The sequence below is a fragment of the Mesorhizobium sp. M1365 genome, from assembly GCF_040317865.1.
Classification (GTDB): Bacteria; Pseudomonadota; Alphaproteobacteria; order Rhizobiales; family Rhizobiaceae; genus Mesorhizobium.
Genome location: NZ_JAMYLG010000011.1, coordinates 57,672 through 111,860, shown reverse-complemented (window position 1 = coordinate 111,860; position 54,189 = coordinate 57,672). Strand labels below are relative to the sequence as shown.

Below are 54,189 nucleotides of genomic sequence, written 5' to 3'. Positions count from 1 at the left end.
TTCGGTCCGGCCTCGCCGGCATTGTGCTCGTGGTAGGCGGTGGTGCGGCGGCGGATGCCGTAGCGGTCGAGCAGCACGCGGCTGACACGTGTGTCCTCGCAAGCGACGATATCGGCGGCGGCGAGCGTTTCCAGCGCGCGCAGCGTGATATCGGCGAGATTGCCGATAGGCGTCGCCACCAGGTAGAGCGCCGGCTCGAGCGGCCGGGCGGCGATTTCGGTCTGCCCGACCACATAACTGCGTTTGGCCGATTCGCCGGTCACCTGCACAACTCCGTTCGACCCTGTTTGGCACGGCTCACGCTTGGTTGCAAAAGCCTGGGTTGCAAAGGCCCTGGTTCCAAAAGGGATGCCGACGTGAACCGGCCGCCATGCCTTCGCCACAGTAGGGAACGAAACCGTTGCCGGCGAATTTTACCCCTGATCTCGGGAGGAGCAGGATGGACAGCCTGACGATACAGGACGTTTTCGAACCCTACTATGCCGGCCGCAAACGCTTCGCCGCACCATGCGACAAGAGCCGGCCTGCCGAAGCCGCAGATGGCAGAGCCAAGAAGCCGCTTGCACGCCAGCGATCGGCAGAGAGCAAGCCCGCAAACGAAACCGCCCGCACGATGGAGCACTGACCGGACGATGCCCAATCGCTTCGACATTTTCATCACCCGCCTCGAAACAAAAAGCGCCCGCGATGGCGCAGCGTCACATTCCACAGACGACCAGCACCATGCCTCACGCGACAAAAGCGAGATCAAGCCGGTCCGTTCCGGAGAGACCAGCGAAAAAGATCGCGCCAAACACCGCCACAAGCGCGAGGCTTGACCCCGCAAACCTTAGCGATCGGTCGAGACAGTTCTCGAAGCGCGGTTGCGCATGCTCCGCGATGTATCGTTCAACCCAGATACTTCGAGACACGCGCCTCCAGCAGGCCCACCAGAGCCGGGTCCATGAATGCATAGTCGTCGGGAATATCGAGGCAGATTACCCGAACCTTTTTCAGGCTTGTCTTGAATTTCTGCTGCAGTTTGGCGCGGTGCGTTTTTTCCATCACGAAGATGATGTCGGCCCAGGCGACGAGTTCATGCGTCAACGGAATGTCGGCATCGTGATTAGTGCCGGCCGAAGCGACCTCGATGTCCCGCCGCTTGGAAAACACCTGCTCCGCCGTCGGGCTGCGCAAGCGATTCTGGCTGCAGATGAAGAGAACGTTCTTCAACGTGCTATCTGGCCAAGTCCGCCACGACCGCATCGAGCACGATCATGCCGGCCGGCGTGGCGCGCAGGCGCGCATTGCCGATCGGCGCCACCAGGCCTTCGTCCTGCAGTACCGACAGCTGTGCCGTCGACAGGCCGCGCCCTGAAAATGCCTCGTAGCGGGAAAGGTCGATGCCTTCCGCCAGCCTCAGCCCCATCAGCAGGAACTCGTCGGCCTCTTCCGACCGCGTCAGGATCTCGCCGCCGGTAACGCCATGGCCCTTGGCCTCGACCAGATTGGCCCAAGTCTCCGGCATTTTCTCGGCGATCGTCACCACGCGCCGGCCATTTTCGACGAACCGGCCATGCGCGCCGGGACCGACGCCGACATATTCGCCATAACGCCAGTAGGTGAGATTGTGCCGGCTTTCGGCGCCGGGCCTGGCATGGTTGGAAATCTCGTAGGCCGGCAGTCCGCGCGCGGCGGTGATCTCCTGTGTCAACGCGTAGAGATCGGCGGCAAGCTCATTGTCTGGAATGATGAACTTCCTTGCCGCATGCAGCGCATGGAACGGCGTGCCTTCCTCGATGGTCAGCTGATAGAGCGACAGATGGTCTGCGGCGTGGCCGATCGCCTGCTCGAGCTCCGCCTGCCACGCTTCCGGCGTCTGACCGGGCCGCGCGTAGATCAGGTCGAACGACAGCCGTGGGAATATCTCGCGCGCCAGGCCGATCGCATGCAGGGCCTCATCGACATTGTGCAAACGGCCGAGGAAGCGCAGATCCTTGTCGTGCAGCGCCTGCACGCCAAGCGATACCCGGTTGACGCCGGCCGCGCGATAGCCGCGAAAGCGCTCGGCCTCGACGGAGGAGGGATTGGCCTCCAGTGTCACCTCGATGCCATCAGGCACCGTCCAGTTCTTCGCCACTGCATCCAGCACCGCCGCCACGGTCTGCGGTTTCATCAGCGATGGCGTGCCGCCGCCAAGAAAGATACTGGTCACCTCGCGCGGCCCGGTGCGGCCGCGCATCGTCGCCAGCTCGGCCTCGAAGGCGCGGGCAAAACGCTCCTGATCGACCGGCTGGTGGCGGACATGGCTGTTGAAGTCGCAATACGGGCATTTGGCCGCGCAGAACGGCCAGTGGACGTAGACGCCGAAACCAGGCCTGCGGTCGAGCAGCATGGTCATACGGCGGCCAATCGGGCTTGCGCGAATTTCTGGAAGGCGCGGGCACGGTGCGACAATGCGGTTGGCTGGCCGGGCTTCCAGCCATGCTTGTCCTTCGCGCTCATCTCGCCGAAGGTCTTCTCGGACCCATCGGGCAAGAACACCGGATCGTAGCCGAAGCCGAGCTCGCCGCGCGGCGGCCATACCAGCGTGCCCTCGACCTCACCGCGAAAATATTCCGCCTGGCCATCGGGGAAGGCCAGGCAGATGACCGCGACAAAGCGGCCCTTGCGCTGGGCAGGCGTGATCGCGCCAACTTCTTGCAAGGCCACTTCCGTGCGCTGCATGGCCATGCCGAAGTCGCGGGAGCCGTCCGGCGTCTCAGCCCAGTTGGCGGTGTAGACGCCGGGTGCGCCGTCGAGCGCATCGACACACAGGCCGGAATCGTCCGACAGCGCCGGCAATCCAGTGGCCTTGGCGGCGGCCAAGGCTTTTATGAGGGCGTTCTCCTCGAAAGTGGTGCCGGTCTCGTCCGGTTCCGGCAGGCCGTATTCCTTTGCGGACTTCGCTTCAATGCCGAATGGCGCCATCAGATCGGCGAATTCTCGCAATTTGCCGGCGTTGTGGCTTGCGACGATGATCTTATGCCCATCAAGCGAATGAATAGTTGGCGAATGCATCAGATGCCCCAAATTCGTGGCTCGGCGAATTCGATCGAATTGCCGGAGGGATCGCGAATATAGATCGAGCGGCCGCCTTGCGGCCACTCGAACTCGCTTTCGATGGCGATTTTCTTCGCCTCAAGATGCGCTTTCCAGCGTGGGATTTCATCCGCGCTTGCGGCGAAGCAAAGATGGCCCTGGCCGACCGCGCCATGCGGCGGCACGGGCAGCTTGGCGTCGGCCCGCGGCGGCACTTTGGTGGCCTCGGCATTGAAGATAAGCAGCACGCCGTCGCCGCAGCGGAAGAAGAGATGCCTGCCATCGACCTTACCGAGCAGATCGAGCCCGAGCACGCCCGAATAGAACCGTTCCGCGGCAGCAAGGTCGGTCACGTAGAGTGCTGATTCCAGGATTGCGGAAGGAGTCACAGGATCGCCAATCTCATCAATATTGACCGCAGCTAAGCCACCGCCATTTGCTGCAAGCTGACCAGGCGCTGAATGCCTTTCTTGGCGAGCCCGATCAGCGCCGCGAACTGCTCTTCCGAGAACGGCTCGCCCTCGGCCGTGCCTTGGATCTCGACGATGCCGCCCTTGCCGGTCATGACGAAATTGGCGTCGGTGCCGGCCGAGGAATCCTCGATGTAGTCGAGGTCGATGACCGGCTGGCCATCATGGATTCCGCAGGAGATTGCCGCAACGTGATCCTTCAGCACCTTGCTCAGGCTCGCCATCTGGCGGGCTTCCATCCAGCGCAGGCAGTCGTAGAGCGCCACCCAGCCGCCGGTGATCGAAGCGGTGCGCGTGCCGCCGTCGGCCTGGATCACGTCGCAGTCGACGGTGATCTGCTGCTCGCCGAGCGCCTGCAGATCGACCACGGCGCGCAGGGAGCGGCCGATCAGCCGCTGGATTTCCAGCGTGCGGCCGCCTTGTTTGCCGGACGAAGCCTCGCGGCGCATGCGCTCGCCGGTCGAACGCGGCAGCATGCCGTATTCCGCCGTAACCCAGCCCTTGCCGGAGTTGCGCATCCAGCCCGGCACCTTTTCCTCCAGGCTGGCCGTACACAGCACATGCGTGTCGCCGAACTTCACCAGGCACGAGCCTTCCGCATGCTTGGAGACGCCGCGCTCGAAGGAGATGGGGCGCATTTCGTCGAATTGGCGTTTGGAAGGGCGCATTCAGGCTTCTTTCTTTCTTCGGAATCTTGGCCGGGGAATCTTGGCCGGCTTGTAGCCGCACGGGGCGTGAGGCGCAAAGGAAAATGGACCGGTTGCGCCGACACCGCGGAAGTCTATATCTTCGGGGCGGAGGTTTTGGCTCGAAATGACAAAGGCAGTCGATCCCGGTTTGCAGTCGCACGTGCTCCCGTCGCACGCGCTGCAATCGCCCGCGCTTCAATCGCTCGACATGCGTTCGCGCGACATCTTCCGGCGCATCGTCGATTCCTATTTGAGGGATGGCGAGCCGGTCGGTTCGCGCAGCCTGTCGCGCATCCTGCCGTCGTCGCTGTCGCCGGCCACCATCCGCAACGTGATGAGCGACCTTGAGCATCTCGGCCTGATCTATGCGCCGCACATTTCGGCTGGCCGGCTGCCGACCCAGGCAGGCCTGCGCTTCTTCGTCGATGCTTTCATGGAACTTGGTGACCTCTCCGACGAGGAGCGCCGCACCATCGAGGCCCAGGTGCGCGCCTCCGGCTCGGGCGCGACGCTGGAGCATATGCTGACCGAGGCCAGCCAGATGCTGTCCGGCATGTCGCGCGGCGCCGGCCTCGTGCTCGCCGCCAAGAATGAGGCGGCGCTTAAGCACATCGAATTCATCCAGCTCGAGCCGACCAAGGCGCTGGCCGTGCTGGTCTCGCAGAACGGCGACGTCGAAAATCGCGTCATCGATCTGCCCGCCGGCATCACCATCTCGCAATTGCACGAAGCCTCTAACTTCCTCAACTCCCATATCCGCGGTCGCACCCTGGCCGAGGCGCGGGTCGAGATCGCCCGCATCAAGGAAGAGACCAGGGCGGCCCTCGACACGCTGTCGCAGGATCTGGTCGAGAAGGGCCTGGCGGTCTGGGCAGGCGCTGAAAGCGGCGTGCCTGGGCGGCTTATCGTGCGCGGTCGCGCCAATCTCCTGGAAAACGTCACTGCCCAGGCCGACATAGAATTGCTGCGGCATCTGTTTGAGGATCTGGAGACGCAGGATGGGCTGATCCAGCTTCTCGACCTCGCCGAGGCAGGCCCAGGCGTGCGCATATTCATCGGTTCGGAAAACAAGCTGTTTTCGCTGTCTGGCTCCTCGCTGGTGGTGGCACCCTATCGCGACAAGGACGCGCGTGTCGTCGGTGCGCTCGGCGTCATCGGGCCGACGCGGCTGAATTATGCGCGCATAGTACCGATGGTCGACTATACGGCGCAGCTGATTTCGCGCATGCTGAGCTAGGAGCCGCCGCGGGCCTGCCGCAAGGAGGAGAAAAGAATGGCGCTGGAATCGTTCAAGGCCCAGATCAGTCTGCTGCTCGAAGAAATGATCAACCAGCCAGAGGATCAGCACGAGGTACAAGAGCAGTTGCGCGAGAAGCTGCAAGAGATGCGGGCGATGGGTTTACCGCTGCCGGCCGATCTGGTCGCGCTGGAAAAGCGCCTCGACGACGACTTTTACGCCTCTGGCAACTGAACGGGTTCGGCTTCAAATCCTCGTGTGCTGGACGGCCGCTTGGAACGATCAATGCCTGATGCCGTTTGCCCCTGTTCGAGGCGTATCCCGGAGGACGTTGATGATCCGACCTGGCGGCTTTGCGGCCTTGGCCGCTGCCCTCCTTGTTGCGACACCGGCAGCCGCCCAGCAGGCGGACCAGAATGTGCTCAAAGGCGAAGCCGCGTTTGGCGATTGGCACGCCGACAGGCCTGGCGTCCGACGCCTGATTGGGCCGCGAGACATGCCGGCAGCCGACCCCGCCCAATCCGCTTCGAACGGCGCCGGCGTGGCGGAACGGCCCGAAAGCGCCAAGCCAGAATTGCCGTCGGGCTTTTCGGCTGAAATGATCGTATCCGGCATCGTCAATCCACGTGTCGTGCGCGTCGCTCCGAATGGCGACCTGTTTGTTGCCAACAGCCATGCCGACCAAATACGCGTCTATCGTCTCGCCGAGGGCAGCGCCAGGCCCATCGAGAAAGCGATCTTCGCCAAGGGGCTCAATTATCCCTACGGCATCGCCTTCTATCCGCCAGGAGACAAACCGCAATGGGTTTATGTCGCGAACAGCGACAGCATCGTCCGCTTCCCCTATCGCGATGGCGACCTGAAGACATCCGGCAAACCAGAAACCATTGTCGCCCAAATCCCGTCGGGTGGTCACACGACCCGCGACATCGCCTTCTCGCAGGACGGCAAAGCGCTTTATTTGTCGGTTGGCTCCGCCTCGAACGTAGCCGAGGATATAGGCAAGGAGCCGGATAGCGGCCTCGACGCCTGGGCCAAATCAAAGCCGCTCGGGGCGGCCTGGGGCTCCGAGGACGGCCGTGCCGATGTGCTCGCCTTTGACCCGGATGGGAAAAATCCGCGAACTGTCGCCACCGGCCTGCGCAACTGTACGGGCATGACCGTGCAGCCCGCCACCGGCGCATTGTGGTGCGTCGTCAATGAGCGCGACGAACTCGGCGACAATGTGCCGTTCGAATTTGCAACGGCGGTCAAGGACGGCGGATTCTATGGTTGGCCTTGGTACTACATCGGCAATAACGAGGATCCGCGCCATCAGGGCGAGCGGCCAGACCTCGCCGGCAAGGCCACTGTCCCCGATGTATTGATGCAGGCGCATTCGGCGCCGATGAATATAGCCTTCTACGACGGCAAGAACTTCCCGGCGGATTATCAGGGTGACGCCTTCGTCGCCATGCATGGTTCGTGGAACCGTGGCGCTAGGACCGGCTACAAGGTGGTGAGGCTCAAATTCAGGGATGGCAAGCCGACAGGCGAATATGAGGACTTCATGACCGGCTTCGTCATCTCGAACGACGCCGTCTGGGGCCGCCCGGTCGGTGTCGCGATGGCCAAGGACGGCTCCCTGATCGTCACAGAGGACGGTAACGGCACCATCTGGCGCGTTACCTACGAAGACGGCCGCTCCTGAACGGCGGTGTCGCCTGCTGCGCTGGCGCAATCGAATCCGGCCCGAGGGAATTCACCCAACTTCAACATTGTGCGACAAGCGCCAATCATGACACTCACCGGGTTCCTCGCCTATAGTGCTGCCCTCGGCATCGCCGCGGCCATCCCCGGCCCAGGCGTCACCGCGCTTGTTGCGCGTGCTCTGGGTTCCGGCTTCCACTCGTCGCTGGCCATGTCGTTCGGGCTGATGCTCGGTGACCTGACCTATCTCACTGCCGTGGTGCTCGGCCTGGCTTTCGTCGCACAGACTTTCGGCATGGTCTTCCTGGCCATCAAATGGCTGGGCGTCGCCTACCTCGCCTTTCTTGGCTGGCGTTTCTGGACGAGCGGCATCACGCCCGAAACGGTGGAGGCGAAGAAAGGCAAGGGCGGCTTGGCATCCAGCTTTGTAGCCGGCCTTGCCGTCACGCTCGGCAATCCGAAGACGATGATCTTCTATCTTGCCATCACCCCGACCATCGTCGATCTGAAGACGATCACGCTGGCCGATTACGGCATCCTCGTCGCGCTCACCATCGTCGTCCTGCTCGTCGTGCTGGTGCCCTATCTGGCGCTGGCGGCCAAGGCGCGCTGGTTCCTGAAGTCGCCGCGGGCGCTGAGGGCACTCAACCGCACCGCCGCCGGCTTTATGGTCGGCGCGGCGGCGGCAATTGCCGCCCGCCAATAGATCTCTTTCGCCAATCCGCCCAAGGATTGCCACCCCTTGCAAAGGCGGGGGTACTCAGCACGAACTTCACTCGGATATTTTTCGATCGACAGCCTATCTTGCGCGGTGGATGGCTCTATCCTATGCCCGCGCGACTCTTGCCGCTTTACCTCTGGGAGGAAATCAATGAACAAGCCCGCCACCCCCACACACGTGCCCGGCCGCGGCCGCATCTACAATTCGATCACCGAGACGATCGGTGACACGCCGCTGGTGCGGCTTGATAAATTCGCCAGGGAGAAGGGTGTCGTCGCCAATCTGCTGGCCAAGCTCGAATTCTTCAACCCGATCGCCTCGGTCAAGGACCGCATCGGCGTGTCGATGATCGAGGCACTGGAGGCTTCCGGCAGGATTACGCCCGGCAAGACCACCCTGATCGAGCCGACCTCGGGCAATACCGGCATCGCGCTCGCCTTTGCCGCCGCTGCCAAGGGCTACAAGCTGATCCTGACCATGCCGGAAACCATGTCCGTCGAACGCCGCAAGATGCTGGCTCTGCTCGGTGCCGAACTGGTGCTGACCGAAGGGCCGAAAGGCATGAAGGGCGCCATCGCCAAGGCGGACGAGCTGGCGGCAACGCTGCCCGACGCTGTCATTCCGCAGCAATTCGAAAACCCGGCCAATCCGGAAATCCATCGCCGCACCACGGCCGAGGAAATCTGGAACGACACCCATGGCGAAGTCGATATCTTCGTTGCCGGCATCGGGACCGGCGGCACCATCACCGGCGTCGGCCAGGTGCTGAAGAAGCGCAAGCCCTCGGTGCATGTCGTCGCCGTCGAACCGGAAGCCTCGCCGGTGCTGTCGGGCGGCCAGCCAGGCCCGCACAAGATCCAGGGCATTGGCGCCGGCTTCGCGCCAAAAATCCTCGACACGACGATCTATGACGAGATCGTCAAGGTCTCGAACGAGGATTCGGTTGCCAATGCACGGCTCGTCGCTCGGCTCGAAGGTGTGCCGGTCGGCATCTCGTCGGGGGCCGCCCTGCAAGCGGCGATCGTCGTCGGCTCGCGGCCCGAGAACAAGGGCAAGAACCTCGTCGTCGTCATCCCCTCCTTCGCCGAGCGCTATCTCTCGACGATCCTGTTCGAGGGATTGGGCGCTTAGACACGAGCGTTTTTGACCGGTCAGTAGCGATCCTTCGCGATGCCCTCCGACATCAAATACTCAGTATCACGCGTCGGCGTGGACCGCTGAAAAACCACCTGTGGCGGGCGTCGTTCGCTTGAGCGGCGGGTCACTTCCGTATCAATCGTCGCTGCCCGGCAGGTGGAGGACTTTATGTACAAGCTCTATACGCGTGCCAATACCGGCGGCTTTGTCGTCGAGGCGGCGCTCGCTTTGGCGGGCGTGCCTTTCGACCAGATCGACGTTCCGAAGGGCCGACCCGACCAGGCCTTTCTTGATATCAGCCCCTTGAACCAGGTGCCGGTCCTGATCTTGCCGGACGGACGCTCGATGACCGAATCGGCGGCGATCTGCATCCTGCTGGCCGAGCGCCACCCCGAAGCAGGACTGGCGCCCGCAGCAAGTTCGGCTGACCGCGCCGACTTCCTGCGCTGGATGTTTTTCATGTCCTCCGTCATCTATTCGGCTGACCTGCGGTTCTTCTACGCTCATCGCTACACGACCGATCCCCGGGGCGTGGACGCTGTCAAACAGGCGGCGGTCTCGGAAATGGATCGCAGCCTCGCCATTCTCGATGCCGCCCTCGACGGCCGCGACTGGCTGGCCGGCGACCAACTCTCGCTGGCCGACATCTATCTCGTCATGCTGGTGGCCTGGCATCCGGAGGTCGCGAAGGTTCCAACCGCTTGGCCGAACATCGAACGCCTGTGGGCCAATTTGCGGGAACATCGGGTGATGAAGAGGCTGAATGCTTCCCACGACATGTGGCCGGCCTAAGCACTCCGCCTTGTCTCAGTGTCTTTCCGCGCGGCCGAGCCCTGCCCGTCGTTCCTGCAGGAACCGGCGGACGGCCGGATCTCGTTCGAGGCCGATAGCCCGGTCATAGGCCTCGCTCGCTTGTGGAACTTTGCCGAGTCTGGCCAGCAGGCCCGCGCGGGCGGCCCAGTAAGGTTGATAGTCATACAGCCGCTTGTCGCCGCTGAGTTGATCAAGCGCGCCCAATCCTTGTGAAGCACCTTCGGCCTCGGCAATCGCCACCGCACGGTTGATCGACACCACCGGCGAGCCGGCAATCACCGACAGCGCGTCGTAGAGCTCCTTGATCGCGACCCAGTCGGTACAACCGGTCAGCCGCCGTGTCGTATGGGCGGATTGCACGGCGGCCTCGAGCTGGTAGCGGCCGACAACACCCTCGGCGGCCGCGCGCCCGAGCAGCGCCTCCGCTTCATCGATCAGGGTATCGTCCCACAATGCAAGATCCTGCTCGGCCAGCGGCACATAGTCACCCGCCGCATTGCGCCGGGCTGCACGCCGCGCCTCGGCGAACAGCATCAGCGCCAGCAGGCCGAGTGCTTCCGGCTCATCCGGCATCAGCGAGGCGATCAAACGGCCGAGCCAGATGCCTTCGGTCGCGAGATTGCGGCGCCGCGTTTCGGTGCCGGCCGGGTCGGACCAACCTTCGGCAAACGCCGCGTAGATCGCTTCCAGAACGGTGCCCAGCCGCTCGCCGAGCTCGGCCCGCTCCGGCACGCGGAACGGAATGCCTGTCTCGCGAATTCGCGTCTTGGCGCGCACCAGGCGCTGGCTCATCGTGGCTGGCGAGACAAGAAAAGCCGAGGCGATGGTCGCTGCGTCGAAGCCCAGGACCGTCTGCAGGATCAGCGGTGCTCGCACGCCGGCCTCAATCGCGGGATGGGCGCAGGCAAACATGAGCCTGAGCCGCTCGTCCGGCAGGTCTTCCTCGGCCATGCGCGCCTCCATCTCCTCGGCGATCAGTCTGAGGTGGTCGCGGCCCGCCTCGCGTGTCAGCCGCCGTCTGATCGCGTCGACGCGGCGCTTGCGTGCCACCGCCAGCAGCCAGGCTTCCGGCTTGTCGGGCACGCCCGCCTGTGGCCAACGCTCGAGCGCCGCTGCAAAGGCATCGGCCAATGCGTCCTCGGCAGCGGCCACGTCGCGCGTGCGTGCGGCGAGATAAGCGACCAGCTTGCCGTAGCTTTGCCGGGCGGCCGCTTCCGCCGCCGCCCGCGCAGTATCGGGCAATTCCGGCATCACATGGTGAGTTCCCAGATCGGCCGCACCTCTACCGTGCCGGTGCTGGCGCCCGGGCAGCGCGCCGCCCAGGCGATGGCGGCGTCGACGTCCTCCGCTTCGATCATATAGAAGCCGGCAAGCTGCTCCTTGGTGTCGGCATAGGGGCCGTCGAGCACGTTGGTCTTGCCATTGGCCATCCGCACCGAGGTAGCGGATTGCGTCGGCTTCAGCCGGTCGCCGGCGAGCCAGGCGCCGGATTTCTTCAGCGCTTCGGTGTAGGCGACGTACGCGCTCGACATCTGTGTCACCGCATCTGGTGGCGCGGCTGCCATCCCCGCTTCGTTTCCATAGATCAAAAGCATGTATCGCATGGTCTTCTCCCGTTTCTCGAAGGCCGCATCGTTGCGAGCCGGACTTATGTCGCGCGGCCCTGCCGGATTTCGACAAGCGCTGGAAAAATCTTTCTGCCGCGATGCGACCTCGCGCAAGCGCCAACGTGTTGCGGCACTGCTTAGCCGTTCGTCTAATCGCTGCTATTGCGGGTTGGCATTTCCCGCCCGCTGTCTAAACTCGCTTCGTGCCGCCGAGGAGGGCACGGCGGCGAATTTTCAGGGAGGAAATCGCATGCTCAATTTCAGAACGAAATTTGTTGCAGCCGGCGTGCTGGCGCTGTCGCTTGGCCTTGGCGCGGTATCGGTCAAGGCACAGGAATTCATCAACGTGCTGACCGGCGGCACGTCCGGCGTCTACTATCCGCTCGGCGTCGCGCTGTCGGAAATCTACGGCAAGGGCATCGAAGGCGCGCGTACTCAGGTGCAGGCGACGAAAGCGTCGGTCGAAAACCTCAACCTGCTTCAGCAGGGCAAGGGCGAGATCGCCTTTGCGCTCGGTGATTCCGTCAAGCTGGCCGCCGAAGGCAATACTGAAGCAGGCTTCCCAGGCAAGCTCGACAAGCTGCGCGGCATTGCCGCCATCTATCCCAACTACATCCAGATCGTCGCCAGCAAGGAATCCGGCATCAAGACGCTCGCCGATCTCAAGGGCAAGAGCCTTTCGGTCGGCGCGCCGGCCTCAGGCACCGAGCTCAACGCCCGCACGATATTTGCCGCTGCCGGGCTGAAATACGAAGACCTCGGGCGGATCGAATATCTGCCCTTCGCCGAATCGGTGGAGCTGATCAAGAACCGACAGCTCGACGCCACGCTTCAGTCGGCTGGCCTTGGGGTCGCGTCGATCCGTGACCTCGCCACCTCATTGCCGGTAAACATCGTTGCCGTGCCGGCGGAGGACGTCGCCAAGATCGGCTCGCCCTATCTTTCCGTGGTCATCCCCAAGGGCACCTACGAGGGCCAGACCGAGGATGTTGCGACCGCCGCCGTCGGCAATTTCCTGATCACCAGCGCCGATGTCTCCGACGAGACCGCCTACCAGATGACAAAACTGCTGTTCGAGCATCTCGACCAGCTCACCGCTGCCCACGCCGCCGCCAAGGCGATCGACCCGGCCAAGGCGCTCGACGGCATGCCAGTGCCGCTGCATCCAGGCGCCGAGAGGTATTACAAGGAAAAGGGATTGGTGAAGTAAGGAGCCATCCCTCCCCCTTGAGGAAAAGGTGAACAGCTGCCGAAGGCGAATGGACCGGTAGGGTCGGTTGAGGCCGTACACTGCCGCACCGACCCCACCCGCCTAGCTTCGCTCGCACCTCCCTCGGGGAGGGGAGCGCCCCGCCAGGAACCCCGCTAATGACCGCAACCCCGACCGTTCTTTCCCCCACAGCGGAAGCTCCTGTCGAAGGATTGCCGCCTGGCTTCGGCGAAGGCATCGCTGGCAAGGCGGCTTTTTTTATCGCCATCGCCTTCTCCATCTTCCAAATCTACATCGCCGCCTACGGCAGCCTACCGAGCCAGGTCATACGCGCCATGCATGTCGGCTTCCTGCTGCTGCTCGGCTTTGCCCTAATCGCCAATCTGCGCGCCAAAAGCGTCCCGGCGAAAGCAGTGTTCTGGACGCTCGGCCTGCTTGGTTTCGCCACCGGTCTGTACAATTGGGTGTTCTATGCCGACCTCATCCGCCGCTCCGGCTTTCTCACCACGCCTGACCTGATCGTCGGCGCGGTGCTGGTCGTGCTGGTCTTCGAGGCGGCGCGGCGGTTGATGGGGCTGCCGCTTGCCGTCATTGCCTTCATCTTTCTCGCCTACGCATTCGCCGGCAATCATCTGCCACCGCCGTTCATCCATCGCGGCTATGATTTCGCCCAGCTCGTCGACACCTTCGCCTACGGTACCGAAGGCATCTACGGCACGCCGATCTATGTCTCGGCCGCCTACATCTTCATCTTCGTCGTTTTCGCCGCCTTTCTTGAGCGCGCCGGCATGATCGCGCTGTTCAACGATTTTGCGCTTGGCCTGGTCGGCTCATGGCGCGGCGGCCCGGCGCAAGTCTGCGTGCTGTCCTCGGCGCTGATGGGCACCATTTCCGGCTCCGGCGTCGCCAATGTGGTGGCCAGCGGCCAGTTCACCATCCCGCTGATGAAGCGCTTCGGTTTCCGCTCGGCTTTCGCCGGCGCCGTCGAGGCGACCTCGTCGATGGGCGGTCAGATCATGCCGCCGGTGATGGGAGCGGTTGCCTTTATCATGGCCGAGACCCTGAACATCCCCTATGCCGCTGTGGTCAAGGCGGCGATCATTCCGGCGCTGCTCTATTTCGGCGCCTGTTTCTTCCAGGTGCACCTGGAAGCCGGCAAGGCCGGCCTGCACGGCATGGCCAAGGCCGACCTGCCCAACCCGTGGGATGCGGTGAGACAACATTGGCCGCTGGTACTGCCTCTCGCAGCACTGATCTACCTGCTGTTTGCCGGCTACACACCGGTGTTCGCCGGCACCATGGGCCTGGCGTTGACCATTGTGCTTATCCTCGGCACGCCGCTGGCAGCATCGATCGGGCCGCTCGCCTTCCGCATCGTCTTCTGGCTGGCGCTCGGGCTTGCCGCGGCTTCCTTCATGAAATTCGGCGTCAACATCCTCAGCCTGGTCATCGCCGTGCTGGTCGCCGCCTGCCTCACCTTCAAGGGCGGGCGCGAGACGCTGCGCATATGCGTGGATTCGCTTGCCGAAGGAGCAAAGAACGCGCTGCCGGTCGGCATTGCCTGCGCCATTGTCGGCATCGTCATCGGCACGTTGACGCTTACCGGCATCGCCTCGACCTTCATCGGCTGGATCATCTCGATCGGCGAGAACAATCTGTTCCTGTCGCTGCTTTTGACCATGCTCACCTGCCTGGTGCTCGGCATGGGCATACCGACCATTCCCAACTACATCATCACTTCGTCGCTGGCCGGGCCAGCGCTGCTGTCGCTCGGCGTGCCGTTGGTGGTCAGCCATATGTTCGTCTTCTATTTCGGCATCATGGCCGATCTCACCCCGCCTGTGGCGCTGGCCGCCTTCGCCGCCGCGCCCATGGCCAAGGAAAGCGGCCTCAAGATCGGCGTCCAGGCCACCAAGCTTGCCATTGCCGGCTTCGTTGTGCCGTTCATGGCGGTCTATACCCCGGCGCTGATGCTGCAGGACCCCGGCCTGATCGCCGCCCAGTTCGGCTATCCCGTCGAGGTCGCCTATATCGTCATCAAAGCCTGCATGGGTATCGTCCTGTGGGGCGCCGCGGCCGTCGGATTTCTCGCCCGGCGCATGGCCTGGTGGGAACGCCTCGTCGCCTTCGCCGCCGGCGTGCTGCTGGTTGCGGCGCTGCCGCTCACTGACGAGGCGGGCTGGGCGCTGTCCCTTGTCTGGATCGGCTGGCACTGCTGGCGCGCGCGGCAGGCTTCGCTGGCTAATTCAGCATGAGCCTCTGCATCGTCGCGGCCGGCAAGACGGTAACGCTCGCGGTCGCTGCCTTCACGCTCTCCTGGGTGCATTCGGTGGAGAAGACCCAGTGGCAGGAAGACTGGAAGGTGCTGCCGTCCGGCCTGCAGCTCGTCGAGGCCCGCATCAAGGGATCGGGCGCCGGGATGGAGCCGCCGCAAGGCTCGGTGCTGAGAAACGGCTGGTGGGTCTATGCGCCCAAGGTCGGGCCACAGCGGCGCCTCGCGCTCGCCGCCTCGGGCGCAACGGGTCAGGGCTGGACGCTGTGCACGGCGCAGGACTGTCGCGAATTGGCCAAGCTGGCAGGCGGCACGATCTCGCTGGAGCCGTGCGGGCCGGAGGGCTCCAGCCAGCCGCGGTAGCGGACGATCATGCCGGCAAGCGGATGCGAGATCTCGACATGGAAGCGGAAGCGGCCATCCTTCACCGTTTCGTAGGAAGTCGAGCGTGGACCGAGCCACATCGGAAGCGGCAGGCCAAAAAAACTCCAGCGGCGCAAGACCAGCGCCAGCCGGCCGTCTTCTGCAACCAGCGCCATCGCGAAGGTCAGCGGGCCGAAGCGTTCGCACAGCAGGCGCTGCGATCGACCCCGGCCCGCGGACTGTAGGCTCGAAAAACTGTGCTTGCCGAATGTGCGGGTCCAGGTCTCGCCGTCCTTGTCGGTGTCGAAGCGGACATGAACCGGGATGTCCTCGCTTGCCCCGGGGAAGCCGACCGTCCAGGCCATTAGCCGGCCAAGAACATTGCGCCCGCGTTCGACGCGCGCGCGGCCTGCGGCCGTGATCGTACCGTCATGCATTGACCGAATTGCCTCGGGAAGGCCTTGCCAGGCGGCACCGAGCAGCGCGGCATAAAGCGGCTTGTCCTCGTCCGCCGCCCCGTTCCTGAAGCCGGTGTAGATTGTCCGCCCGGCGAACAGGGCTTCATAATCCCGGAGCTCCAAATCGCGCACGGCAGCCCGTGCGCCCGGCGCGGGCTGATCTCCGGCCAATGCTTTGCGGACCAACGCTTCGACCGCCATCGACGGGATCAGCGGCCCGTCATTGCCCTCCGCCAAGAGATGCCACGAGCGCTTAACGGTGGCGCCCGCCCGGTCCGATCCCTCCACCTCGACGAACATGCCGCCGCGATGCTCGCCCCAGCACAGCCGGTTCGTTGCCTGATGCATCAGCGGCGCCAGCGGCGAAAGCGAACCGATCAATCCGGCGCGCACAAGCCAGGCGAGGCCGATCAGGGCGCGGTGCAGCGTCTCGGGAACCGGCCCGGCGCCCATCCAGATGGTCTTCGCCTCCGGCCAAAGCTTGGCCAGAGCGCGCAGGTCCGGAACGTCGACCAGCGAGAACAGCGTGTTTCGAAGCGGCAGCCGGCCCGGCGGCGCGACGGAGTAGCGCAATTGCTCTGTGAACGGATGGCCTTGTTCGGGACGGCCATTGCGAACAAGCCGCACCGGCTGACCGGCGTAACCGGCGATAGCCCGAATGACGTTCTCGCCGACTCCGGCAAAGGGCGACGGCGCGATGCCGCCGCGAATGCCGTCGACCCGCGTCAGGTCCGAAGACAGGCGACGCACCACTGCCGCCGTCAGCACCGGAAAGCTCGACACGCCGGACAGCACGAAGACGCCGGCGTTTCGCGCCGCCTCGTCGAACGCAGAGACACCGGCGACGAAATCCGAGCCGTCGGCTAGATCGAGATAGTTGATGCGCCGGGCGATGCAGCCCTCGATCAGGCGATAGCGTCCCTCGCCATAGGCCTGGAACGGACCGCTCGCGTCGACTACAATATCAGGCTCTAATGCAGCGAGTTGCGCGGCGAGATCGCCGTCACGGTCGAACAGTGCCGGCACCAGCTGGGCTGCTGTCGGGGCGCGCTTCTTGCAATACGCGTCAGCCTTGGCGAGCGAGCGCCCGGCGACAAAGAGGATCAGATGCGGCTCGCCCTCCAAAAGCTCGACAGTGCGACCGCCAAAGGTGCCATAGCCGCCGACGACAAGAACCTTCATCCGCAGTTCCCCCAACAGTTCCCCCAAAATGCCCCGCCCGCTCCCGGCCACGGCAACGAATCTAGCCGATCAATCTTGCCCTCACCTCGGCGGAAGGGATTTCGCAATTGTCTTTCTTGCCGAACAGGGCGTAGCGGTTCTTTGCGATGCGGCCGTAGAGCCAGTCGCGAAGCGGGCGCGGCAACAGCAGCAGGATCCGCGCCGACCGACACGGCCAGCCGAGTTCGGCCATGACGGCAACGAAACTGTCCAGGCGGGTGAAAGCCGCGCCATCGACGATGACGAGATTGGTCTCGTAGCGATCCGTCCGCAGCCCGTATTTCTTGAACAGCACCTCGCCGAACGGTGACTGCGCCGTTACGAAATGGAAGTGGCCCTTGCGGTCGAGCTTCACCACCATGCGCACAAAGCCCGAGCACAACACGCAGACGCCGTCGAAGACGATCAACGGGCGACTTGCATCGAATTCCGGCGGTTCAGGAGAATGGTTCGGCTTGACGGTCACGTGGCGCCTGACAGCTGGTGTCAGATGAAACTAGGCCTGCCGGCGGCTGGATCAAAGCCCGGAATGTCAGGGCCTTGGCGTTGTCGCACGCCGTCTGTCGGTCAGCGCAGGGCGCTCGGCGCGATAGGTCGTTGACCGGTTGTCGGCGTCGGGCCGGCAGATCCGGCTGTCGTGACGGCTTTCCGTGGTCATCATCAGTGCACGCTGATCCCAAGCGTGTTGCCACGGCGCGCGCAGGCGGGGCCTGGGCCGCGCATATAATAGCGCTCAGGCCGATAGGTCGGAGCGACGAATTCGCGGATGGCGGCGGCATAGCCGGCGATTTGATTCCAGAAGCTCATTTTACTCGGTCCCTGTCCCGCTTCGGATGTCCCTTCCGAATTGCGGGGATCATAGCGTCCAGGCGTGAATAGTCGGTGAACGCGATGTTAATCTCTGGTCGAAAATGCCTTTGTTCATGGCTGGAATGCGGCTGATTCGCGGTGTTTCCATGCAGTCCGTCGGCATTTCGTCCAGTGTGACTTTTGCATCACATATGTTTCGCCTGAATGTCGCAGAGGCGCGGTTTTGTTTCAGGTTTTGCCGGACCGCGAAATTTCCGTGCACGCGGCCGGAAAACCAGGAACCGGCCCGTCAGCCGCACGTTGATTTCCCAGTGCCGGGACGAACCGGCTCCGCAGGCTGTGGTGCTCGGGTGGGCCGCAGCCAAAAAATCCGAAACCGCAAGAGCAATGGAAAGGCAAAGGCCATGGGTTTCTTTTCGAAGGATATCAAAACCCTCGACGACCTCTTCGTGCACACGCTGCGCGACATCTATTACGCTGAAAAACAGATCGAGAAATCGCTGCCGAAGATGATCGACAAGGCGAGTGATCCGCAGCTGAAAGCCGGCTTTGAGAAACATCTCGCTCAGACCAAGGGTCATATCCAGCGTGTCGAGCAGGTGTTCGAACTGCACGGCGTGAAGGCCAAGCAGGTCGACTGCCCAGCCATCGACGGCATTCTCGAAGAAGCCGACGACGTCAGCGGCGACATCGCCGACAAGGAGGTCCTCGACGCTGCGCTGATCGCCTCCGCCCAGGCGGTCGAGCATTATGAGATGACCCGTTACGGCACCCTGATTGCTTGGGCCAAGCAACTGGGCCGCAGCGACTGCGCCAATGTGTTGGCCAACAACCTCAAGGAGGAGCAGGCAACCGACCGCAAGCTTACCGAGATAGCGGAAAGCAAGGTCAACCTGCAAGCCGCCGAGTAGCGCAGTGAGCGAGAACAAGGCAAGGCTGGGTTGAAAGCCCGGACTTGCCTTTTGCGCCGCCGGAACCGGAACGGACTTTGCCCGTTCTCGGTTGAACATTGTCGTGCAGGGAGTTTGTCATGGCGCCGCGCCCGGCCTGGAGAGGGTATCTCAAGCTTTCGCTGGTCACTTGCGCCGTCGAACTGACCAATGTCGTCACCCAGGCGGAGAAAGTCTCATTCCGCGTGCTCAACCGCAAGACCGGCAATACCGTCAAGCGCGTCTATGTCGATTCGGCAAGCGGCAAGCCGCTCGATGAAGGCGACGAGATCAAGGGCTACGAAATCGGCGACGGCGACTTCGTCCAAATCGAGGAGGAGGAGATCGAAGCCGTGCAGATCGAATCCTCGCACACGATGAGCCTCGATGGTTTCATCGAAAAATCCTCGATCCAACAGATCTATCTCGACGCGCCCTATTATGTGACGCCTGCGGACGAGGTCTCGGAAGAGGCCTTCGCCGTCATCCGCGACGCCATGGCCGCCAAGAAGACGGCGGGGCTAGCCCGCATTGTGCTCTATCGCCGCGAACGTCCGGTGGTCATCGAGCCGTTGGGCAAGGGTCTGCTGCTGACGACCTTGCGCTATGGCGATACGGTTCGCAGGCCCGAGATAGTGTTCGGCGACATCAAGACGGTGAAGACCGACGCCGAGATGATCAGGCTGGCCGAACACATCGTCGATGAGAAACAGGCGGCGTTCGATCCTTCCGAATTCGAGGACAAATACGAAAATGCCCTGATCGAGCTGGTCCGCGCCAAGAAGGCCGGCAAGAAGGCACCGAAGGCCAAGGCGGAACCACGGCCCTCCAACGTCGTCAACCTCTTCGATGCGCTGAAGAAGAGCCTTTCGTCGGAAGCCGGTGCGCCGGCAAAGACCGGACGCCCGGGAAAAGGCGCCAAGTCCAAAGCCGCCCGGCGCAAATCTGCTTAGGATCCGCCCATGGCCAGCCTCGAGCAGTATCACGCCAAGCGCAATTTCAAGAAGACGGCCGAACCAGCCGGCAAGGTTTCGCGCGGCAAGAAAGCCGTGGCGGGTGGCATCTTCGTCATCCACAAGCATGCCGCCACCAGGCTCCACTACGACCTTCGTCTCGAGCATGGTGGCGTGCTGTGGAGCTGGGCCGTGACGCGAGGCCCGAGCCTCGACCCGCACGAAAAGCGGCTCGCCGTGCACGTCGAGGACCACCCGATCGACTATGCGCCGTTTGAAGGCACTATCCCGAAGGACCAATATGGCGGCGGCTCGGTCATTGTCTGGGACGAGGGAACTTGGGTCCCCGATGGCGAACCGGCAAGGGCGATGAAGAAAGGCCATATCAGTTTCGAACTGTATGGCCGCAAATTGCATGGCGCCTGGCATCTGGTGCGGCTGAAGCCGCGTCCGGGCGAAAAGCGTGACAACTGGTTGCTGATCAAATCCGACGATGCCGCCGCGCGTCCGGGCGAGGACATTTTGCAGGAGGCGCCGCAATCGGTGAAATCCGGCCTGACCATCGAAGAGGTCGGCGAAGGCAAGACCGCCGACGGCAAGAAGCCAAGCGTCTGGCAGTCCGACAGGCCGGCCGCCAGCAAAGCGAAGGCCGTCGCGGCAAGGCGGCTGGAATTCATCGAACCGGCGCTCGCAACGCTGGAGCGGGACGCCCCGCCCGGCAAGGACTGGCTACATGAGGTGAAGTTCGACGGCTATCGCATGCAGGCGCAGCTTGCCGGCACCGAGGTGCGGCTTTTGACACGCGCCGGCCTCGACTGGACCGACAAATTCGGTGGCGCAATTGTCGCGGCACTTGGCGGCCTGAAATGCACCGATGCTATCATCGACGGCGAAATCGTCGTGCTGGCGCATAATGGCGTGTCATCATTCTCGCTGCTGCAGCAAGATCTGTCGGCGGGCCGTACGGATCGTTTCATCTACTACGTTTTCGACCTGTTGCGTCTCAACGGTGAGGATATCCGTTCAGAGCCGCTGGTCGAGCGCAAGGAAAGACTGCGCACTTTGCTCGCCGGACAGGCCGAGGATCAGGCCGTGCGCTTCAGCGACCACTTTGCCGAGCCCGGCAAGATCATGCTGGAGCATGCTTGCCGGCTGGGGCTCGAAGGCGTCGTCTCCAAGCGCGCCGATGCGCCCTACCGCAGCGGCCGTGTCCCGTCCTGGGTGAAGTCGAAATGTACGGCGCGCCAGGAATTCGTCATCGGCGGCTACATGCCGTCGGACAAGACCGGGCGGGGCCTGCGCTCGCTGCTGGTCGGCTATCACGAGGGCGGCAAGCTGCGCTATGCCGGCCGCGTCGGCACCGGCTTCACGGCCAAAAGCACCAACGAGCTGAAGAGGAGGCTTGATGCGCTGAAGACGACAACCTCGCCCTTCGACAGGGCGGTGCCAACAAGGGGCAAGGGGCTGGTCTGGGTCAAGCCCGAACTTGTTGGCGAAGTGGAGTTTCGCAGTTGGACGTCGGACCGTATAATACGCCACGCGTCGTTCCAGGGATTGCGCGAGGACAAGCCGGCGGAGGAAGTCGTGCAGGAGAAACCGAAAGCACGCTCAGCTCCGGCAGAGTCGAAGCCAAAGCCCGACAAACCCGCGGCCACGGCGAAAACCTCGGTTACGCTGTCCCGCCCCGACAAGCTTCTGTGGCCGCAGGAGAACGTATCGAAGCAGGATCTGGTCGATCACTACGCGCTGGTCTGGCCGCGCATGAAGCAATTCGTCATCAACCGGCCGCTCAGCCTCGTGCGGGCGCCGGACGGTGTTGGCGGCCAACGGTTCTTCCAGAAGCATGCCTCGGCCGGCATGCACGACAAGATCGCCGTGGTGAAGGACCCCACCGACGGCGAGGAGATATTGTTCATCCGCGATTTCGACGGTGTCGTGGCCCTCGTTCAACTCGGCGTCGTCGAGATCCACATCTGGGGCTCGACCACGGACGAGCTGGAAAAACCAGACCAGATCATCTTCGATCTCGATCCCGACGAGGGTGTCGACGTGAAGGCGGTGCGTGCCGCGGCGCTCGATATCCGCAGCCGGCTCGACGAACTGTCCCTGCCTAATTTCGTCAAGACCTCGGGCGGCAAGGGCTATCATGTCCTCGTCCCGCTGAAGCCGTCGGCGGACTGGGACGAGGTCAAAGGCTTCGCCCATGAGTTCGCCCGAGCGCTCGAGCAAGCCGCACCCGACCGCTACACGGCGACGCTGTCTAAGAAGGCGCGCACCGGCAGGATATTCGTCGATTATCTGCGCAATGGCCGTGGCGCGACCACGGTCGCGCCCTATTCGTCGCGCGCCAAAAAAGGCGCCACGGTATCAATGCCGGTGACCTGGGCGGAAATCGAGGCCGGATTGCCGCCGAACGCCTTTCCGATCGGCGACAAGACGACGCTGAAGCGGCTTGGGCAAGCCGATCCCTGGGAGGATTTTTTCAAGCAGGCCAAGCCGCTCAAGCGCGGCTAGAGCAATTCCAGGAAAAGTGTGGAACGGTTTTCCGTCTGGGATTGCGTCAAAACAAAAAAGATAGAGCGGTTCGGTGTTTCCGTGAAACGACGAGCCGTTCTAGTGCGTCGAAGCGAGCCGTCAGGCGAGAAACGTCTTCTCGAACGCCTGCTTGCCTGTCGGCGAGAAAATCACCGCACGGCTGTCCTTCTCGCGCCGCGCCCATTTCTCGGCGAGGATCTTGTCGAGAATGGCGGCGCCCAGCGTGCCGGCGAGGTGCGAACGCCGCACGCTCCAGTCGAGGCAGGCCCGGCACACCGGTCGCCGCGCCTTGCCCTCGACATCGATGCCGATCGCGGCGAAATGCGAGGCGGCCGACGGCCCAAGCTGAATCTCCTCATCATCTCGCAGGAGCACTTGTCGAGCGACGAGACGGTCCAGCATCGCCACCGCCTGCTCGCCGGCGAGGTGGTCGTAGCAGACCCGCGCCACGCGCATGGCCGCGTCGCGTGGGCCAGGCCGCACTCGTTGCGGCCCGGCCGCAGCGGCAACACCTGTGATCGCCTCGATCATGCCTGCTACCTGCGGGCCGGCGAGGCCGTAGTAGCGATGCCGTCCCTGGCTTGCCAGCGTCAGCAGCCCGCCTTCCATCAGCTTCGACAGATGGGAGCTCGCTGTCGGAAGCGACACCCCGGCCTCGAGTGCCAGTTCACTCGCCGTCAGTGCCGTGCCGCCCATCAGTGCGGACAGCATGTTTGCCCGCGCTGGATCGCCCACCAGGCTGGCAATGCGGGCTATGTCAGGTCCTTCGCGCATGGTTCGTTCCTCATCGAAGCATCCTCGTCAGGAAAGCATTAGTCTCGATGCAAATCAAGGAGACAACGATGCCTGCAAGGACCATTCACGGCGCCGCGCCTGCTCGCCGGCCGTTCCCGTTCATTGTCTTGCGGCGCTTGCGGCTGCGGCTCCTGAAGTGGTGGTACGACCGTCATCTGCAGCGTCTCGACCTCGCCGAGATCGACGATCATCTGCTGCGGGACCTTGGCCCGACACCTGAAGACGTCCGCCGCGAATGCGCGAAATCGTTCTGGCAGGCATGATCAGCGAAGGATTTGCCTAGCATATCGATCTTCGGAACGTTTCGATCCGGCTCGAACTGTGACCGCAAGAAAACATCCACCGCCAAGGAGGCGAAAATGACCATCACCTGCTTCATCCGCTACGAGATCGATCCGTTCGGCAAGGCGGCGTTCGAGGAATATGCACGCAATTGGGGGCAGGCGATCCCGCGTTGCGGCGCCGATCTGATCGGCTATTTCGCGCCGCACGAAGGCTCGGCCACCAGGGCTTATGCCGCCTACAACATCGACAGTCTTGCGGCCTACGAAGCCTACCGCGCCCGGCTCGCCGCCGATCCCGCCGGTAAGGCGAATTACGAGTTCGCCCGGCGGGAAAAATTCATCCTGAAGGAGGACCGCACCTTCCTCAAGCTGGCCTCCGGGCCACATGCTCCGTTGGTGAAACCATGATCGCCGTCATCTTCGAGGTCGAGCCGGCGGCGGGCATGCGCGATGCCTATCTCGGCATCGCCGCCGATCTGCGCCCACTGCTCGACGGCATCGACGGCTTCCTGTCGATCGAGCGCTTCCAGAGCCTTGCCGATCCGAACCGCATCCTGTCGCTGTCCTTCTGGCGCGACGAGGATGCGGTGAAGGCCTGGCGCAACACGCAGGAACATCGGCAGGCGCAGAAGGCCGGGCGCGGCGGTATCTTTGCGGACTATCGTTTGCGTATCGCTCATGTCGTGCGCGATTACGGCCTGACCGAACGCGCCGAGGCGCCTCAGGACAGCCAGGCGGTGAATGGTTAAGCATTCCCGATCAGCACCCCTGCCGCAAACACCAGCGCGCCACCCAGCACCACCTGGAAGGCGGCGCGCCAGAATGGGGTCTGCATGTAGCGGTTCTGCACGAAGGCGATCGCCCACAGCTCGAAGAAAACCACCACGGCGGCGACAATGGTCGCCGTCCAAAAAAGCGGGATGAGATAGGGCAGCGCATGGCCGAGCCCGCCCAGCGTCGTCATGACGCCGACGGTCAGCCCGCGTTTTGCCGGCGAGCCGCGGCCAGATAATTTGCCGTCGTCGGAAGCCACCTCGGTGAAACCCATCGAGATGCCAGCGCCGATCGAGGCGGCAAGCCCGACCAGAAAGGTCTGGAACGTATCATGCGTGGCAAAGGCGGCGGCAAAGATCGGCGCCAGCGTCGACACCGAGCCATCCATCAGCCCGGCCAGCCCCGGTTGCACATAGGTCAGGATGAACTGGCGCTGCTCGGCCGCCGCCTCTTCGTCCTTGACCGCGCCCGGCACATGCTTTTGCTCCAGCCGCTGCGCCAGTGTCTCGTGGCCCTGTTCTGCGATCGCCAGGTCGTCGAGCAGCTTTCGCGTCGACGCATCGCCTGTGCGTTTGGCCGCCTCGATATAGAACAGGTAGGCTTGGCGCTCCATGGCCTCGGCCTGGCTGCGCACATGATCGATGCCGAGCGGCCTCACCAGCCAGTCCGGCTTGCGCTCGTAATAGCCCTTCACATGTTCGCGCCGGATCAGCGGTATGCGCTCGCCGAAGCGCTTGCGGTAAAGCTCGATCAGCGAATCGCGATGGCCGTCCTCCTCCTCCGCCATCTCCTCGAACACCTTGGCCGATTGCGGAAAGCTCTCCGCCAGCCCGTCGGCATAGGCGCGATAGATGCGCCCGTCATCCTCCTCGGAGGAGATGGCGAGCGCCAGGATCTCCTGTTCCGAGAGCGATTCAAAGGGACGGCGGCCGAAGCCGAAAACGCGGGAAAGCATGAGAAATTCACCCTAGTTTAGAACGGTTCTAAACTAGAGCTTCGCACATCCTCGGTCAATCGTGCCCGCTCCACTCATGCTCAAAGGTACAGGCTTCAAAATCCCGAACACATTGCCGTTGCTATCGGCAAACGTTCACCTATATAACCGAATCTCAACCAAGAGAAAGGAACCCGCAGATGCTGGAAAAACAGCAGCCGTTTGACCCCAAGCCGGTTCTCGACCTGATCGCTAACATCGAGGCGGACTTGCAGCGCCTGAAAGGGCTGGTCGAGCAGCAGGTCGAAAAATTTGATCCCGCCAATCCGCATAACAAGGCTCCCGACGGCAAGTTGACCGAGGAGGGCGTCGAGTGCTGCTATCGCCTGTTCGACGAAGGCAAGTCGCGCTATTCGGTCGCTCAGCAGATGAAGATCTCCTTCGCCGCTGCCACCCATCGCTTCAACACCTGGCGCAAGATCGGCGGCCCCAAACGGCAAAAGACGCTGTTGGGGTGAGGGGCGGCCGGCAAATGCCGGTAAATCGGCAGCGATTTGTCGAAATGACGAATGCATGGCGGAGGGCGGAGGAGAGGTGGGTGACAGTCACGCCCACTCCTGCCTCCAAGTCGAATTGTAACGGTCACATTTTTTCATTGGTGCGCGGCTTCCCTTTCCGTGCACCATAGGCCGTCTCATCTCTTGCAGGACCCAGCCATGATCACCCCTCCCGGCATCGCCGATATTCACAGTGCAGCAGCGCGATTGTCCGGACTGATCGTCGAAACGCCGCTGATCGAATCGCCGGAGTTGAACAATCGCTTCGGCGCCAGGATCCTGTTCAAGCCGGAGACGTTGCAGCGCACCGGCTCGTTCAAGTTCCGCGGTGCATACAACAAGCTCTCCTCGCTCTCGGCGGAAGAACGCGCCCGCGGCGTCGTCGCCTTCTCGTCGGGTAATCACGCGCAAGGCGTTGCCGCCGCAGCGGCGATGTTCGGCGTCAAGGCCGTCATCGCCATGCCCGCCGATGCGCCGGCGATGAAAGTCGGCAATGTCAGGAAGATGGGCGCGGAAGTGATCACCTTCGACCGGGTCCGCGACGATCGCACTGCCGTCGTCCGTTCTTACGTGGAAAAGGGCATGGTCCTGGTGCCGCCCTACGACGATCCGGCCATCATCGCCGGCCAGGGCACGATCGGCCTCGAATTGATGCGCCAAGCAAGAGCGCTTGGCGTCAGCCTCGATGCGGTAGTGGTTCCCTGCGGCGGCGGCGGGTTGAGCAGCGGCATTTCGATCGCGGTCAAGGATGCCCCGCCGGGCACCGCCGTCTGGGCCGTGGAACCTGAGCATTTCGACGACACACGCCGCTCGCTGATCAAAGGCGCCAGGGTGTCGAACGCGCCCGGCCACACCTCGATCTGCGATGCCCTTCTCGTCGCCGAGCCGGGCGCCATCACTTTCGAGATTAACCGCAAGAATCTCGCGGGCGCCATCGCCGTTTCCGACAAGGCGGTGGCACAGGCGATGCGCGATGCGATGGCTTGTCTGAAGCTGGTGGTCGAACCCGGCGGTTGCGTCGGCTTGGCCGCGCTGTCGTCAGGCGAGATCGACCTTGCCGGGAAATGCATTGCCGTGGTGCTCTCCGGCGGCAATGTCGATCTCAGCACCTATGCCGAGATCATTGCTGCCAGCTAAGATAGCAACCAATTCCAGGTCATGTGCCGGTTCGAGGCGCTCGAGCCTCCGTTGCGCCCAGCCGAACCGGTACCCTTCAAAGACTGAGATCAATGAAACTGTTCTTCAGCCGCAATCCCAATCCTCGCCTCGCGGTCGCGGTGGCACGGTATCTCAACGCCAAGGTCGAGTTTGAATTCGCCTCTCCCTTCGCTCCGGGCCAGGCCGAGCGATTTCGGCCGCTCAATCCAAATCTTTCATTGCCCATCCTTATAGGTTCGGGAAAAAGCCTATGGGAGGCCGACGCCATAGCCTGTCGGCTTTCGCGCGATATGCATTCGGATTTCTGGCGCGCTGGCGACGACGAGCCCGAGATGATCCGATGGCTGAGTTGGGGGAAAGAGAACTTCGCAAGAGCCTGCGATGTCGTGCATTTCGAACGCGGGACCAAACAGCGCTATGGGCTCGGCCCGATCGATCAGGCGCGGGTTGAGGAGGGCCTGAGCGACTTCCGCACGGCCGCTGCCATACTTGATGCCGAGCTTTCTGAGCGAGAATGGCTGGTCGGCGCTTCGGTTTCCTATGCCGACTTTCGAATGGCGACGTTTCTGCCCTTCAACGATGTCGCCCGATTGCCGCTCGATGACTATCCCTCTGTCAGTCGCTGGTATCTTGAACTCGAAGAAATCGACGCCTGGCGCGATCCCTTCGAAGGGCTCAATGCGCCTGAATTGACACCGGTCCCGGGCTAGGCCAAGTCCGTGTAAATCTCGATCATTTGCACAAGCGGATCGAGTTCGACCCTAATCCAGCGTCCGGCGGAACCGCACCAGCGCAATACCGGCGAACAGCGCCACGAACACCACCAGCCAGCCGATTTCCGTTGCCAGCGCCGGCAGCTCGGCGCCCTTCAGCATCACCGCGCGGATGATGCGCAGGAAATGCGTCAGCGGCAGCACCTCGCCGAAAATCTGCGCCCAGTCCGGCATGCCGCGATAGGGAAACATGAAGCCGGACAGCATGATCGACGGCAAGAAGAAGAAGAAAGTGAGCTGCAGGGCCTGCATTTGCGTGCGGGCGATCGTCGAGATCGTGTAGCCGAGCAGCACCAGCGCCAAGACGAAGATAAGGACCGCCGTCAACAGCAGCGACATCGACCCGGTGAAGGGGATGGCAAACAGAAGCTTCGAGGCTGCCAGCACCACCAGCACCTGCACGGCGCCGACCGCCAGATAGGGCAGCACCTTGCCCAGCATTATCTCGAGCGGGCTGGACGGCATCGCCAGAAGGTTCTCCATCGTGCCGCGCTCGGTCTCGCGCGTCAGCGCGATCGAGGTCATCATCACCATCGTCATCTGCAGGATGACGCCGAGCAGGCCGGGCACGATGTTGTATTGTGAGACGGCTTCCGGATTGTAGCGCCGGTGCACCACCACCTGGAGCTGGCCCCGGGCAGCTTCGGCCGCCGTCTCCTGCATACCGCGTGCCCTGAGCAGCGCCTGATTGGCGACGGTGCCGAGCGTCGAGATGGCGCCGCTGGCGACGGCCGGGTCGGTCGCATCCGCCTCGATCAGGATCTGCGGGCTGTCGCCGCGCTCGACCCGTCGGGCAAAATCGGCGGGAATGGTGACGACGAAGGCGACGTCGCCGCGCGCCATCAGGAATTCGGCTTCGGCGGCACTTTGCGCAACATGGTCGAAGCGGTAATAGCCGGTGGTCTGCAGCGCCGAAACCATGGCCCGCGTGTAAGGATCGCTGCTCATCGTCACCAGCGCTGCCGGCAGGCTCTTCGGATCGTTGTTGATGGCATAGCCGAACAGGACCAGCTGCATCAGCGGTACGCCGAGCATCATGGCGAAGGTGATGCGGTCGCGCCGCATCTGGATGAACTCCTTGATCAGCAGCGCGCCTAGCCTGGCGAACGAAAAGATGCTGTCTATCCCATTTTTCATCCCATGTTGTCCTTCGAACCGGACATGAACTGGATGAACACATCTTCCAGGCTGGTCTCGCCGGGCGATACCGTGACGCCCTTGTTTTCCTTCTCGACATCGGCGAGGGCTGCCTGAAGTGCCGTCCTGTCGGAGCCGACGACATGCAGCGTCGCGCCGAACGGCGCCACCTGGTCGACGCCGGGGCGGCCATGAAGTGCGGCAGCGACCTGATCGAGCCGCGGCCCTTGCAGGACGAAGGTGGTCAGCCCGGCATTCCTCACCACGTCCTCGACCGTGCCGGTGGCCAGCATCTTGCCGTAGGAGATGTAGCTGATGCGGTGGCAGCGCTCGGCTTCGTCCATGTAGTGGGTAGAGACCAGCACGGTCAGGCCGCCGCTCGCCAGCCGGTGGATCTCGTCCCAGAATTCGCGTCGCGCTTTCGGGTCGACGCCCGCCGTCGGTTCATCGAGCAGCAGCAGTTTCGGCTTGTGCATGATGCAGGCGGCCAGCGCCAGCCGCTGCTTCCAGCCGCCGGACAGGGTGCCGGCCAACTGGTTCCTGCGCGATGTCAGGCCGAGCTCCTCAAGCGTCTTAGCAACGTGCTCGTCGAGCGGCTTCAGCCGGTAGAGCCGTGCCACGAATTCGAGATTCTCGCCGATCGTGAGATCTTCGTAGAACGAGAATCTCTGCGTCATGTAGCCGACTTCGCGTTTGATCCGCAGGCTGTCGGTGCGGATGTCGAAGCCCAGAACGGTGCCTTCGCCCTCATCCGGCGTCAGCAAGCCGCACATGATGCGGATGGTCGTCGTCTTGCCCGAGCCGTTCGGTCCGAGGAAGCCGACGATCTCGCCCTCGGCCACAGCCATAGTCACATGATCGACGACGGTCTTGTCGCCGAAGCGCTTGACCAGGCCGTGCACGTCGATGACGTTCATTTTCCGATGTCCGCCAGATCGACGTCGACGATCTGCCCGGGCTGCAATGCGCTGGCGTCGCCCTCAGGCCGCGCTTCGACCAGATAGACCAGCTTTTGCCGGGTCTCGAGCGAGTAGATCACCGGCGGCGTGAATTCCGGATCCGGCGACACGTAGCTGACGCGAGCCTTCACGCCCGATCCGCAGCCGTCGCAACGGACGTTGAGCAGCGTGCCGACGTCGACCGAGGAGAACGCGCTTTCCGGCACATAGACGCTGAGCTTCACCGCGCCATCCGGCAGCATGGAGATGACCGGCGCGGTCGGCCCGGCCGTGTCGCCAGGATAGCGGATGACATCGTTGACGCGGCCGGGCGAGGGCGCCGTCAGCACGCGCTTCGACAGCCGCCATTGCGCTTGCTCCAGCGCCGACTGCGCCTGCCTGACCTGATTGTCGGCGGCCTTGATCGTCTCCGGCCGTGCCGGCAGGCCGCCGACGGCGAGATTGGCCTCCGCCTGGCCGACCTGCGCGTTGGCCGTCTCCAGCGTCGCGGAAGCCGTGTCGTAGTCGGCCTGTGTGCCGGTGCCGCGTTTGAACAGATCGCTGGCGCGGATGTAACGGCGTTTGGCGTCGGCGGCTTGCGCCTTGGCCATGTCGAGCTGCGCCTTGAGCACCGCAATCTCTTCAGGCCGCTTGCCGACCTGCAGGTCGGCAAGTTGCGCCTGGGCCTGCGCAAGGGCCGCCTCGGCTTGTGCGATGGCGATCTTGGCGTCGGCGTTTTCCAGCGTCACCACCGGCGTGCCGGGCGCGACGCGGTCGCCGCGCTTGACCGCAATCGTCTCGACCTGCGCCACCTCGATCGGCGCGAGCAGGACGTAGTCGCCCTCGACGTAGCCGACGGCGAGCGGTGCTGCCGGCGCGCAGGCGCTGAAAAGCTGGGCGGCAAGCGGCAAAGAACAGAGCAGGCTCATGATCCACGATCCTTTCGGGCAGCCAAATCGCGGCGAGCCAAAATCGCGCTGAGATTATCCGTCACCACCGCCGCGATCTTTCCGGCCTCGTCATTGCCGATCTCGCGCCAGCCCATGCGGCGCATAACCGCCTCGCGGCCGATGCGGAAATAGACGACCTGGCCAATTAGCGTGAACACGGTGAGTTTTGTGCGCTCGCTCTCGGCCGGCTCGCCCGTCGCCTGTTCCCAGATCAGGCAGAGCCGGTTATGCGCCGGTTCGAACACGCCGTCATAGATACGGTCGAGCGCCGCGGTAGGATGCGACAGCTCGCGCAGGACGAACTGTACAATCTCGCCGGCTTCCGGCCTTGCCGCGATGAAGGCGACCATCCGCTCCAGTGCGACGGCTAAATGTGCCCGCGCGGCCTCGGTGTCGGCCAATGCCGCGACCGGCGCCTGCAGATTGCCGATCGCCTGGCCGGCAACGGTCTGGATGGTGTCGACGATGTAGTCGGCCGCCGCGTTGCGGAGCCCTTCCTTGCCGCCGAAATGATAGGCGATCGAGCCGATATTGGCCTTGGCCTCCGCCGCGATCTGGCGCGTCGAGGTGCCGTCGAAACCTTGCCGTCCGAACAGTTTCAACGCCGCGCGGACAAGTGCCGCCCGCGTCATATCGGCGGCGGTCTTGGGCGCCTCATGAGGAAGGCCGCTGGCGCTGGGCGATTTGATCATGGGCCAACAATTTAATCAATCGAATGATTAAAGTCAAGTGCGGTCAAGCGGCTTGCCAACTCTGGCCGTGCGCGCTTTAGTGCCTGGCCATGGGCAAGGAAATCGAGCGTAAATTCCTGGTCTCAGGTGAGGAATGGCGGGCAATGGTCGAGGCGGACATTCATATCCGTCAATTCTATCTTGTCGCCGAACCCAGCCGTACGGTTCGTGTTCGCATCAGCAACGATGCGGCCGCCAAGCTGACGCTCAAGTTCGGCAGCCAGGCACGCGAGCGCGATGAATTCGAATATCCGGTACCTTTGGCGGAGGCGCAAGAGATGCAGGCTTTTGCCATCGGACATGTCATCGAGAAGACACGCCACCATGTTAAACATCGCGGCTATCGCTACGAAGTCGATGTCTTCGGCGGGACGCTTGCGGGGTTGGTGATCGCCGAGCTCGAGACGCCGGATGATATACAGGACGAAATGCTGCCAGATTGGCTCGGCCGTGAAGTCACCGGCGAGCCGAGATTTTACAACGCGTCGCTCGCCCTTGGGGGGATTCCGGAGATCGTCGCATGAGCTTTCGTATCGATCCGCGCATGTCGCTGACCGGAGAGGTCAGGCGCATCCTCGCCGAGGAGATCGGCAAGGTGATCGACCATCTGAACGCGGCGCGTGACAGGCCCGAACCGGGGCTGCACAAATGCCGCAAACGGCTGAAGAACGTCCGCGCCTTGCTGCGCCTTGTCCGTTCCGGTGACGAAACATTCTGCGTGACGGAGAATCAGTGCTACCGCCAGGTGGCGGCCCTGCTTGCCGGCCCGCGCGAGGCGACCGCGCTGGTCGAAACAATCGACCGGCTGGCGGCAAGCTTTCCCGAGCAAAGTGCCGGCGATGGCCTCGGTGCGGTGCGTGACAGGCTCGTCGCGCGCCAGCATGAACTGCATGGCGGAGCAGGCCTCGATGCTGCGATAGGCGCGGCGATTTCCGCTTGCGAGGAAGGTGTCGCCCGGATCGACAAGCTCGCTCTGCCCGACAAGCCGGAGCAGGCTGCCGACGTGCTCGCCGAAGGCGCGCGCACCACTTTGCGCCGTGCCAGGAAAGCGCTGGACAGGGCGGCTTCGCGCGGCGAAGCCGATGACTTTCACGACCTGCGCAAGGCGGCCAAGACGCATGGCATGCACCTGTCGCTGCTCGGCCGGCTGTGGCCGACGCCGATCAAAACGCGGCGCAGGGCCGTCGACGAATTGGGCGAGCGGCTCGGCGAGCTGCACGATGTGTTCGTCATGCGCGCGCTTCTCGATGCCGAGGACCAGCCACTCGGTCCTGCTGAAGAGACGCGGTTGCTTGCCAAGCTGCTGAAGCGTTCGGAAAAGAGCCTGAAAAAGACCTGTCTCGCCGAGGCGGCCGAGCTTTTCGGCGACAGCCCGAAGCGCTCGACGAGGAAGTTCGCCCGTAAGGCGCGCGAAGATCTCACAGTTGCGCACGAAGACGCCGGCACGCCTGGCGTGGGCTGATCATGGTCTAACTTGCCGCCCTGTGGTAATCGCCGTCTGGCATGACCGAGCCCGGCGACACGCTTCTGGACCGACTTGGCCGCTGGCTTGCCGGCCGGCTGCAGGAGGAATCGTCCGGCTACGAGCCTTACACGCCGTCGGACGCCGAAACGTTGCGCCGCACGCTCGAGCCCGGCGACATCCTGCTCATCGAAGGCAACCAGAAGATCTCGGCGGCGATCAAATACCTCACCCAGTCGACCTGGTCGCATGCCGCCTTCTATGTCGGCGATGCATTACCGGAGCCGGAGGACGGATCGGAGCGGCGGCGCCTGATCGAGGTCACGCTCGGCGATGGCTGCATCGCCGTGCCGCTGTCGCGCTATCGCAGCTACAACACCCGCATCTGCCGTGCGAGTGGCCTGGCTCCAGATGACCGCGAAGCGGTCGTCGCGTTCATGATCGGCAGGCTCGGTCTCAGATACGATCTCAAGAACATATTCGACATGCTGCGCTACTTCTTGCCGACGCCGCCGGTGCCGGTGCGCTGGCGCCGCCGCATGCTGGCTTTCGGTTCCGGCGACCCGACGCGCGCCATCTGCTCGTCGCTGATCGCCGAGGCGTATGGCCTGATCCGCTACCCGATCCTGCCGGAGATTACCCGGGCGCCTGGCCGTGCCTCGGCCCAGTCGAGCTATTCGCGCAGGGAAATCCTGCACATCCGCCATCACTCGCTCTACACGCCGCGCGATTTCGACCTGTCGCCCTATTTCCGTATTGTCAAGCCGACGCTGGAATACGGCTTCGACTACCGGCAGATGGTCTGGGATGACAAGGTGGCGAACAAGACCGCCGAATAGCGGCTCGATCTTGTGTTTGCGGCCGATACTCAGGGGTAAGAAGCTCAGTCAGACTGGCTGCCGCCAACAGCCCGGACTCGGTCGTTCTGCATTTTGACCTAGGCCGGCAGACGTCGTCCGTTTGCGGCAGCCGCAACTCGATCGTCGGTCCGTGCGCCTGCGTCGCGCGGATGCGGCCCGATCGGCATGATCACCGGGAACGGCGTTGCGCCGAACGCAAACGTCCATTTGTAGCCGACCAGTCGGTCTTCAGGCGTCGTGTGCTGGTCGTGATGAGCAAGCAATTTGGCGCGCTCCGCCAATTCCTCCGCCTCGCGCCTGACCATTTCCGCCGTTTCCGGCCGCATCCGCCTGGAGAAGCTGACGAACGTCGACTCGCGCTCAAGATGGGTGATGGCCCAGCCGATGAAATTCTTGTTGGTCGTCTCGAACAGCGGCCGCAATGGCCCCTCGAAATTCCACTGGATCGGCGCCTCGATCAGCAGCCTTGCCGACAGGCCGCGACCGAGCGCGACCAGGCCGAGTTCCTCGAGCTCGCGCAGATAGAGGAACATCGAAGCCTCGCTCAGCCCTTGTGAGCGCATGATGCCTTCGGGCGTGAATTTCTCGGAAAGCATGACAAAGACGAACAGCAGTGCCGGCCGCCCGGCGAGCTTGCGCTCGATCTCCGGCGCGATTTGGTTGGCGGGTCCTGGTCCTCTGTTCATAGAGCCGAGCACGTTCTCCAACTCTACGCCGGCGGCAGTGCAGATCTCCATCAGCCGGTCGAGCTTGCAGTTGCGCTCGTGGAAGATGCGCTTCACCGTCGGCTCGGAAACACCCATCCGCTCGGCAAGGACGCGATAGGTGATGCCCTTTGCCTTAAGCGTCCGCTTCAGCGCTTCGAAGATCAGGCCGTTCATGGGATGCACCTCTTTTGCACGATTTGGTATCAGCCTTCGGTACTAGTCCTGATAGCTCTTCCCGAAAAGTATCGAAAGGCCTAGCTCTCCGCCAGTCCATTACAGGAGACTAGCCATGAAGAGCCTCTTCACCTCGATACTTCTCGCCCTGGTCGGCATCGCGGCCGCGCCGGCAGTTCAGGCCGCTGAACTCTGGCGCACCGGCGGCCTCGAGCAGCCTGAATCGGCGCTGTTCGACGCCGCCGGCCAGCGCGTTGTCGTCTCGAACATCGTCGGCAATCCCGGCGAAGCCGACGGCAACGGCTATCTGTCGATCCTGTCGATGGACGGCAAGCTAGTCACGCAACACTGGACCGACGGCATGGACGCGCCCAAGGGCATGGCGATTGTCGGCGGCAAACTCTACGTCGCCGACCTCACCCATGTGCGCGTCGTCGATCTCGCAAGCGGCAAGCTAACATCGACGATCGACGTGCCGAACGCGGTCTTCCTCAACGACGTGACCGCCGACGCGTCCGGCAAGATCTATGTCACGGATATGCTTGCCGATACGATCTATCGCATCGACGGCGACCGGCCCGAACTGTTCGTCAGGGATGCGGCGCTTGCTTCGCCGAATGGCATCTTCGCCGATGGCGGCCGGCTGATCGTCGCTTCCTGGGGCAAGGGCATCAAGCCCGACTTCAGCACCGCGGAGCCGGGCGGCCTGCTCTCGGTCGATCTTGCTACCAAGGCCGTTTCGCCACTGCCCGGCGCGGAAAAATTTGCCAACCTCGATGGCGTCGTTGCCATCGGCGGCAGCATCTACGCCACCGCGTATATGACCGGCACGCTCTACCGCTACAAAGCCGGCGGCACGCCGCAAGCGGTTGCGACGTTCAAGCCGGGCAGCGCCGACATCGGCACCGACGGCAAGTCGACAATCTTCGTGCCGCTGATGAACGACGGCGAGATCGCGGCATTGGGCCTCGACTAAGCCAGCCATCGGCTCAGGCGGCGGGCGCGGCTTTCTTCAGCTGCGCCCGCGATCCGTGATCGAGGCGGTATAAGTCACCAGCGGCCGCTTGACGCCGTGGTTGATCAGCATGCGGCGTATCTGCGGCGAAGCGCCTGATATAATGAAGCGAACGCCGGCGCGGCTCGCCTTGTGGGCCGCACCCTCGATGACATTGGCCGCCGTTGAATCGAAGAACGGCATCGCCGAACAGTCGAGGATGAAGTTCCTGCGCTGGCGCGGTCGGCGACGTCTTCCTGCACCAAGGATTGATGGTCTGCCTCCAAACATGCAGCACTCTTTGCCAGCCGATGCACTGTGATGCTACAAACCTCGGCATCGTTTGGCGGGACATCCACTGCGATCCCGATTTCACAGGCACGACTTCAAAAGGATGAGCGGGTGAAGATATTCAAAGCGTTGGCAACCTCGACAGCCTTGCTGTCGATGGTTTTCCTGCTGGCAGGCTGCGGTCATGGCCTGATCAACAGGCTGATTTGAGTCAGGTGCCGTCGGCCCGCCCAAGCCATCGCTGCAGGAACCGTGCCGCAAGCCAGCACAGCATCGCCCAGGCAAAGCCGGCGCACCAGCCGGCCAATACGTCGGACGGCCAGTGGACGCCGAGATAGATGCGGCTGATGCCGACCACCACTGTCGTCAGCACCGCCAGCCCGAGTACATAGATCTTCGTTGTGCGCCCGGGCAAAACCCGCGCCGCCATGCTGCCCAGCGTCAAATACGTCACCGCCGACAGCATGGCGTGGCCGCTCGGAAACGAAAGCGATGCCACATCGGCGAGATGCGAGACCAGATCGGGGCGCGGCCGGTCGATATCGAATTTCAGCACGCTTGACAGGAGCTGGCCGCCCGCTACCGCGACGAACATGAGAAGCGCCGCGCCTGGCCTGCGGATAAGAAGCAGATAGACGATCATTGCTGCCGTGATCAGCAGCAGTACGCTGGCGCTGCCGAGGCTGGTGATGTCGCGCATCGCCCCTTCCAGCCACGCCGGTCCGATCGGATTGTCGGGCTGGCCGGCCTTGCGGAAGGCAAGCAGGATTTCGGTGTCGAAGGCATGCGGCGTGGTCGCCCGCGCCAGCTCCATCAGCTCCTCGAACCCCCACAGCCCGCCGGCAATGACCAGCCCGGCCAGCAGAACCGGGAACTCCAGCCAGTTGGGCAGTCTGCTTGCAATCTTCTTCATCGGCCCGATCGCAGTTACAGCCTTTGCAGATAGGGCCCGAGCGTGATCAGCGCCACAGCTGCGATGGCAAGCACGATGCCGGTTGCCTGCAAGGCATTGACGCGCTCGCCGAAGAAGACCAGCGCCACCACATTCACCGACACCAGCTGGATCACCGCCGACAGGCTGAACGACACCGACATGCCGAATTCACGGATCAGCCTCAGCATGATCAGATTGCCCAGCGAATAGAGCGCCAACGTCAGCACAATCTTGCCGAGGCTCGGCGCCAGCCCCCACTGTTTTGCGGCCATCGCCGCCAGCAGGAAGATCACCGTCGAAACGCAGAGCTGCCCAAGTCCCCAGAAACTCACTTTTGTTCCTCCCGATGCGGTCCCTACCGCCTGCCGCAGCTCTTGTTTCCGAAGCGCCGGTCGCGGTCAAGCGGGGCCGATGTTGGATACGAAATCGCAGGTGGCAATTAGCCGGCATGTCATCAAACTGTGACCTGCCGGTAATACCGGATTGGCCAGGCAACAAGCTCCAGCAATCCATCCAGCCAGAGGCAGGCCCTATGACCGAACATCGCACCCCTGACGCCCATTTCCGCACCAGCCTGCTCGAGGAAAACGATGGGCCAGGAGCCAATCCCACCGACAACCGCACCATGGGTGAGATCATCGCCGCGCGGTTCTCACGCCGCGGCTTCCTCAAGGGTTCGCTTGCCGTCTCGGCCATAGCCGCTACCGTCAGCCCGCTGGCGCTGATCACCGCCGACAATGCCCGCGCCGCCGAAGGCTCCGCCTTCGCTTTCGACGAGCTCGAGGCCGGCATCGACGACAAGCATCACGTCGCACCTGGCTATGACGCCGACGTGCTGCTGCGCTGGGGCGATCCGCTGTTCGCCGATTCGCCGGGATTCGATCCGACAAAACAGTCGGCGGAAGCCCAGGCCAGACAATTCGGCTACAACAACGACTATGTCGGTTATATCCCGATCGACGGCTCGGCCGAGCACGGCCTGCTGGTCGTCAATCACGAATACACCAATCCGCACCTGATGTTTCCGGGCCTCGTCACCATCGTCGATGGCAAAGCCAAGCAGGCGCCCCTCAGCAAGGAGCAAGTCGATGTCGAGATGGCCGCGCATGGCGGCACTATCGTCGAGATACGCAAGGTATCAGGCAAATGGCAGGTCGTTCGCGACGGCAAGCTCAACCGCCGCATCACCTCCAACACCGAGATCGCGCTCTCCGGCCCGGTCGCCGGCCACGACCGCGTCAAGACCAGCGCCGATCCGACCGGCACGAAGGTCATCGGCACCATCAACAATTGCGCCGGCGGCGTCACGCCGTGGGGCACCTATGTCATGGCCGAGGAGAACATCCACGGCTATTTCTCGGGCGAGCTGCCGCAGGGGCATAAGGAGGCGGCCAATTACAAGCGCCTCGGCATTCCCGAAGATGCCTATGAGTGGGCAGCGCATTACGACCGTTTCGACATCGGCAAGGAGCCTAACGAGCCGAACCGCTTCGGCTGGATCGTCGAGGTCGACGTCCAGGATCCGACTTCGGTGCCGAGGAAGCGCACCGCCATGGGCCGCTTCAAGCATGAGGGCGCCGAATCGATCGTCGCCCAGGATGGCCATGTCGTCTTCTATCTCGGCGACGACGAGCGCTTCGACTATGTCTATAAGTTCGTCACCACAGGCAAGTTCGATCCGGACAACCGCGCCGCCAACATGGATTTGCTCGACGACGGCACCTTGCATGTCGCCAAGTTTGCCGACGACGGTTCGGTCGAATGGCTGCCGATCGTCTTCGGCCAAGGGCCGCTGACGGCGGAGAACGGCTTTGCCAGCCAGGCCGACGTGCTGATCGAGACGCGCCGCGCCGCCGACCTGCTCGGCGCCACCAAGATGGACCGCCCGGAAGACATCCAGCCCAATGCCGTCAACGGCAAGGTCTATGTCATGCTGACCAACAATTCGAAGCGCAAGGCCGACCAGGTCGACGCTGCCAACCCGCGTGCCGAAAATGCCTTTGGCCACATCATCGAGATCGTCGAGGACGGCGGTGATTTCACCGCGACAAAGGGCAGGTGGGAAATCCTGCTGAAATGCGGCGATCCCGCTGTGGCCGACGTCGGCGCCACCTTCTCGACCGCAACCACCGCCAATGGCTGGTTCGGCATGCCGGACAATTGCACGGTAGATTCGGCTGGCCGCCTCTGGGTCGCCACCGACGGCCAAGGCCCGAAAGCCACCGGCCGCACCGACGGTCTGTGGGCTGTCGATACGGAGGGGACGGCACGGGCGACATCAAAGCTGTTCTTCCGCGTGCCGATCGGCGCCGAAATGTGCGGTCCCCTGTTTGCGCCGGACGACCAGACCGCCTTCGTTGCGGTCCAGCATCCGGGCGACGGCGGCGAGGACTGGGAGGCTTTCGGCCGTCCGTCCTACTATGAGGATTTGTCGACGCGCTGGCCCGACTTCAAGCCGGACATGCCGGTGCGCCCGGCGGTCGTTGCCATCACCAGGCAAGGCGGCGGCAAGATCGCGGTCTGACACGCAGCAGGTCTTGCAGTCTCAAGGAAGGATTTCGGCGGTACGAAATCCTTCCTTCCGATACGGGATGCATCCATGCTGCGCATCATGCGCCGACTAATCATTCGCTGCGCTGAACCACGGCCACATTCATTGTGCTTCGCAACCTGAAGCCGATGGACTCGTATAACGCTATGGCCGCGGCGTTGCTGGCATAGGCGTGGAGATAGGGAACTTCGCCGCGCGCCACTATCCGGTTTGCCACGAATAGGGACAGCAGCTTTCCTAGACCACCGCCGCGAAATTCCGGATGTGAGCACACCCCGCTGAGTTCAGTATAGCCAGGTTGCTTCATGCGCTCGCCGGCCATTGCCGCAAGCCTGCCCTCGATCTTCACACCCCAAAAATCGCCCAGGCTCAAGGCTTCGAGCGTGAATGGGCCAGGCTTGGTGAGCAATGCCAGGGCGAGCATCTCAGCAGCATCGTCTCGGGTCAGACGATGCACGCGCGGGTCGGAGACGATCTGCAATGACTGCTCGGCGATCATCTGAACCCCGGCTGCGGTCGAAGTCGCGGAAAGCCCCGTGGGCAGAGCAATCGCGTCCGCTTGAAGCAGGATCACACTCTCGCCCGGGGAGACAAGCTTTTCGAGCGCCAGCAGGCTTTCCGGGTCGTCCGCGCCAGTGGCGGCGAAAGGGACGATCGACGGCCGATATCGCATGGCGAGGTTGTCACCCTCCGCGAAGGCCCGATGTCGCGTCTGAAGCGCGCTCCAGATAGGGCGGTCGAGCAAATGTCTCATTGCGCGGCACCCTCAGGCTTATTTACACGACGGTCGAGAGGGGCAGCGGCGAGGCCGTCCTCGATGGCAGCCAGCTGCTCAAGAAGCGGCCCCGAAAAACCTGCGCACAAATCCGCGACCACGTTCTCGATGCAAGGCCAGACGTCGCGCTTTGCGACATCGACCAGCCGCCGCCCGTCCCGAGTAAGCGAGACGATCCTGCGCCGCTGGTCATCGGTCGACGGACTGACTTCGAGCAGTCCCAATTCGGCCAGAAGCGAGACGCTTCGCGTTACGCCTGGCTGCGCGATGCCAAGGGATTGCGCCAGTTCCCCGACCGACAGCGGACCCAGCCTGTCGAGCGCGGCCAGCAGCGGGTATTGGCTCGCCTGAACCGGGACATCCAGCCTGTCGAGCAGGCGCTGCGCCTCCGCTTGCAGTTGCTCGCCTATACGCTTCAGCCTGCTGCCCAGGCACAGGAAGCCAAGCGATCGTATGACGTCTTCCATAGGTCAATGCATCCCATGAACATCGATAACATGATATATAACAATGCATGAAAAGCAAGATCGAGGCATTCAAGCGCGGGTTCCAGGCATCGGGCGCAGGCCTATGTCGCCTTCGGCAAGGAAAGGTCGATCGATAAGGCTGCTTCGCCTGGACGAGGCCCGTTCGATCAGTTGCGCAGCCGGTAGCCGGTCCTGAAGATCCAGGCGACGATCGCTATGCAGATGAGCAGGAAGACCACCGTCATGCCGAGGCTGACGCCGACCGAAACGTCGGACTTGCCGTAGAAGCTCCAGCGGAACCCACTGACCAGGTAGACCACCGGGTTGAACAGCGTCACCGTGCGCCAGATGCCGGGCAGCATGTTGATCGAATAGAAGCTGCCGCCGAGGAAGGTCAGCGGCGTGATGATCAGCAGCGGCACCAGCTGCAGCTGCTCGAAGCTCTTCGCCCAGATGCCGATGATAAAGCCGAACAGGCTGAAGGTCACCGCCGTCAGCACCAGGAAGGCGAGCATCCAGAACGGATGCTCGATCGTCAGCGGCACGAACAGCGAGGCCGTCGCCAGGATGATCAGGCCAAGCACGATCGACTTTGTCGCCGCGCCCCCGACATAGGCGATGACGATCTCCAGATAGGACACCGGCGCGGACAGCAATTCGTAGATCGAGCCGACGAATTTCGGAAAATAGATGGCGAAAGAGGCGTTGGAGATCGATTGCGTCAGCAGCGACAGCATGATCAGCCCCGGTACGATGAAGGCGCCGTAGCTGATGCCGTCGATCTCGGTGATGCGCGAGCCGATGGCCGAACCGAAGACGACGAAATAGAGCGACGTCGAAATCACCGGCGAAACGATGCTCTGCAGCACAGTGCGAAGGGCGCGCGCCATCTCCACCCGATAGATCGCCCATACCGCATGAAGATTCATGGCCGCGCGCAGGTTCATGCCGGTTTCCTCACCAGATTGACGAAGATCTCCTCGAGCGAGCTGTTTTCGGTATCGATGTCGCGGAACTGGATGCCGGCCGCCTCGAGCTCGCGGATCAGCGAGGCGACGCCCGGCCGTTCGCTCTGGTTGTCATAAGTATAGGTCAGCTGTCCGCCATCCGGCGAAAGCTCCAGCGCGTAGTGCGAAAAAGCATCGGGAACGGTGGCCAGGGGACTGCGCAGTTCCAGCACAAGCCGTTTGCGGCCAAGCTTGCGCATCAGCTCGGCCTTGTCCTCCACCAGCACGATCTCGCCGCGGTTGATGACGCCGACGCGGTCGGCCATCGCCTCGGCTTCTTCGATGTAATGCGTGGTCAGGATGATGGTGACGCCGTCTTCGCGCAGCCGGCGCACCATCGCCCACATGTCCTGGCGCAGCTCGACATCGACGCCTGCCGTCGGTTCGTCGAGGAACAGGATGCGCGGCTCGTGCGACAGCGCCTTGGCAATCATCAGCCGGCGCTTCATGCCGCCGGACAGCGTGATCGCCTTGGCGTCCTTCTTGTCCCAGAGCGACAGGTCGCGCAGCACTTTTTCGACGAACGCCTTGTCCGCCGGCTTGCCGAACAGGCCGCGGCTGTAGTTAACCGTCGCCCAGACGCTCTCGAAGGCGTCGATGGTCAGTTCCTGCGGCACCAGCCCGATCAGACTGCGCGCGGCGCGGTAGTCGCGGTTGATGTCATGGCCGTCGACGGTGACGGAACCCGACGAGCGGTTGACGATGCCGCAGACGATCGAGATCAGCGTTGTCTTGCCGGCGCCATTCGGCCCGAGCAGCGCAAAGATCTCGCCGCGCACGATGTCGAGATTGATCTCCTTCAGCGCCTTGAAGCCGGTGGCGTAGGTCTTGGAGACCCCGGAAATCGAGATGATCGGCTGCATGGCTGAAAACGACTGCTTGAAACAGAGTTGTTGGTTTAATCCGCTGAATGTCGGTTCGCAAATCCGGATGTCAATGGCGCTTCTGACAGTTCTGGACATCGAGGTTCGCCGGAATAGGCAACACCTGCCCGGTCGTCCAGCCAAATTCCACGCAACAGCAGATTAACCGCACTGCGGCGTTCCGCCTCGCGGCGGGACGCCGCTTTGACCGTCCGGTGCATCAAGCCTATCCTTCAACAAACAAGCAGCAGCCGGAGCCGCCATGGACCCGCTCATCCTGTCGCGCATACAGTTCGGCGCGAACATCTCGTTCCACATCCTGTTCCCGGCGATCACCATCGCGCTCGGCTGGGTGCTGCTGTTCTTCAAGCTCCGCTACAACGCGACAAACGATTCCGCCTGGATGCGCGCTTATTTCACCTGGGTTAAGGTATTCGCGCTGTCCTTCGCCATGGGCGTAGTTTCCGGCGTCACCATGAGTTTTCAGTTCGGCACCAACTGGCCGGGCTATATGGAGACGGTCGGCAACATTGCCGGCCCGCTGCTGGCCTACGAAATCCTGACCGCCTTCTTCCTCGAGGCGGCGTTCCTCGGCATCATGCTGTTCGGCTTCCGCCGCGTCTCGAACCGTGTCCATACACTGGCGACGGTGCTGGTGGCCGGCGGCACCACCTTGTCCGCCTTCTGGATCATCGCGCTCAATTCGTGGATGCAGACACCGGCCGGTTTCGAGATGCGCGATGGTGTTGCGCATGCCACCGACTGGTGGGCCGTTGTCTTCAATCCGTCCATGCCCTACCGGCTCGTCCATATGCTGCTTGCTTCGGGGCTGACCGTCTCGTTCCTGATCGCCGGCCTGTCGGCGCTGCGCTATCTCTACGGCGATCGCTCGGAATCGATGTGGAAGGCCTTGCGCACCGGCGTCTTCACCGCCGCTATCCTGATTCCCATCCAGATCTTTGCCGGCGACCAGCACGGCCTCAACACGCTGGAACACCAGCCGCAGAAGATCGCCGCCATGGAAGCCAACTGGAACACCGGTCCCAACGTGCCGCTGGTGCTGTTTGCGTTTCCCGATGAAGCGGCGAGCGAGAACAGGTTCGAGCTCACCATTCCCGACGGCGCCAGCCTCATCCTCAGGCACAGCGCCGGCGGCATCGTACCGGGGCTGAACGATTATGCCGGCAACCATCCGCCGGTATTTCCGGTGTTCTGGGGCTTTCGCATCATGGTCGGCACCGGCCTCCTGATGCTCGCCGTCTCCTGGTCGGCGGCCTTCTTCCTCAAGCGCCGCCACGGCCTGCCCAAGCCGCTGGCGCTTGTCATGGTGCCGATGGCGCTGTCCGGCTGGCTGGCGACGCTGGCCGGCTGGTACACCACCGAGATCGGCCGCCAGCCCTGGCTGGTCACCGGCGTGCTGCGTACCGCCGATGCTGTCGGGCCGGTCGCCGGCAGCCATGTCGCGCTGTCGCTCGCGGTCTATCTCATCCTCTATGTGCTGCTCTTGATCGCCTATCTCGGCGTGTTGGTGCATCTGGCATTGAAGGCGGCGAAGGATGGTGACACCTCGCCGCTGCCGGGCGTCATGAACAGGCCGCTGTCGCAGCCGGTTGCGCAACCGGGAGAAACATCATGAGCTTCGACTGGCCGACCCTGCTGCCTCTGATCTTCGCCGGCCTGATGGGCCTCGCTATCCTGATCTACGTCATCCTCGACGGCTTCGATCTCGGCATCGGCATCCTGTTCGCCGCAGCCGAAGACACCGAGCAGGATACGATGATCGCCGCCATCGGCCCGTTCTGGGACGCCAACGAGACCTGGCTGGTGCTGGCGGTCGGCCTGCTGCTGGTCGCCTTCCCATTGGCGCACGGCACCATTCTGACGGCGCTCTACATTCCGGTCTTCGTGCTGCTGGTGGGTTTGATCCTGCGCGGCGTCGCATTTGATTTCCGCGCCAAGGTGCCGGCCGGCAGGAAGCACCGCTGGAACCGCATCTTTTTCCTCGGCTCGGTCATCGCGTCGCTGGCGCAAGGTTATATGCTCGGCGTCTATGTGCTCGGCCTCGACGTCGGCCCCGGCGGCGTCGCTTTCGGCGCGCTGGTGGCGCTCTGCCTTGCCGCGGCCTACGCGGCGATGGGAGCGGCCTGGGTCATCTATAAGACCGAAGGCGATCTGCAGAAGAAGGCGGTGCTGTGGCTGCGGACGGCGCTGGTGCTGACCGCGCTCGGCATGGTCGCGGTATCGCTGGCCACGCCCTTTGCCAGCGCGCGCATCTTCGACAAATGGTTCGTCTGGCCGGCCATGCTCTATTTGTCGCCGCTGCCGATCCTGTCGGCAGTGCTGTTCCTGTGGCTGTGGCGCCAGACCTTCCATCTGCCGAAACCCGGCGACCGCCACGCGCTGCTCCCGTTCCTGACATTGGCCGCGATCTTCACGCTCGGCTTTGCCGGCCTCGCCTGGTCGTTCTACCCCTTCGTGGTGCCCGACCGGCTGACCATCTGGCAGGCTGCTTCGGCACCCGAAAGCCTGGCCGTCATCCTGGTCGGGACGGTCGTCGTGCTGCCGATCATCATCTTCTATTCGTTCTTTGCCTACCGGGTGTTCGCCGGCAAGGCGACGGATCTGACCTATGACTGACCGGCATCGCCGTCGCAGCCTGAAACAGAATATTCATCTTCAAGCGGAATAACCTTCTCTGGCCGGACCAGCAGAATCGCCGGCAAGAAGAAGGGCAACAGAATGAACCCCTTTTTTGCGGCAGGACTGGATCGGCTGCTGCTTTTGCTGATCCGGACGGTCGCGCTGATCGGCGCACTCGCGCTTGCCGGCCTGCTGCCGGCCATGCCGCAGGCGCATGCCCAGGACGCGGCCAACTGGACGGGCGTGTGGGACACGAAGTGGCGCGGCGGCGGCGCCCAGATCAAGTTCGAGCAGACCGGCACTGACGTAAACGGCGTGTACCCGCTTTATAACGGCCGTATCGAGGCCAAGGCCGAAGGCGACAAGCTTGTCGGCCACTGGTTCGAAGGCGACCGCCAGGGCGCCTTCACCTTCGTCCAATCGCCTGACGGCGGCAGCTTCATGGGCCGCTTCGATGCCGCCACCGCCGAATGGTGGACAGGTGTGCGCGTCAGCGCCGTCGAGGACGTCCGTGTCGACCAGTCGAGCCCGATGAGCACCATGCGCTCGTTCCTGCAGACGATGAACGAGAGCGGCGCCGACAATGTGCCGCGCGCCACCGGCGGCGGCATGGGTCTTGCCGGTCTGGCAGCGGGTCTCGTCGACGTCACCGAGGCCGACCGCGGCGGCCTCAACATGCCCGATTACACCAAGCTTCTGTTCACCGTCATCGACAACGCGACGTTCCGTCTGTGGAGCCTGCCGCATGATGCGATTTCCGGCGACGAGGTGACGTCGACGCTGCCGCAATACGGCACCAGGATCTCCTTCGACGTCACTTTTCGCCGCAAGAATGGCGACTGGTTCATCGTCGGGCCGCCACTTGGCCAGCTCCAGGCCAAGCTCGCCGAATTCCAGGAAGCGCGTGGCGAAGCCGTCGACATGGTCGACGATCCGAGCAGGCTCGCCTCGCCGCGCGACACGTTCAAGGTACTGTTGAGCGGCCTCACCGAAGCCGGCGACCCGGCCCAGGCGGCGCTCGACCTGCGCAACTACAGTCAGGCGGTGCGTGGCGACGAGGCGTTCCTGCTTGAGCGCTATCTCAAAAAGGTCATCGACCGCATCGGCTACGTCTATTGGCAGGAGATCCCCGACGATCCGAAGAGCAACACCCCCTTCGTCTATTTCGAGCATCCCGCCGGCAACATCGTCATCGGCCCGGTCGAGACTGAGAAGGGCAAGATCTGGCAGTTCACGCCCGAGACGCTCGCCCACATCCGCGCGCTCTACGCCGATGTCGAAGACGTGCCGGTGGCGCCGGAATTCGCCGCCTTCGCCAGCACCGACCCGTTCTTCATCGCCCGTGGCCTCGCCCGCGAGATCAGCCCCGGCCTGCTCACCCGCGCCGGCCCGATGGAGCGCTGGCAATGGTCGATGCTCGGCCTTGCCGCACTGGCCGGCATCGTCTTCGGTTTCATCGCCAATGCGCTGATTTCCTTGTTTGTGCGAAGGACGGACAGCCCTGCCTTCTTCCGCATCGTCGAATGGGCGGTGCGCTCGATCGTGCTTGGCTTCTTCCTGCTGTTGACGCTGCGCCCGCTCGGTCTGCCGCAAGTGGTCGCCGCCCCGGTCAAGGCAATCGCCTGGAGCCTGGTCGTGATTGGCGCCGTGCCGGTGGTCTGGCACCTGATCGGCAAGGTCGCCGACCATTACCGTGGATTGTGGCAGGTGCCCGGCTATCACGACACGCTGATTTCGCTGTCCACCGGCGTGGCGCGCGTCGCCGTGCTGGTCGTCGCCTTCCTGCTGCTGGCCGAAGTGCTCGCCATCCCCTACGAAGGCGTCATTGCCGGTCTCGGCATCGGCGGTTTGGCGGTGGCGCTGGCCGCGCAGCCGACGCTGCAGAACTTCCTCTCCGGCCTGACGCTCTATGCCGATCGGCCGGTCAGCGTCGGCGACTTCTGCAAGTTTGGCGACCAGTCCGGGACGATCGAGCATATCGGCATGCGCTCCACCCGCATCCGGTCGCTCGACCGCACGATCATCTCGGTGCCGAACTCGGATTTCGCCGGCATGCAGATCGAGAACTACGCGCATCGCGATCGCACCCGGTTCGCGACGACGCTGCAGCTGCGCTACGAAACGACGCCCGATCAGCTACGTTACGTCCTGGCCGAGCTGCGCAAGCTGCTGATTGCCCATCCGCGCGTCATCGATGAGCCGTGCCGCGTGCGCTTTGCCGGCTTCGGCGCCTATTCGCTCGACATCGACGTGTTCACCTACGTCAAAACCGCCGACGTGGCCGAGTTCCAAGCCATCCGCGAGGACATCCTGCTGTCCATGATCAACATCATGGATGATGCCGGCGCGCAGTTCGCCTTCCCTTCGTCACTGGAATACAGAGCCACCGACCTTCCGGTCGACGACGAAAAACGCATCGCCGCGGAGAAAAGGGTCAGCGATTGGCGCGAGACGGAAAACCTGCCTTTCCCCGACTTCAGCCAGATCGACAAATTCGCCCTCAACAACACACTTGCCTACCCGCCTGAGGGCTCGGCGCATTATCGCGAGACAGAGCCCGATCCGGACTCGACCGAGGCAAAGGCGACGCTGGAGAAGGTGCGCTGGAGCCTGCCTTGGAAAAAGGGGAACTAGTGCGAAGCGCGGAAACTGCTGATCTCCCCCCTTGAGGGGGAGATGTCGCTGAAAGCGACAGAGGGGGTCGCCGCGCGTGGAGTGCCAACTTCGTCTTCCTCGATATGCCGGACCGCGTCGCGCCAACCGAACCGACCCCCTCTGGCCTGCCGGCCATCTCCCCCTCAAGGGGGGAGATCAGCAGGCCCCAAAAGCTCAGCTCTTGTTGGCGGCCAGCACCAGCACCGGCTTTTCGCGGTAGAGGTTGGGGAACAGCCGCTTCAGGTTCTCGACCTTGGGCAAATCGTTGTAGACGATATAGGGGTAGGTCGGGTTGAGCGTCAGAAAGTCCTGGTGATAGTCCTCGGCCGGATAGAAGGTCTTGCCGGTCTCCAGCGTCGTCACGATCGGCTTGGGAAACACCTTGGCCTTGTCGAGCTGGGCGATGTAGCTTTCGGCGATCTTTTTCTGCGTGTCGTTTTCGGCAAAGATCGTCGAACGGTACTGGGTGCCGCTGTCCGGACCCTGGTAGTTCAATTGCGTCGGGTTGTGCGCCACCGAGAAATACACCTGCAGCAGCTGGCCGTAGGTCACCTTGGACGGCTCGTAGGTGATCTCGACGGATTCGGCATGGCCCGTCCGGCTGGTGCCGACCATTTCATAGACGGCCGTGTCCTTGTCGCCGCCGGCATAGCCGGAAACGGCGCTGGTAACGCCCTTGACGTGCTGGTACACGCCTTGCACACCCCAGAAGCAGCCGCCGGCGAAGACCGCCTTTTCGGTGCCGGCGGTGGCCTTCTCGTCCATTGCCGGCGGCGGGATCACCACCGCGTCTTCGGCCGAAACTGCCGGCGTCTGCCAGAATACGGCCGCGGCGGCCGTGACGATGAGCGTGGCAAGTGCTGCTTTTGCGAAAATCGACGATCGTTTCACGACTCCGGTCATGTCTGATCTCCCATGATGCTGGTTTGGATTATACGACGGATAGGTCCGCCGGGCTCTCACATTGCTGTGCGCATCGCCTATTTGGCCGGAGCCATGGCATCGCAGGCCTTGGTCGCTTCGGCTTTCTTCATGGCGTCCGTCTCGGCGGCGGCCTTGTTCATGCAGTCGGCCTTCATCGGATCGCCCGCCCTCATCGCGGTCGTGGCCATCGCGTCAGCGGCCATGGCGCCGGCCGGCTTCATGGCATCCGTTGCCGGCTTCATGGCGTTTGTCGCCATCGCCGGCTTCATCGCATCTTCGGCCCGTGCAGCGCCTCCCGCAAACAGCGCCGTCGAGCAAAGTGCGAAGGCGAGTGCCGGCAGGGTCGGGCGATTGGTCAAACGATTGGTCATGATGATCTCCTAGGGTTTGGCAGGGGTTGACGGCATGCGGCGGCGCCGCTGCGCGTTGTGAAAATTTCGGCAGGGTTTCTAGTTCGTAGCGGCAGCAAGGATCGGCCCGCCGCCCGGCACCTGCACCAGCACCGCTGTGCTGAGGCCGCCCGTCGCCGCCGGCAGCGGCAGTGCGGTGGCGTCGCCGGTCCAACTGCCCAGCCTGGTCAGCGAATGCACGACGTTGGCGTGCGGCAGCGTGCGGCCGGTGTTTTCGCCGCGCGCCACCGGCACGTCGACGATGCCCTTGCCGTAACGCACCAGCCAGACGTCGGCCTTGCCGCCGGGCACCGGACCGGCGCCGATGCTGACCTTTCCGCCGGCGAGCGACAGCGAAGGTCCGTCACCGTGGCCGCCGCTCGAAATCAGCTGCTCGATCTCGCCCGGCCTGGCGCCGACGGCATCGGCCCTGCCATTGACCACCACTTGCGGCGTGAACGGGCCGGAACGGCCGAGCGACGGTTCATAGCGGACCTGGCGCTGCGTGAATTCTTCTTTGCCGAATGTGTCCTTCCAGCCGAGATAGTCCCAGTAGGTGACGTTGAAGGACAGCGCCAGCACGCCGGGCCGGTCCTTGACCTTGATCAGATTGGCGTTGGCCGGCGGACAGGACGAGCAGCCCTGGCTGGTGAACAGCTCGACGACGGTCAGCGTCTCGCCGGCGGCCGCGCTGGTTGCCGACAGCACAGTCGCGGAAAACAGTGCCGCGGCGAGCCCCATCAGGGCTGTGCTGCGTTTCGCTGTCGATCCGGGCATCGCATTTCTCCTGCGCAGACATCGTGTCATGTCCACACTTCGCCGCCGACGCACGCTTCGTTACAGCATCACCGCTTCGTGATCGTTCGCAGCTCTCCCACAGGGGGCGAAGGGAAGACGGTCGCTCGCAACCAACACGCCACCCGGTGTGACCGGGGCGGCGGTGTGATGGACGGGTAGCCTAAGCGGGCCGATATGCCCTCGCACTCAGCTGCGGCGGCCTATTGTGTCAACAGCGTTTCCGATGCCCGCTGATTGAAGGCGCATTTGCCGGTTACTGTGTAGAAAAAGTCCGCGTTGGAATCGGTGATGGTCGGAGATGTCGGCACCGACGATCCCCCGTCTTCCCACGCTTGTGTGCTGGTCTGGCCGCACGGCACCAGCGTAAAGATATCGACCGTTTGGCCACTGGCGATCTCGAGGCCGTTCGCGTAGAGGCGGTTCGATGTTGCCGGATCGTTCGATTTGAGCACCGTTGGATTGCCTGACGGGACATCCATCTGCAGATATAGCTGGTCCATCTGGCTGACGTCGATCACCGCGCCGGCACCGGTCGCGGGATACATTGTGTTGACACAGGTGGTCGCGTATTTCCTGCCGTATGAGTCGGTCTGGACGATCGTGGTGCTAGGCAAGCCGTAGAAGCTGAGCACCGTGGTGGTCGTACATACCTGCTGCTGGACCATAGTGATCGTCGCTCCGTTGATCGTGGAGACGGTCGCCGTGCCATAGCCTTTCGGATCGCCATAACCGTTGTATGTGTAGGTGATCTTCATCAGCTTGTTGGCCACCGTGTCCCCGAATTTGGTGCCGTAGAGCGTCATTGTCTTGCCCCACCAGCCCGAGACCTTGGTCACCTTGAACGTGGCTTGCACCAACGCCGGCCGCTTTGTCACTGCCGACGCAACGCCGATCTGAACCGTGTTGATCCTGGCGATCTGCATGAAATTCGTCGGCATGGCAAAGCCGGCCGAAGCCTTGATGCTGGCGGCGCCGTCGGTGGCGACGACGAAGCTGTCGAGCTTGGCCGTGCCTTGCCCGCCATTGGCCAGGTATGCCTCCTGCAGTTTTACCTGGCGGTCCGCCAGCGAGGTGTCCGTCGCAAGCGTCGTGATCGACAGCGACGCTGCATCGAGGGCGTTCTGCATCGATGCCCTGGTTGAAACCGCAGAGGTATAGTCGGTGGAAAAACCCAATGCGGCAACCATCGGGATAAGCATGATGGCGAGCAATGGCGCGAACGAGCCGCTCACCGATCTGAGAAGTTTGCGTGCTGACAGCGGCATTCCGATCCCCCCGAAACGGCGATAGACCGGTGGGTTATCACGCCGGGCGCAAACTATGCTCTAATCTCATGGATCAAAGTTTAACGACTTTGCCGCCCCGCCGCCGCACCCGCGTCCCGCCGCTTGCCGATGTACCGTGCCCCTGCTAAAGCGCGCCGCATGACCACGCCGATCAAGAACATCCGCAACTTCTCCATCGTTGCCCATATCGACCATGGCAAATCCACGCTTGCCGACCGGCTGATTCAGTCGACCGGCGGGCTGGAGCTGCGCGACATGAAGGAGCAGGTGCTGGACTCGATGGACATCGAGCGCGAGCGCGGCATCACCATCAAGGCGCAGACGGTGCGGCTGAAATACCGCGCCAACAATGGACAGGACTATGTCCTCAACCTGATCGACACGCCCGGCCATGTCGACTTCGCCTATGAAGTGTCGCGCTCGCTCGCCGCCTGCGAAGGTTCGCTGCTGGTCGTCGACGCCTCGCAAGGCGTCGAGGCGCAGACGCTGGCCAATGTCTACCAGGCGATCGACAACAACCACGAAATCGTCGTGGTGCTGAACAAGGTCGACCTGCCCGCCGCCGAGCCCGAGCGCATCCGCGAACAGGTCGAGGAGGTGATCGGCATCGACGCCTCCAACGCCGTACTGATCTCGGCCAAGACCGGGCTCGGCATCCCCGACGTGCTGGAAGCCATCGTCAACGATCTGCCGCCACCGCGCGAGGGCGACGTCACGGCCCCGCTGAAGGCGATGCTGGTCGACAGCTGGTACGACGCCTATCTCGGCGTCATCGTGCTGGTCCGCATCATCGACGGCGTCTTGAAGAAGGGCCAGACCATCCGCATGATGGGTACCGGCGCCAGGTACCTGGTCGAGCGCACCGGCGTCTTTACGCCCGCCCGCATCAATGTCGACGAGCTCGGCCCCGGCGAGTTCGGTTTCTTCACCGGCTCGATCAAGGAGGTTGCCGACACTCGCGTCGGCGACACCATCACCGAGGACAAGCGCCCGACGGCACAAGCCCTGCCCGGCTTCAAGCCGGCGCAGCCGGTGGTGTTCTGCGGCCTGTTCCCGGTCGACGCCGCCGATTTCGAGGATCTGCGCGCCGCCGTCGGCAAGCTGCGCCTCAACGACGCCTCCTTCTCCTTTGAAATGGAAACCAGCGCCGCACTCGGCTTCGGCTATCGCTGCGGCTTCCTTGGCCTGCTGCATCTTGAAATCATCCAGGAGCGGCTGGAGCGCGAGTTCAATCTCGACCTCCTCGCCACCGCGCCTAGCGTCGTCTACCGCCTGCTGTTGAACGACGGCTCTGTCAAGGAACTGCACAACCCGGCCGACATGCCCGACGTGGTCAAGATTGCGGCCATCGAGGAGCCATGGATCCGCGCCACTATCCTCACCCCCGACGACTATCTCGGCGGTATCCTGAAACTCTGCCAGGACCGGCGCGGCATTCAGGCCGACCTCTCCTATGTCGGCAAGCGCGCCATGCTGATCTACGATCTGCCGCTCAACGAGGTGGTCTTCGACTTCTACGACCGGCTGAAGTCGATCTCCAAGGGCTACGCCTCCTTCGACTATCATTTGACCGACTACAAGGAAGGCGACCTGGTGAAAATGTCGATCCTGGTCAATGAGGAGCCGGTCGACGCGCTGTCGATGCTTGTCCACCGCACGGCGGCGGAAAAGCGCGGCCGCCAGATGTGCGAGAAGCTGAAGGAGCTGATCCCGCATCATCTGTTCAAGATCCCGATCCAGGCGGCGATCGGCGGCAAGGTCATCGCCCGCGAGACTATCTCGGCGCTGCGCAAGGACGTCACCGCCAAATGCTACGGCGGCGACGTCTCACGCAAACGCAAGCTGCTCGACAAGCAGAAAGAGGGCAAGAAGCGGATGCGGCAGTTCGGCAAGGTGGACATCCCGCAGGAGGCGTTTATCCAGGCGCTGAAGATGGGGGATTGAGAAGCCGGTTGGCGCGCACAGCGCGCCAAGCCATCGATCCAGTGAATCGATGGCAGGCTTCGAAAGCGGGGGAGCTGCCGGAAGCAGTGGGCCCCCGCCAGCGCGGCGCTGAAGCTGCATGGTGGAGCATGGTGGAGATTGGGCAGAAGAGTGCGACAGGTCAGCAAGCTGGATACGCGCCGGCCATTGCGACCCTTCAGGACAGCGGACCATCATTGGAGAATGCCCCATCCCGAAGTATCCTCGCGTCGGCTTGGGGAGACATCAATGCGTTCCACCTTGGACACCATTGCCGCGATCGGCCTCGCCATCGGCGGCGCTCTGGGCCTCGCCGGCACCTTCGTCGAGAGCGCGCCACTCCGCGAAACGCTCTGGACGATCGACGGCGTGGCGCTCGTGGTGGCGACGGCGCTGCTGACGATGAAGTATCAGCGGCTGGACAATGACTGCGTGGCCGCCGGATTTCTGACCTTTCTCGCCGGCGAGAGCCTGCTGCTCGCCGGCAATGCGGCCGGGCTTGAGGCCAGCGTGCCCTCCTATGTCGGCGGTATCTCGCTTTGGGCGGCGGCGCTGGTCATGGTCAGCGCGCCGAAAACCTTCGCGGTGTGGATGCGGCTTACCGCTGTCGTGGCGGCTGTGCTGTTCGTCGTGTCGGCCGGCCTGATCCTGTGGGGTGCGCCTTTGCTGCCGACCTCGGCGCCGCTGCCCGCTGCCGGATATCCCTTCCTGGTGCTTACATTCATCGGCTGGATCTGGTTACTGCTGAAGCCTGGCCGGTGAGGCGAGTCGGACCGCCCCCTCTCCGGCCGCTTCGCGGCTCCCCCACTTTGTGGGGGCGAGGAACCCAGGTCTTGTGAGGCTTCGGCGATTGGCATTTCCTCGCCCCACGAAGTGGGGAGAGGTGGTTTGCGAAGCAAACCGGAGAGGGGTCTTCCTTGGCAACGCTGCGCCTTTCGCGATGTGCAAATGGCGCACCCCCTTCCACCCATCCCGCCGCCATGCCATGTTCCCCTCGCGGCCGGGCAGGCCGTGTCGTTCCGGGGGGAAATCATCATGTCGTCCTACGCTTTCGTGCGCCGCGCTGCCGCGTCGCTGTTCATTGTCACGCTGTTTGCGCCCGTCGCGCATGCCGGCGATGTCACCTTCGAGATCAAGAACAGCCATCCGAACGCCATGCGCGTCGAGCTCTACAGCCAGGACCGCGATCATGTCTGGCCGGGCAACAATCAGGATTACTATCTCAACGACGGCGAGACCAAGGCA

At 63.3% G+C, this 54,189-nt stretch carries 58 protein-coding genes and 2 pseudogenes (2 of these 60 running past the window's edge); 31 read left to right on the top strand and 29 right to left on the bottom strand.

Annotated elements, in window-relative coordinates; genetic code table 11:
- Positions 1-263, bottom strand: the 5' end (the start) of a protein-coding gene (gene rsmI, locus NKH04_RS15465; protein ID WP_352771378.1) for a 16S rRNA (cytidine(1402)-2'-O)-methyltransferase. Its footprint begins 664 nt before the window's first position; only the first 263 of its 927 coding nucleotides appear in the window; its start codon is at positions 261-263; its stop codon lies off the left edge, out of view.
- Between the two features lie 176 nt (positions 264-439).
- Here rsmI and NKH04_RS15460 point away from each other — a divergent pair, with 176 nt between their 5' ends.
- Together NKH04_RS15460 and NKH04_RS15455 are read left to right on the top strand one after the other, a co-directional pair.
- Positions 440-625 (top strand): hypothetical protein, encoded by a 186-nt coding sequence (locus tag NKH04_RS15460; RefSeq protein ID WP_352614740.1) that lies wholly within the window; start codon positions 440-442, stop codon positions 623-625.
- A gap of 7 nt (positions 626-632) precedes the next feature.
- Positions 633-818, top strand: coding sequence for a hypothetical protein (locus NKH04_RS15455; protein WP_353044507.1), 186 nt, complete (start codon positions 633-635; stop codon positions 816-818).
- 70 nt (positions 819-888) lie between these two features.
- Here the strand turns inward: NKH04_RS15455 and NKH04_RS15450 are convergent, their stop codons facing one another.
- The 5 genes from NKH04_RS15450 to rph are packed head-to-tail and all read right to left on the bottom strand — an operon-like array spanning position 889 to position 4,198.
- On the bottom strand, positions 889-1,212 hold the full coding sequence (locus NKH04_RS15450; RefSeq protein ID WP_352770193.1) for a low molecular weight protein tyrosine phosphatase family protein: 324 nt from the start codon (positions 1,210-1,212) through the stop codon (positions 889-891).
- 4 nt (positions 1,213-1,216) lie between these two features.
- Complete coding sequence (gene hemW, locus NKH04_RS15445; RefSeq protein ID WP_352771381.1) at positions 1,217-2,380, bottom strand: radical SAM family heme chaperone HemW; 1,164 nt, start codon at positions 2,378-2,380, stop codon at positions 1,217-1,219.
- The gene (gene rdgB, locus NKH04_RS15440) at positions 2,377-3,024 is read right to left on the bottom strand and encodes an RdgB/HAM1 family non-canonical purine NTP pyrophosphatase (protein WP_352771487.1); all 648 of its coding nucleotides are present in this window, start codon (positions 3,022-3,024) and stop codon (positions 2,377-2,379) included. The genes hemW and rdgB overlap by 4 nt, the downstream gene beginning before the upstream one ends.
- A 14-nt stretch (positions 3,025-3,038) precedes the next feature.
- Entirely contained in the window at positions 3,039-3,449 is a 411-nt protein-coding gene (locus NKH04_RS15435; RefSeq protein WP_352473571.1) for a VOC family protein, read from the bottom strand.
- Positions 3,450-3,481: 32 nt separating this feature from the next.
- Positions 3,482-4,198 carry a ribonuclease PH gene (gene rph / locus NKH04_RS15430; protein WP_353044506.1) on the bottom strand — a complete coding sequence of 239 codons (717 nt, stop codon included), beginning with the start codon at positions 4,196-4,198 and terminating at the stop codon, positions 3,482-3,484.
- A 145-nt stretch (positions 4,199-4,343) separates the two neighbouring features.
- Between rph and hrcA the strand changes: the two genes are divergently transcribed.
- The 6 genes from hrcA to NKH04_RS15400 all read left to right on the top strand — a co-directional run bounded on the left by hrcA (position 4,344) and on the right by NKH04_RS15400 (position 9,795).
- Entirely contained in the window at positions 4,344-5,456 is a 1,113-nt protein-coding gene (gene hrcA, locus NKH04_RS15425) for a heat-inducible transcriptional repressor HrcA (RefSeq protein ID WP_502911469.1), read from the top strand.
- A 36-nt stretch (positions 5,457-5,492) separates the two neighbouring features.
- A complete protein-coding gene (locus NKH04_RS15420) occupies positions 5,493-5,690 on the top strand; it encodes a hypothetical protein (RefSeq protein ID WP_023678983.1) in 198 nt (65 codons plus the stop codon).
- 100 nt (positions 5,691-5,790) lie between these two features.
- Entirely contained in the window at positions 5,791-7,146 is a 1,356-nt protein-coding gene (locus NKH04_RS15415; protein WP_352614744.1) for a PQQ-dependent sugar dehydrogenase, read from the top strand.
- Positions 7,147-7,233: 87 nt separating this feature from the next.
- Entirely contained in the window at positions 7,234-7,851 is a 618-nt protein-coding gene (locus tag NKH04_RS15410; protein WP_352614746.1) for a LysE family translocator, read from the top strand.
- 165 nt (positions 7,852-8,016) lie between these two features.
- Positions 8,017-8,997: a cysteine synthase A gene (gene cysK, locus NKH04_RS15405; RefSeq protein WP_023718844.1), complete on the top strand. Its 981-nt coding sequence runs from the start codon at positions 8,017-8,019 to the stop codon at positions 8,995-8,997.
- A 174-nt stretch (positions 8,998-9,171) separates the two neighbouring features.
- Complete coding sequence (locus NKH04_RS15400) at positions 9,172-9,795, top strand: glutathione S-transferase family protein (protein ID WP_352539792.1); 624 nt, start codon at positions 9,172-9,174, stop codon at positions 9,793-9,795.
- 15 nt (positions 9,796-9,810) lie between these two features.
- Here NKH04_RS15400 and NKH04_RS15395 read toward each other — a convergent pair whose 3' ends face one another.
- Positions 9,811-11,067 (bottom strand): RNA polymerase sigma factor, encoded by a 1,257-nt coding sequence (locus NKH04_RS15395; protein ID WP_352614792.1) that lies wholly within the window; start codon positions 11,065-11,067, stop codon positions 9,811-9,813.
- Positions 11,067-11,420, bottom strand: a complete 354-nt coding sequence (locus tag NKH04_RS15390; protein ID WP_352614750.1) for a YciI family protein — start codon at positions 11,418-11,420, stop codon at positions 11,067-11,069. Before NKH04_RS15390 ends, NKH04_RS15395 begins: the two co-directional genes overlap by 1 nt.
- 253 nt (positions 11,421-11,673) lie before the next feature.
- Between NKH04_RS15390 and NKH04_RS15385 the strand changes: the two genes are divergently transcribed.
- From NKH04_RS15385 to NKH04_RS15375, 3 genes are all read left to right on the top strand, one after another.
- Complete coding sequence (locus NKH04_RS15385; protein WP_352539793.1) at positions 11,674-12,633, top strand: TAXI family TRAP transporter solute-binding subunit; 960 nt, start codon at positions 11,674-11,676, stop codon at positions 12,631-12,633.
- Positions 12,634-12,791: 158 nt separating this feature from the next.
- On the top strand, positions 12,792-14,888 hold the full coding sequence (locus tag NKH04_RS15380; protein ID WP_353044505.1) for a TRAP transporter permease: 2,097 nt from the start codon (positions 12,792-12,794) through the stop codon (positions 14,886-14,888).
- Positions 14,885-15,268, top strand: a complete 384-nt coding sequence (locus NKH04_RS15375) for a DUF1850 domain-containing protein (RefSeq protein ID WP_352451865.1) — start codon at positions 14,885-14,887, stop codon at positions 15,266-15,268. The genes NKH04_RS15380 and NKH04_RS15375 overlap by 4 nt, the downstream gene beginning before the upstream one ends.
- Here the strand turns inward: NKH04_RS15375 and NKH04_RS15370 are convergent.
- The 3 genes from NKH04_RS15370 to NKH04_RS15360 form a co-directional block, all read right to left on the bottom strand.
- Entirely contained in the window at positions 15,157-16,908 is a 1,752-nt protein-coding gene (locus NKH04_RS15370) for a saccharopine dehydrogenase family protein (RefSeq protein WP_352614752.1), read from the bottom strand. The genes NKH04_RS15375 and NKH04_RS15370 overlap by 112 nt on opposite strands.
- A 61-nt stretch (positions 16,909-16,969) precedes the next feature.
- Positions 16,970-17,413: a thiol-disulfide oxidoreductase DCC family protein gene (locus NKH04_RS15365; RefSeq protein ID WP_352473583.1), complete on the bottom strand. Its 444-nt coding sequence runs from the start codon at positions 17,411-17,413 to the stop codon at positions 16,970-16,972.
- Between the two features lie 194 nt (positions 17,414-17,607).
- Positions 17,608-17,754 carry a hypothetical protein gene (locus tag NKH04_RS15360; protein ID WP_023718851.1) on the bottom strand — a complete coding sequence of 49 codons (147 nt, stop codon included), beginning with the start codon at positions 17,752-17,754 and terminating at the stop codon, positions 17,608-17,610.
- A 407-nt stretch (positions 17,755-18,161) separates the two neighbouring features.
- On the opposite strand from NKH04_RS15360, the gene NKH04_RS15355 reads away from it, so the two are divergent.
- From NKH04_RS15355 to ligD, 3 genes are all read left to right on the top strand, one after another.
- Positions 18,162-18,668, top strand: coding sequence for a YciE/YciF ferroxidase family protein (locus NKH04_RS15355; RefSeq protein WP_352473615.1), 507 nt, complete (start codon positions 18,162-18,164; stop codon positions 18,666-18,668).
- 119 nt (positions 18,669-18,787) lie between these two features.
- Positions 18,788-19,639: a non-homologous end joining protein Ku gene (gene ku, locus NKH04_RS15350; RefSeq protein ID WP_352539795.1), complete on the top strand. Its 852-nt coding sequence runs from the start codon at positions 18,788-18,790 to the stop codon at positions 19,637-19,639.
- A 9-nt stretch (positions 19,640-19,648) separates the two neighbouring features.
- Entirely contained in the window at positions 19,649-22,153 is a 2,505-nt protein-coding gene (gene ligD, locus NKH04_RS15345; protein ID WP_353044504.1) for a DNA ligase D, read from the top strand.
- A gap of 120 nt (positions 22,154-22,273) precedes the next feature.
- Here ligD and NKH04_RS15340 read toward each other — a convergent pair whose 3' ends face one another.
- Positions 22,274-22,948, bottom strand: a complete 675-nt coding sequence (locus NKH04_RS15340; protein ID WP_352539797.1) for an ArsR/SmtB family transcription factor — start codon at positions 22,946-22,948, stop codon at positions 22,274-22,276.
- Between the two features lie 68 nt (positions 22,949-23,016).
- On the opposite strand from NKH04_RS15340, the gene NKH04_RS15335 reads away from it, so the two are divergent.
- The 3 genes from NKH04_RS15335 (at position 23,017) to NKH04_RS15325 (ending at position 24,002) form a co-directional block, all read left to right on the top strand.
- Positions 23,017-23,232 (top strand): DUF1127 domain-containing protein, encoded by a 216-nt coding sequence (locus NKH04_RS15335; protein WP_352771401.1) that lies wholly within the window; start codon positions 23,017-23,019, stop codon positions 23,230-23,232.
- Positions 23,233-23,328: 96 nt separating this feature from the next.
- Entirely contained in the window at positions 23,329-23,661 is a 333-nt protein-coding gene (locus tag NKH04_RS15330; RefSeq protein ID WP_352614759.1) for an NIPSNAP family protein, read from the top strand.
- On the top strand, positions 23,658-24,002 hold the full coding sequence (locus tag NKH04_RS15325) for an antibiotic biosynthesis monooxygenase family protein (RefSeq protein ID WP_352473592.1): 345 nt from the start codon (positions 23,658-23,660) through the stop codon (positions 24,000-24,002). The genes NKH04_RS15330 and NKH04_RS15325 overlap by 4 nt, the downstream gene beginning before the upstream one ends.
- On the opposite strand, the gene mbfA is transcribed toward NKH04_RS15325, so the two are convergent.
- A complete protein-coding gene (gene mbfA, locus NKH04_RS15320; RefSeq protein WP_352473594.1) occupies positions 23,999-24,982 on the bottom strand; it encodes an iron exporter MbfA in 984 nt (327 codons plus the stop codon). The genes NKH04_RS15325 and mbfA overlap by 4 nt on opposite strands.
- A 179-nt stretch (positions 24,983-25,161) precedes the next feature.
- On the opposite strand from mbfA, the gene NKH04_RS15315 reads away from it, so the two are divergent.
- From NKH04_RS15315 to NKH04_RS15305, 3 genes are all read left to right on the top strand, one after another.
- A complete protein-coding gene (locus tag NKH04_RS15315) occupies positions 25,162-25,479 on the top strand; it encodes a hypothetical protein (RefSeq protein WP_352451855.1) in 318 nt (105 codons plus the stop codon).
- Positions 25,480-25,677: 198 nt separating this feature from the next.
- Complete coding sequence (locus NKH04_RS15310; RefSeq protein WP_352614761.1) at positions 25,678-26,655, top strand: threonine/serine dehydratase family protein; 978 nt, start codon at positions 25,678-25,680, stop codon at positions 26,653-26,655.
- Between the two features lie 92 nt (positions 26,656-26,747).
- Positions 26,748-27,386: a glutathione S-transferase family protein gene (locus NKH04_RS15305; RefSeq protein ID WP_352614763.1), complete on the top strand. Its 639-nt coding sequence runs from the start codon at positions 26,748-26,750 to the stop codon at positions 27,384-27,386.
- Positions 27,387-27,437: 51 nt separating this feature from the next.
- On the opposite strand, the gene NKH04_RS15300 is transcribed toward NKH04_RS15305, so the two are convergent.
- The 4 genes from NKH04_RS15300 to NKH04_RS15285 are packed head-to-tail and all read right to left on the bottom strand — an operon-like array spanning position 27,438 to position 31,166.
- The gene (locus NKH04_RS15300; protein ID WP_353044514.1) at positions 27,438-28,574 is read right to left on the bottom strand and encodes an ABC transporter permease; all 1,137 of its coding nucleotides are present in this window, start codon (positions 28,572-28,574) and stop codon (positions 27,438-27,440) included.
- 8 nt (positions 28,575-28,582) lie between these two features.
- On the bottom strand, positions 28,583-29,503 hold the full coding sequence (locus NKH04_RS15295; RefSeq protein ID WP_352614765.1) for an ABC transporter ATP-binding protein: 921 nt from the start codon (positions 29,501-29,503) through the stop codon (positions 28,583-28,585).
- Positions 29,500-30,453, bottom strand: a complete 954-nt coding sequence (locus NKH04_RS15290; protein ID WP_352473602.1) for an HlyD family secretion protein — start codon at positions 30,451-30,453, stop codon at positions 29,500-29,502. Before NKH04_RS15290 ends, NKH04_RS15295 begins: the two co-directional genes overlap by 4 nt.
- A complete protein-coding gene (locus tag NKH04_RS15285; RefSeq protein ID WP_352473604.1) occupies positions 30,450-31,166 on the bottom strand; it encodes a CerR family C-terminal domain-containing protein in 717 nt (238 codons plus the stop codon). The genes NKH04_RS15290 and NKH04_RS15285 overlap by 4 nt, the downstream gene beginning before the upstream one ends.
- Before the next feature lie 89 nt (positions 31,167-31,255).
- On the opposite strand from NKH04_RS15285, the gene NKH04_RS15280 reads away from it, so the two are divergent.
- The 3 genes from NKH04_RS15280 to NKH04_RS15270 are packed head-to-tail and all read left to right on the top strand — an operon-like array spanning position 31,256 to position 33,506.
- The gene (locus NKH04_RS15280; protein ID WP_352614767.1) at positions 31,256-31,729 is read left to right on the top strand and encodes a CYTH domain-containing protein; all 474 of its coding nucleotides are present in this window, start codon (positions 31,256-31,258) and stop codon (positions 31,727-31,729) included.
- Positions 31,726-32,667 (top strand): CHAD domain-containing protein, encoded by a 942-nt coding sequence (locus NKH04_RS15275; protein ID WP_352771407.1) that lies wholly within the window; start codon positions 31,726-31,728, stop codon positions 32,665-32,667. Before NKH04_RS15280 ends, NKH04_RS15275 begins: the two co-directional genes overlap by 4 nt.
- Positions 32,668-32,708: 41 nt before the next feature.
- On the top strand, positions 32,709-33,506 hold the full coding sequence (locus tag NKH04_RS15270; protein WP_352771408.1) for a C40 family peptidase: 798 nt from the start codon (positions 32,709-32,711) through the stop codon (positions 33,504-33,506).
- 98 nt (positions 33,507-33,604) lie between these two features.
- On the opposite strand, the gene NKH04_RS15265 is transcribed toward NKH04_RS15270, so the two are convergent.
- Positions 33,605-34,408 (bottom strand): helix-turn-helix domain-containing protein, encoded by an 804-nt coding sequence (locus NKH04_RS15265; protein WP_352451850.1) that lies wholly within the window; start codon positions 34,406-34,408, stop codon positions 33,605-33,607.
- A 115-nt stretch (positions 34,409-34,523) separates the two neighbouring features.
- Between NKH04_RS15265 and NKH04_RS15260 the strand changes: the two genes are divergently transcribed.
- Complete coding sequence (locus tag NKH04_RS15260) at positions 34,524-35,384, top strand: SMP-30/gluconolactonase/LRE family protein (RefSeq protein WP_352451849.1); 861 nt, start codon at positions 34,524-34,526, stop codon at positions 35,382-35,384.
- Between the two features lie 36 nt (positions 35,385-35,420).
- On the opposite strand, the pseudogene NKH04_RS15255 reads toward NKH04_RS15260, so the two are convergent.
- The 3 genes and pseudogenes from NKH04_RS15255 to NKH04_RS15245 all read right to left on the bottom strand — a co-directional run.
- A pseudogene (locus tag NKH04_RS15255) lies at positions 35,421-35,645 on the bottom strand (sodium-independent anion transporter); the annotation flags it as partial.
- 259 nt (positions 35,646-35,904) lie between these two features.
- Positions 35,905-36,606, bottom strand: coding sequence for a phosphatase PAP2 family protein (locus tag NKH04_RS15250; protein WP_352451848.1), 702 nt, complete (start codon positions 36,604-36,606; stop codon positions 35,905-35,907).
- A 14-nt stretch (positions 36,607-36,620) separates the two neighbouring features.
- Complete coding sequence (locus NKH04_RS15245) at positions 36,621-36,959, bottom strand: hypothetical protein (protein WP_023679017.1); 339 nt, start codon at positions 36,957-36,959, stop codon at positions 36,621-36,623.
- A gap of 200 nt (positions 36,960-37,159) precedes the next feature.
- Here NKH04_RS15245 and NKH04_RS15240 point away from each other — a divergent pair, with 200 nt between their 5' ends.
- A complete protein-coding gene (locus NKH04_RS15240; RefSeq protein WP_352979533.1) occupies positions 37,160-39,151 on the top strand; it encodes a PhoX family protein in 1,992 nt (663 codons plus the stop codon).
- 100 nt (positions 39,152-39,251) lie between these two features.
- Here NKH04_RS15240 and NKH04_RS15235 read toward each other — a convergent pair whose 3' ends face one another.
- The 4 genes from NKH04_RS15235 to NKH04_RS15220 all read right to left on the bottom strand — a co-directional run bounded on the left by NKH04_RS15235 (position 39,252) and on the right by NKH04_RS15220 (position 42,290).
- Positions 39,252-39,932, bottom strand: coding sequence for a GNAT family N-acetyltransferase (locus tag NKH04_RS15235; RefSeq protein WP_352771412.1), 681 nt, complete (start codon positions 39,930-39,932; stop codon positions 39,252-39,254).
- Complete coding sequence (locus tag NKH04_RS15230; RefSeq protein WP_352539811.1) at positions 39,929-40,420, bottom strand: MarR family winged helix-turn-helix transcriptional regulator; 492 nt, start codon at positions 40,418-40,420, stop codon at positions 39,929-39,931. Before NKH04_RS15230 ends, NKH04_RS15235 begins: the two co-directional genes overlap by 4 nt.
- A gap of 167 nt (positions 40,421-40,587) precedes the next feature.
- A complete protein-coding gene (locus tag NKH04_RS15225; protein ID WP_352451914.1) occupies positions 40,588-41,349 on the bottom strand; it encodes an ABC transporter permease in 762 nt (253 codons plus the stop codon).
- 14 nt (positions 41,350-41,363) lie between these two features.
- The gene (locus NKH04_RS15220) at positions 41,364-42,290 is read right to left on the bottom strand and encodes an ABC transporter ATP-binding protein (protein WP_352539812.1); all 927 of its coding nucleotides are present in this window, start codon (positions 42,288-42,290) and stop codon (positions 41,364-41,366) included.
- 262 nt (positions 42,291-42,552) lie between these two features.
- On the opposite strand from NKH04_RS15220, the gene NKH04_RS15215 reads away from it, so the two are divergent.
- The 3 genes from NKH04_RS15215 (at position 42,553) to NKH04_RS15205 (ending at position 47,564) form a co-directional block, all read left to right on the top strand.
- Positions 42,553-43,926, top strand: coding sequence for a cytochrome ubiquinol oxidase subunit I (locus tag NKH04_RS15215; protein ID WP_352771415.1), 1,374 nt, complete (start codon positions 42,553-42,555; stop codon positions 43,924-43,926).
- Entirely contained in the window at positions 43,923-44,927 is a 1,005-nt protein-coding gene (locus NKH04_RS15210) for a cytochrome d ubiquinol oxidase subunit II (protein ID WP_352771417.1), read from the top strand. Before NKH04_RS15215 ends, NKH04_RS15210 begins: the two co-directional genes overlap by 4 nt.
- A gap of 102 nt (positions 44,928-45,029) precedes the next feature.
- A complete protein-coding gene (locus NKH04_RS15205; RefSeq protein WP_352771419.1) occupies positions 45,030-47,564 on the top strand; it encodes a mechanosensitive ion channel family protein in 2,535 nt (844 codons plus the stop codon).
- 195 nt (positions 47,565-47,759) lie between these two features.
- Here the strand turns inward: NKH04_RS15205 and msrA are convergent, their stop codons facing one another.
- From msrA to NKH04_RS15185, 4 genes are all read right to left on the bottom strand, one after another.
- Positions 47,760-48,488, bottom strand: a complete 729-nt coding sequence (gene msrA, locus NKH04_RS15200) for a peptide-methionine (S)-S-oxide reductase MsrA (protein WP_352771421.1) — start codon at positions 48,486-48,488, stop codon at positions 47,760-47,762.
- Between the two features lie 77 nt (positions 48,489-48,565).
- A complete protein-coding gene (locus NKH04_RS15195; RefSeq protein WP_352771423.1) occupies positions 48,566-48,880 on the bottom strand; it encodes a hypothetical protein in 315 nt (104 codons plus the stop codon).
- A gap of 78 nt (positions 48,881-48,958) precedes the next feature.
- Entirely contained in the window at positions 48,959-49,675 is a 717-nt protein-coding gene (locus tag NKH04_RS15190) for a DUF1223 domain-containing protein (RefSeq protein ID WP_502898622.1), read from the bottom strand.
- A gap of 221 nt (positions 49,676-49,896) precedes the next feature.
- The gene (locus NKH04_RS15185) at positions 49,897-50,961 is read right to left on the bottom strand and encodes a TadE/TadG family type IV pilus assembly protein (RefSeq protein WP_353044503.1); all 1,065 of its coding nucleotides are present in this window, start codon (positions 50,959-50,961) and stop codon (positions 49,897-49,899) included.
- Between the two features lie 159 nt (positions 50,962-51,120).
- On the opposite strand from NKH04_RS15185, the gene lepA reads away from it, so the two are divergent.
- The 3 genes and pseudogenes from lepA to NKH04_RS15170 all read left to right on the top strand — a co-directional run.
- The gene (gene lepA / locus NKH04_RS15180; protein ID WP_353044502.1) at positions 51,121-52,926 is read left to right on the top strand and encodes a translation elongation factor 4; all 1,806 of its coding nucleotides are present in this window, start codon (positions 51,121-51,123) and stop codon (positions 52,924-52,926) included.
- Positions 52,927-53,193: 267 nt separating this feature from the next.
- The gene (locus NKH04_RS15175; RefSeq protein ID WP_353044501.1) at positions 53,194-53,706 is read left to right on the top strand and encodes a hypothetical protein; all 513 of its coding nucleotides are present in this window, start codon (positions 53,194-53,196) and stop codon (positions 53,704-53,706) included.
- Between the two features lie 273 nt (positions 53,707-53,979).
- A pseudogene (locus NKH04_RS15170) lies at positions 53,980-54,189 on the top strand (hypothetical protein) (its annotated part continues 162 nt past the right edge of the window); the annotation flags it as partial.

What these genes read in the sequence shown, in the direction of transcription:
- NKH04_RS15460 (WP_352614740.1), top strand. Translation starts at nt 440, where the DNA reads ATGGACAGCCTGACGATACAGGACGTTTTCGAACCCTACTATGCCGGC.
- NKH04_RS15370 (WP_352614752.1), bottom strand. Translation starts at nt 16,908, where the DNA reads ATGAAGGTTCTTGTCGTCGGCGGCTATGGCACCTTTGGCGGTCGCACT.
- NKH04_RS15185 (WP_353044503.1), bottom strand. Translation starts at nt 50,961, where the DNA reads ATGCCGCTGTCAGCACGCAAACTTCTCAGATCGGTGAGCGGCTCGTTC.
- lepA (WP_353044502.1), top strand. Translation starts at nt 51,121, where the DNA reads ATGACCACGCCGATCAAGAACATCCGCAACTTCTCCATCGTTGCCCAT.
- NKH04_RS15240 (WP_352979533.1), top strand. Translation starts at nt 37,160, where the DNA reads ATGACCGAACATCGCACCCCTGACGCCCATTTCCGCACCAGCCTGCTC.
- NKH04_RS15335 (WP_352771401.1), top strand. Translation starts at nt 23,017, where the DNA reads ATGCCTGCAAGGACCATTCACGGCGCCGCGCCTGCTCGCCGGCCGTTC.
- NKH04_RS15360 (WP_023718851.1), bottom strand. Translation starts at nt 17,754, where the DNA reads ATGAGCTTCTGGAATCAAATCGCCGGCTATGCCGCCGCCATCCGCGAA.
- NKH04_RS15380 (WP_353044505.1), top strand. Translation starts at nt 12,792, where the DNA reads ATGACCGCAACCCCGACCGTTCTTTCCCCCACAGCGGAAGCTCCTGTC.
- NKH04_RS15385 (WP_352539793.1), top strand. Translation starts at nt 11,674, where the DNA reads ATGCTCAATTTCAGAACGAAATTTGTTGCAGCCGGCGTGCTGGCGCTG.
- NKH04_RS15205 (WP_352771419.1), top strand. Translation starts at nt 45,030, where the DNA reads ATGAACCCCTTTTTTGCGGCAGGACTGGATCGGCTGCTGCTTTTGCTG.
- NKH04_RS15330 (WP_352614759.1), top strand. Translation starts at nt 23,329, where the DNA reads ATGACCATCACCTGCTTCATCCGCTACGAGATCGATCCGTTCGGCAAG.
- NKH04_RS15270 (WP_352771408.1), top strand. Translation starts at nt 32,709, where the DNA reads ATGACCGAGCCCGGCGACACGCTTCTGGACCGACTTGGCCGCTGGCTT.
- NKH04_RS15315 (WP_352451855.1), top strand. Translation starts at nt 25,162, where the DNA reads ATGCTGGAAAAACAGCAGCCGTTTGACCCCAAGCCGGTTCTCGACCTG.
- NKH04_RS15395 (WP_352614792.1), bottom strand. Translation starts at nt 11,067, where the DNA reads ATGCCGGAATTGCCCGATACTGCGCGGGCGGCGGCGGAAGCGGCCGCC.
- NKH04_RS15225 (WP_352451914.1), bottom strand. Translation starts at nt 41,349, where the DNA reads ATGAATCTTCATGCGGTATGGGCGATCTATCGGGTGGAGATGGCGCGC.
- hrcA (WP_502911469.1), top strand. Translation starts at nt 4,344, where the DNA reads ATGACAAAGGCAGTCGATCCCGGTTTGCAGTCGCACGTGCTCCCGTCG.
- NKH04_RS15310 (WP_352614761.1), top strand. Translation starts at nt 25,678, where the DNA reads ATGATCACCCCTCCCGGCATCGCCGATATTCACAGTGCAGCAGCGCGA.
- NKH04_RS15325 (WP_352473592.1), top strand. Translation starts at nt 23,658, where the DNA reads ATGATCGCCGTCATCTTCGAGGTCGAGCCGGCGGCGGGCATGCGCGAT.
- NKH04_RS15290 (WP_352473602.1), bottom strand. Translation starts at nt 30,453, where the DNA reads ATGAGCCTGCTCTGTTCTTTGCCGCTTGCCGCCCAGCTTTTCAGCGCC.
- NKH04_RS15375 (WP_352451865.1), top strand. Translation starts at nt 14,885, where the DNA reads ATGAGCCTCTGCATCGTCGCGGCCGGCAAGACGGTAACGCTCGCGGTC.
- NKH04_RS15220 (WP_352539812.1), bottom strand. Translation starts at nt 42,290, where the DNA reads ATGCAGCCGATCATCTCGATTTCCGGGGTCTCCAAGACCTACGCCACC.
- NKH04_RS15285 (WP_352473604.1), bottom strand. Translation starts at nt 31,166, where the DNA reads ATGATCAAATCGCCCAGCGCCAGCGGCCTTCCTCATGAGGCGCCCAAG.
- NKH04_RS15415 (WP_352614744.1), top strand. Translation starts at nt 5,791, where the DNA reads ATGATCCGACCTGGCGGCTTTGCGGCCTTGGCCGCTGCCCTCCTTGTT.
- NKH04_RS15230 (WP_352539811.1), bottom strand. Translation starts at nt 40,420, where the DNA reads ATGGAAGACGTCATACGATCGCTTGGCTTCCTGTGCCTGGGCAGCAGG.
- NKH04_RS15280 (WP_352614767.1), top strand. Translation starts at nt 31,256, where the DNA reads ATGGGCAAGGAAATCGAGCGTAAATTCCTGGTCTCAGGTGAGGAATGG.
- NKH04_RS15210 (WP_352771417.1), top strand. Translation starts at nt 43,923, where the DNA reads ATGAGCTTCGACTGGCCGACCCTGCTGCCTCTGATCTTCGCCGGCCTG.
- NKH04_RS15190 (WP_502898622.1), bottom strand. Translation starts at nt 49,675, where the DNA reads ATGCCCGGATCGACAGCGAAACGCAGCACAGCCCTGATGGGGCTCGCC.
- rph (WP_353044506.1), bottom strand. Translation starts at nt 4,198, where the DNA reads ATGCGCCCTTCCAAACGCCAATTCGACGAAATGCGCCCCATCTCCTTC.
- NKH04_RS15355 (WP_352473615.1), top strand. Translation starts at nt 18,162, where the DNA reads ATGGGTTTCTTTTCGAAGGATATCAAAACCCTCGACGACCTCTTCGTG.
- NKH04_RS15410 (WP_352614746.1), top strand. Translation starts at nt 7,234, where the DNA reads ATGACACTCACCGGGTTCCTCGCCTATAGTGCTGCCCTCGGCATCGCC.
- ku (WP_352539795.1), top strand. Translation starts at nt 18,788, where the DNA reads ATGGCGCCGCGCCCGGCCTGGAGAGGGTATCTCAAGCTTTCGCTGGTC.
- NKH04_RS15390 (WP_352614750.1), bottom strand. Translation starts at nt 11,420, where the DNA reads ATGCGATACATGCTTTTGATCTATGGAAACGAAGCGGGGATGGCAGCC.
- hemW (WP_352771381.1), bottom strand. Translation starts at nt 2,380, where the DNA reads ATGACCATGCTGCTCGACCGCAGGCCTGGTTTCGGCGTCTACGTCCAC.
- NKH04_RS15305 (WP_352614763.1), top strand. Translation starts at nt 26,748, where the DNA reads ATGAAACTGTTCTTCAGCCGCAATCCCAATCCTCGCCTCGCGGTCGCG.
- NKH04_RS15340 (WP_352539797.1), bottom strand. Translation starts at nt 22,948, where the DNA reads ATGCGCGAAGGACCTGACATAGCCCGCATTGCCAGCCTGGTGGGCGAT.
- ligD (WP_353044504.1), top strand. Translation starts at nt 19,649, where the DNA reads ATGGCCAGCCTCGAGCAGTATCACGCCAAGCGCAATTTCAAGAAGACG.
- NKH04_RS15455 (WP_353044507.1), top strand. Translation starts at nt 633, where the DNA reads ATGCCCAATCGCTTCGACATTTTCATCACCCGCCTCGAAACAAAAAGC.
- NKH04_RS15265 (WP_352451850.1), bottom strand. Translation starts at nt 34,408, where the DNA reads ATGAACGGCCTGATCTTCGAAGCGCTGAAGCGGACGCTTAAGGCAAAG.
- NKH04_RS15250 (WP_352451848.1), bottom strand. Translation starts at nt 36,606, where the DNA reads ATGAAGAAGATTGCAAGCAGACTGCCCAACTGGCTGGAGTTCCCGGTT.
- mbfA (WP_352473594.1), bottom strand. Translation starts at nt 24,982, where the DNA reads ATGCTTTCCCGCGTTTTCGGCTTCGGCCGCCGTCCCTTTGAATCGCTC.
- NKH04_RS15195 (WP_352771423.1), bottom strand. Translation starts at nt 48,880, where the DNA reads ATGACCAATCGTTTGACCAATCGCCCGACCCTGCCGGCACTCGCCTTC.
- NKH04_RS15275 (WP_352771407.1), top strand. Translation starts at nt 31,726, where the DNA reads ATGAGCTTTCGTATCGATCCGCGCATGTCGCTGACCGGAGAGGTCAGG.
- NKH04_RS15295 (WP_352614765.1), bottom strand. Translation starts at nt 29,503, where the DNA reads ATGAACGTCATCGACGTGCACGGCCTGGTCAAGCGCTTCGGCGACAAG.
- NKH04_RS15400 (WP_352539792.1), top strand. Translation starts at nt 9,172, where the DNA reads ATGTACAAGCTCTATACGCGTGCCAATACCGGCGGCTTTGTCGTCGAG.
- cysK (WP_023718844.1), top strand. Translation starts at nt 8,017, where the DNA reads ATGAACAAGCCCGCCACCCCCACACACGTGCCCGGCCGCGGCCGCATC.
- NKH04_RS15215 (WP_352771415.1), top strand. Translation starts at nt 42,553, where the DNA reads ATGGACCCGCTCATCCTGTCGCGCATACAGTTCGGCGCGAACATCTCG.
- msrA (WP_352771421.1), bottom strand. Translation starts at nt 48,488, where the DNA reads ATGACCGGAGTCGTGAAACGATCGTCGATTTTCGCAAAAGCAGCACTT.
- NKH04_RS15175 (WP_353044501.1), top strand. Translation starts at nt 53,194, where the DNA reads ATGCGTTCCACCTTGGACACCATTGCCGCGATCGGCCTCGCCATCGGC.
- NKH04_RS15235 (WP_352771412.1), bottom strand. Translation starts at nt 39,932, where the DNA reads ATGAGACATTTGCTCGACCGCCCTATCTGGAGCGCGCTTCAGACGCGA.
- NKH04_RS15420 (WP_023678983.1), top strand. Translation starts at nt 5,493, where the DNA reads ATGGCGCTGGAATCGTTCAAGGCCCAGATCAGTCTGCTGCTCGAAGAA.
- NKH04_RS15260 (WP_352451849.1), top strand. Translation starts at nt 34,524, where the DNA reads ATGAAGAGCCTCTTCACCTCGATACTTCTCGCCCTGGTCGGCATCGCG.